21 protein-coding genes are annotated in these 40,413 nt (G+C 70.2%); 11 read left to right on the top strand and 10 right to left on the bottom strand.

The window, feature by feature from the left end; translation table 11 throughout:
* Nucleotides 1–107 precede the first annotated feature (107 nt).
* The 5 genes from purE to ACFWF2_RS22305 all read left to right on the top strand — a co-directional run bounded on the left by purE (nt 108) and on the right by ACFWF2_RS22305 (nt 17,604).
* A complete protein-coding gene (gene purE / locus ACFWF2_RS22325) occupies nt 108–614 on the top strand; it encodes a 5-(carboxyamino)imidazole ribonucleotide mutase (protein ID WP_379309367.1) in 507 nt (168 codons plus the stop codon).
* Nucleotides 615–657: 43 nt separating this feature from the next.
* On the top strand, nt 658–1,317 hold the full coding sequence (locus tag ACFWF2_RS22320; protein ID WP_379309365.1) for a TetR family transcriptional regulator: 660 nt from the start codon (nt 658–660) through the stop codon (nt 1,315–1,317).
* Between the two features lie 165 nt (nt 1,318–1,482).
* Nucleotides 1,483–2,640 (top strand): acyl-CoA dehydrogenase, encoded by a 1,158-nt coding sequence (locus ACFWF2_RS22315; RefSeq protein ID WP_379309364.1) that lies wholly within the window; start codon nt 1,483–1,485, stop codon nt 2,638–2,640.
* Between the two features lie 526 nt (nt 2,641–3,166).
* Complete coding sequence (locus ACFWF2_RS22310; protein WP_379309363.1) at nt 3,167–3,886, top strand: DUF6875 domain-containing protein; 720 nt, start codon at nt 3,167–3,169, stop codon at nt 3,884–3,886.
* A complete protein-coding gene (locus ACFWF2_RS22305; RefSeq protein ID WP_379309362.1) occupies nt 3,883–17,604 on the top strand; it encodes an amino acid adenylation domain-containing protein in 13,722 nt (4,573 codons plus the stop codon). The genes ACFWF2_RS22310 and ACFWF2_RS22305 overlap by 4 nt, the downstream gene beginning before the upstream one ends.
* Here ACFWF2_RS22305 and ACFWF2_RS22300 read toward each other — a convergent pair.
* Both ACFWF2_RS22300 and ACFWF2_RS22295 read right to left on the bottom strand, forming a co-directional pair.
* A complete protein-coding gene (locus ACFWF2_RS22300) occupies nt 17,601–17,885 on the bottom strand; it encodes a GNAT family N-acetyltransferase (RefSeq protein ID WP_379309361.1) in 285 nt (94 codons plus the stop codon). The genes ACFWF2_RS22305 and ACFWF2_RS22300 overlap by 4 nt on opposite strands.
* 37 nt (nt 17,886–17,922) lie before the next feature.
* Nucleotides 17,923–19,296: an FAD-binding oxidoreductase gene (locus ACFWF2_RS22295; RefSeq protein WP_379309360.1), complete on the bottom strand. Its 1,374-nt coding sequence runs from the start codon at nt 19,294–19,296 to the stop codon at nt 17,923–17,925.
* Nucleotides 19,297–19,650: 354 nt separating this feature from the next.
* On the opposite strand from ACFWF2_RS22295, the gene ACFWF2_RS22290 reads away from it, so the two are divergent.
* The gene (locus tag ACFWF2_RS22290) at nt 19,651–19,986 is read left to right on the top strand and encodes a hypothetical protein (RefSeq protein WP_379309359.1); all 336 of its coding nucleotides are present in this window, start codon (nt 19,651–19,653) and stop codon (nt 19,984–19,986) included.
* 94 nt (nt 19,987–20,080) lie between these two features.
* On the top strand, nt 20,081–20,554 hold the full coding sequence (locus ACFWF2_RS22285; protein ID WP_379309369.1) for a GtrA family protein: 474 nt from the start codon (nt 20,081–20,083) through the stop codon (nt 20,552–20,554).
* Here ACFWF2_RS22285 and ACFWF2_RS22280 read toward each other — a convergent pair.
* The 3 genes from ACFWF2_RS22280 to ACFWF2_RS22270 are packed head-to-tail and all read right to left on the bottom strand — an operon-like array spanning nt 20,525 to nt 22,487.
* Complete coding sequence (locus ACFWF2_RS22280; RefSeq protein WP_379309358.1) at nt 20,525–21,196, bottom strand: Type 1 glutamine amidotransferase-like domain-containing protein; 672 nt, start codon at nt 21,194–21,196, stop codon at nt 20,525–20,527. The genes ACFWF2_RS22285 and ACFWF2_RS22280 overlap by 30 nt on opposite strands.
* Complete coding sequence (locus ACFWF2_RS22275) at nt 21,196–22,038, bottom strand: maleylpyruvate isomerase family mycothiol-dependent enzyme (protein WP_379309357.1); 843 nt, start codon at nt 22,036–22,038, stop codon at nt 21,196–21,198. The genes ACFWF2_RS22280 and ACFWF2_RS22275 overlap by 1 nt, the downstream gene beginning before the upstream one ends.
* Nucleotides 22,035–22,487 carry an HIT family protein gene (locus ACFWF2_RS22270; protein WP_379309356.1) on the bottom strand — a complete coding sequence of 151 codons (453 nt, stop codon included), beginning with the start codon at nt 22,485–22,487 and terminating at the stop codon, nt 22,035–22,037. Before ACFWF2_RS22270 ends, ACFWF2_RS22275 begins: the two co-directional genes overlap by 4 nt.
* A gap of 409 nt (nt 22,488–22,896) precedes the next feature.
* Here ACFWF2_RS22270 and ACFWF2_RS22265 point away from each other — a divergent pair, with 409 nt between their 5' ends.
* Genes ACFWF2_RS22265 through ACFWF2_RS22255 form a run of 3 tightly spaced genes read left to right on the top strand, consistent with a single transcriptional unit; the run spans nt 22,897 to nt 25,756 of the window.
* On the top strand, nt 22,897–24,015 hold the full coding sequence (locus ACFWF2_RS22265) for a Re/Si-specific NAD(P)(+) transhydrogenase subunit alpha (RefSeq protein WP_379309355.1): 1,119 nt from the start codon (nt 22,897–22,899) through the stop codon (nt 24,013–24,015).
* Nucleotides 24,015–24,317, top strand: a complete 303-nt coding sequence (locus ACFWF2_RS22260; protein WP_056818017.1) for an NAD(P) transhydrogenase subunit alpha — start codon at nt 24,015–24,017, stop codon at nt 24,315–24,317. Before ACFWF2_RS22265 ends, ACFWF2_RS22260 begins: the two co-directional genes overlap by 1 nt.
* A gap of 17 nt (nt 24,318–24,334) precedes the next feature.
* Nucleotides 24,335–25,756, top strand: a complete 1,422-nt coding sequence (locus ACFWF2_RS22255) for an NAD(P)(+) transhydrogenase (Re/Si-specific) subunit beta (protein ID WP_379309368.1) — start codon at nt 24,335–24,337, stop codon at nt 25,754–25,756.
* Between the two features lie 280 nt (nt 25,757–26,036).
* Here ACFWF2_RS22255 and ACFWF2_RS22250 read toward each other — a convergent pair whose 3' ends face one another.
* The 5 genes from ACFWF2_RS22250 to ACFWF2_RS22230 form a co-directional block, all read right to left on the bottom strand.
* Nucleotides 26,037–27,035, bottom strand: coding sequence for an ABC transporter substrate-binding protein (locus ACFWF2_RS22250; protein ID WP_379309354.1), 999 nt, complete (start codon nt 27,033–27,035; stop codon nt 26,037–26,039).
* 35 nt (nt 27,036–27,070) lie between these two features.
* Entirely contained in the window at nt 27,071–35,800 is an 8,730-nt protein-coding gene (locus ACFWF2_RS22245; RefSeq protein ID WP_379309353.1) for an amino acid adenylation domain-containing protein, read from the bottom strand.
* Between the two features lie 140 nt (nt 35,801–35,940).
* On the bottom strand, nt 35,941–36,597 hold the full coding sequence (locus ACFWF2_RS22240) for an isochorismatase family protein (RefSeq protein ID WP_379309352.1): 657 nt from the start codon (nt 36,595–36,597) through the stop codon (nt 35,941–35,943).
* 31 nt (nt 36,598–36,628) lie between these two features.
* Complete coding sequence (locus ACFWF2_RS22235) at nt 36,629–37,777, bottom strand: isochorismate synthase MenF (RefSeq protein WP_379309351.1); 1,149 nt, start codon at nt 37,775–37,777, stop codon at nt 36,629–36,631.
* Complete coding sequence (locus ACFWF2_RS22230; RefSeq protein ID WP_379309350.1) at nt 37,774–38,640, bottom strand: SDR family oxidoreductase; 867 nt, start codon at nt 38,638–38,640, stop codon at nt 37,774–37,776. Before ACFWF2_RS22230 ends, ACFWF2_RS22235 begins: the two co-directional genes overlap by 4 nt.
* Nucleotides 38,641–38,727: 87 nt before the next feature.
* Here ACFWF2_RS22230 and ACFWF2_RS22225 point away from each other — a divergent pair.
* The coding region (locus ACFWF2_RS22225) for a (2,3-dihydroxybenzoyl)adenylate synthase (RefSeq protein ID WP_379309349.1) at nt 38,728–40,413 on the top strand (1,686 nt) is incomplete at its 3' end.

The following is a 40,413-nucleotide window of genomic DNA, read 5'->3' as shown; positions in this document are numbered from 1 at the left end:
CATCCGAGGGGCGAGACGGAACGCCGAAGGCGCAGTATCGCCCCTCGGATGCGAGGTCACGAGGCCGAAAACCCGCGGCGCCAGCCGCCGACAACACAGGAGCGCATGTGACCACCACCGGACCCCAGGTCGGCCTGATCATGGGCAGCGATTCCGACTGGCCGACGATGGAGGCCGCCGCCGAGGCACTGGCCGAGTTCGGCATTCGCTTCGAGGTCGGCGTGGTTTCCGCGCATCGCACCCCGCAGCGCATGCTCGACTACGCCAAGGACGCCGCCGGCCGCGGCCTGCAGGTCATCATCGCCGGCGCGGGCGGCGCCGCCCACCTGCCCGGCATGGTCGCCTCGGCCACGCCCCTCCCGGTCATCGGCGTCCCCGTCCCCCTCAAGTACCTCGACGGCATGGACTCCCTGCTGTCGATCGTCCAGATGCCCGCGGGCGTCCCGGTAGCCACCGTCTCCATCGGCGGCGCCCGCAACGCGGGCCTGCTGGCCGTCCGCATCCTCGCCGCCCATGACCCGTCCCTGCGCACCCGCATGGAACAGTTCCAGGCAGGCCTCGAGCAGATGGTCCACGACAAGGACGCCGCCCTGCGCACCAAGCTGCTGGGCTAGAACCCGGTCGGGACCTGTCGTGGCCGGTGACTACGGTGGTCGGGTGGCACACGACGATGCGGCGCAGTTCCGGCTCACGGTGGTGGATCAGGCGTTGCGGTTGTTCGCCGAACGGGGGTACGAGGCGACGACGGTGGACGAGATCGCGGTGGCGGCGGGGATCTCCCGGCGGACCTTCTTCCGGCAGTTCCGGTCCAAGGAGGACGTGATCTTCGCCGATCACGAATTCCAGCTCGCGCTGGCCGAGGACTCGCTGGCGCGGGCCGAGGGCGATCCGTGGGATGCGGTGTGCGAGGCCGTGATCGGGGTGTTCGAGCGGTTCACGCAGTGGCGTGACATCGCCGCGCGCCGGTATCAGGTGGTGCGGCGGGTTGCGGCGTTGCGGGAGCGCGAGATCGTGACGGTGTTCCGGTACGAGCGCCTGTTCACCGACTTCCTGCGCGAGCAGCTGCCCGACGTGCCGGATCTGGCGCGCGTGCAGTTCACCGCGGCGGTCACCGCGACCCACAACTATCTGCTGCGCCGGATGGTGCGCGGTGAGCCGGCGGCCGCCGTCACCGATCTGCGCACCGAACTGGCCATGATCCCGCGCGGCAGACAGGAGCCCGCGCCCCGCGAGGAGCTGGTTGTCGCGGTCTTCCCGCGAGACATGCCGCCGCGCAAGGTGGCCGACCTGATCACCGCCCAGCTCGGTAACCTGTGAGCGCCGCTTCGGCGGCTGGAGCGTGAGGTGACACTGAGTGCCACCGGTATATCCCCATGTAGCGCTAGAGTGCCGGGCGTATAATCAAGTCGGATTGGCACTCGGTGCCGATGCGAGACGCGCTGTTGACCGCAGCGATCACCACCACGACCAGGAGTGTGCCCGATGGCGGGAAACCCGGATTTCAACCTGTTCCAGCTCGAGGACTTCCACGATGAGCTCCGTGCGGCCATCCGCGGCCTCGCCGAAAAGGAAATCGCGCCCTACGCCAAGGACGTCGACGGCAACGCCCGCTTCCCCGAGGAGGCGCTGACCGCTCTCAACGCCGCGGGCTTCAACGCCGTGCACGTGCCCGAGGCCTACGGCGGCCAGGGCGCCGACTCGGTCGCCACCTGCATCGTGATCGAGGAAGTCGCGCGCGTCTGTGGTTCCTCCTCGCTGATCCCCGCCGTCAACAAGCTCGGCACCATGGGCCTGATCCTCAACGGCTCCGAAGAGCTGAAGCAGAAGGTCCTCGGCGACCTGGTGGACGGCAAGATGGCCTCCTACGCGCTGTCCGAGCGTGAGGCCGGTTCCGACGCCGCGTCCATGCGCACCCGCGCCAAGGCCGACGGCGACGACTGGATCCTCAACGGCTCCAAGTGCTGGATCACCAACGGCGGCCGCTCCGAGTGGTACACCGTGATGGCCGTGACCGACGCCGACAAGGGTGCCAACGGCATCTCCTCGTTCATGGTCAACAAGGACGACGAGGGCTTCGTCGTCGGCCCGCTCGAGCACAAGCTGGGCATCAAGGGTTCGCCCACCGCCGAGCTGTACTTCGAGAACTGCCGCATCCCCGGCGACCGCATCGTCGGCGAGCCCGGCACCGGCTTCAAGACCGCGCTGCAGACCCTCGACCACACCCGCCCGACCATCGGCGCGCAGGCCGTCGGCCTGGCCCAGGGTGCCCTCGACGCCGCGATCGCCTACACCAAGGACCGCAAGCAGTTCGGCAAGGCCATCGCCGACTTCCAGAACACCCAGTTCATGCTCGCCGACATGGCGATGAAGGTCGAGGCCGCCCGCCTCATGGTCTACACCTCCGCCGCTCGCGCCGAGCGCGGCGAGAAGAACCTCGGCTTCATCTCCGCCGCCGCCAAGTGCTTCGCCTCCGACGTCGCCATGGAGGTCACCACCAACGCCGTCCAGCTCTTCGGCGGCGCCGGTTACACCACCGACTTCCCGGTCGAGCGCATGATGCGCGACGCCAAGATCACCCAGATCTACGAGGGCACCAACCAGATCCAGCGTCTCGTGATGTCCCGCCAGATCCTGCGCTGATCTCCTCGATCTCAGCGCCTTCGCGGCCCCTCGATGACTCATCGAGGGGCCGTTTTCGTTGCTGGAGCTCGCCGCGGTGCGGGGTCGGCACCGCTCTTCGCCGGATAGCCGGTTTCGGACCGATTCCGTGGCGTTACCTCGATTGTGCCCGCTTACCGGGGGAATGACGTTCGAAATGTGTCCGTTAATTGAATGGACAAAATGCCAGGAAATTCAACCGATATCGGAGGGTTGCTTATTCGTAGCTCTGCGGCGATTCGTTTCGGCCTTTCGATGCCATATACCAAGACAGGTGGGATCAAACTGAGCCGTCGGGGTGAAGGTATGTGGCCGATGTCGATCCTCCTGACTAGATAAGGGCTGTGACCAGGCTCTTTAGGCGTCTATAGCAGGAGTCGACGACATGTTTCATAGTGCTGAAGCCTTGTGTGGGCGGGCCTGCCACTTCAATTCGAGTGGCCCAGTACTCGCGTGCTCGCTGCTGTCCCGGGGGAATGCTCTACCTCGCGATGTGGCGAGGTGAGGTATGACCGACGTAATTTCTGGAACCCGCTCAGGGATGAGCTGGCTCCCGCTGTCCAGCTCAGGGGAAGGCTCCCGGTTCACCCAGGACCTGCTCGACCGGGTCCGCACGTGGGCGCAGGATCACCTCACCCAGCCGCTGGACGCGATCGGGCGTGAGGGCCCCGTCTGTCCGTATGTCGGCCCGTCGATGCGCCGTGACCTGATCTGGGTCGGCCGGGTCGCGGGCGCGCAACCGTGGCCCGCGTACGTGCGGCTGGTGCTCTCGGACGCGCTGGAGCTGTTCCCGAAGTTGCCGCCGGACAACGGCGGCTCCGCGGTGCTGCGCTGCCTGGTGACGGCCATGCCCGACCTGCACGACTACACGATCATCGACGACCTGCACGACGAGCTCAAGACGGAGTTCGTCGAGCGTGGACTGATGCTCGGGCAGTTCTATCCCGGCTGCACCCAGCCTGGCCTGTGGAACAAGCAGTACCACCCGCTCGACGCGCCGATCCCGATGCTGGTGGTGCGCACGATGATGGCCACCGACTTCCCGTTCCTGCTGGAGCGGCCGGAGTGGATGTCGGCCTACGTCAAGAAGTTCGCACCCGGTCTGCCCGCGCATGTCCGCAGTGTGGTGGTGGGCAGGCTCATCGCCAGCGTGAACGCCGATGTGCCCGCATATCACCTCGAGGAGCAGGTACCGCAGAAGGTCAGCGCGGGGAGAAATCAGCGATGACTCGCGAATTGTCCACCGCGCCGGCTGCCGAGCCGGCCGCGGTCGAGGAGTTTCCGCTCTCACCGGCCCAGCTCGGCATGTGGTATGCCCAGCAACTCGATCCGGCGGTGCCGCTCTACGAGGCGCTGTACACCGACATGCGCGGTCCGCTCGACATCGACACCCTCATCGCGGTCTCCCAGCAGGTGAGTCGCGAGTTCGAGTCGGGCCAGCTGCGGCTGGTCGACACCGAGGACGGGCCGCACCAGGTCGTCGACCGGCGGATCGAGCTGGAAGTGTCCTATCTGGACTTCAGCGATGCCGCCGACCCCGAGTCCGAGGCGATCCGGTGGATGCGTGCCGATGTCGAGGCGCCGATCGATCTGCTCGGTGACTCTTTGGGAAAGTTCGCGCTGATCCGGATCGGACCGCAGCGGGTGCTCGGGTACTCCCGCGGCCATCACATCGCGATCGACGGCTTCGCCGCCGCGACCGAGATGTACCGGGCCGCCGAGCTCTACAACGCGGCGTTGTCCGGGCAGGATCCGCCGCCGTGCAAGGCCGCGAGCCTGCACACGGTGTACGACGCGGAGATGCGCTACCGCGGCAGCACGCGCTTCACCGCCGACGCCGACTACTGGTCGCAGCGGATCGCGGACATGCCGCGGCGGTGCAGTCTGGTCGACGCCGCCGCGCCCGCGCACGCGCTCGGCCGCGAGCACCGCGCCGAACTGTCGGCGGCGACGAAGGAGCGCCTCGACGCGGCCGCCGCGCGTTTCGATGTCGGGACGCCGGGGCTGGCGATGGCGGCGCTGGCGGTGTACTACGCGCAGGCGACCGGCACCGAGGATGTCGTGCTGAGCCTGCCGGTGTCCGGCCGCACCACGGCGGTGCTGCGCCGATCCGGCGGCATGCTGGCCAATGTGGTGCCGTTGCGGGTGCGGGTCCGGGCCGACAGCACCGTCGCCGACCTGGTCGACGCGATCCGGGTGGAAGTCTCGGGTGCGCTGCGGCATCAGCAGTTCCGGCACGAGGAGATCCGCCACGGCGAGACGAACGGCGACGCGACGGGCGGGCGCGGCCTCGTCGGTCCGGTGGTCAACATCATGCTGTTCCCCACCGACGTCGACTTCACCGATGTCGAGACGAGCCTGCACGTGCTGACCTCGGGGCCGATCGAGGACCTGTTCGTCAACTTCTATCAGCACGGCGCGAACAGCCCCATCCACGTCGACTTCACCGCCAACCCCGACCTCTACGACGCCCAGACCCTGGCCCGCCATCACCGCCGGTTCCTGGCACTGTTCGAGGCGATGATCGACGCCGCCCCGGACACCCCGGTGCGTTCGCTCGAGTACTTCCTCCCCGATGAGCTGCCCCTGCGCGCGGGTCTGCGCGGTGCGCCCGCGCCGTCCCCGCGGTTGCTCGCCGATGTGCTCGACGCCGGACTCCTGACCGCTGGTCCCCTCGCGACGGCAGTGGTGTCCGGCAAGCGTGAGCTCACTTACGGTGCGCTGGACCAGGTTTCGGTCCGACTGGCCCGCCGGCTCAGCGCGGCGGGCACCGGCCCGGAGTCCACAGTGCTCGTGGCGTTGCCGCGGTCGATGGAGTCGGTGGTCGCGTTCTGGGGCGTCGCCCGATCAGGCGCGGCGTACGTACCGGTCGGCGTGTCGAACCCGGCCGAGCGCTTGGCGACGATGGCAGCGGAATGCGGTGCGCGGCTTGGTATCACGACGTCGCGTCTGCGGGCTGACCTACCCGACACGGTCACTTGGATCGCGCTCGACGACGACGGGCTGGACGCCGACGCCGCCACGGCCACCGCCGAGTCCGCTACTGCCGACGCCGCGCCGCTGCCCCGCCCGCGGCTCGAGAATCCCGCCTACATCGTGTTCACCTCAGGCTCCACCGGCACGCCCAAAGGCGTGGTGGTGACCCACGCCGGCATCGCCACGCTGACCGCAGCGGTGCGCGACGCCTACCGGGCGGATCGGCAGTCGCGCGTATTGCACTGTCTCAACCCGAGTTTCGACGCGTCCCTGCTCGAGCTGCTGGTCGCCTTCACTGCGGGCGCGACGTTGGTGATCGCCGACGCCGACTCGGTGGCGGGCGCCGAACTCGCCGCGACTATCCGCGAGTCGTCGATCACCCACCTGTGCTCCACGCCCGCCGTGCTGACGACGCTGTCACCCGGCGCGCTCGACGGCGTGCGCGCGGTGTCCACCGGCGGTGAGGCCTGCCCGCCGGAAGTGGTGGCCCGCTTCGGACCTGGCCGCGCCCTGGTGAATTCGTACGGCCCATCGGAAACCACTGTGGCAGCGACGTTCACGGCGCCCCTCACCCCGAACGTCGAGGTGGGACTCGGCTTCCCGGTACCAGGTGTCACCCTGCACGTCCTCGATCACCGCCTCCGGCCGGTGCCCGCCGGCACCCCGGGCGAGCTGTACATCTCCGGCCCCGGCCTGGCCCGCGGATACGCGGGCCGCCCCGGCGCGACATCGCAGCGCATGATCGCCGACCCCTTCGGCGCGCCCGGCAGCCGCCTCTACCGCACAGGCGACCTGGTCCGCTGGCGTGCGCTAGAGGCGACCGAGGCAATCGAAACCGAGGACGCCCCAGTCCCATCCGCCGAACCCGGGGGCCGACTGGATCGCACCGCTGACCCGGTCAGCGGGGACACTGTCAAAGCGACGGAACCGCGCGGCACCGCTGGGTCGTTCGTCCTGGAATTCGTGGGCCGCAGCGACTTCCAGGTCAAACTGCGCGGCATGCGCGTGGAGCCCGGCGAAGTCGACGCCGTGCTGACCACCTGTCCCGGTGTCGAATTCGCGGTGACCGTGGTGCGCGAGGGCGCGTCGGGCCGGGCCATGCTCGCCTCGTACGTGGTGCCGACGCACGCGGCGGCCGAGCTCGACGCCGTGGCGCTGCGGCAGTTCTGCCTGCATCGATTGCCCGCGCACCTGGTGCCGGGCACGATCACGATGCTGGACGCGCTGCCGCTGACCGGCAACGGCAAGGTCGACCGGCAAGCACTGCCCGAGCCGGACACCACGCCCACGACACCCCGGGCGGGAGCATCCGCGGTCGAGCGGGCGCTGAGCGAACTGTTCGCCGAGGTGCTCGGTGTGCCGGAGGTCGGCGCCGAGTCGTCGTTCTTCGCGCTCGGCGGCGACTCGATCCTGTCGATCCAGCTGGTGGCGCGCGGACGGTCCGCCGACCTGGTCTTCTCGGCGCGTGACGTATTCGAGCATCCCACCCCGGCCGGACTGGCCGAGGTCGTCGGCGCGCCGGGGGAGCGGACCGTGCTGGATGAAATGCCCGGCGGCGGTGTGGGTCCGGTGCCGCGGACCCCGATCGTGGACTGGCTCCTGACCCAGCCCGGCTGGCAGCGGTTCGCGCAGACGATGGTGCTGGCGCTGCCGGATGACGTCGACCGCGCCCGCCTGACGCGCACGCTGCAAGCGATCATCGACCACCACGACATGCTCCGCGTGCGGGTCGTCGACGGTGATCAGCTCGAGGTCACCTCGCCCTCGACGATCGACGCGGCCGAGATCGTCGACCACGTCGTTTGCGCCACAGCCGAGGCGATCGACCCCGCCACCATCGCAAGGGCGACAGCGGCGACGGTCGACCGGCTCGACCCCGGCGCCGGGATCGCGCTCGCCGCCACCTGGCTCGACCCCGGCGGTCGTCCTGGCGGTCGCCTCGTGCTCGCCGCGCATCACCTCGCCGTCGACGCCGTGTCCTGGCGCATCCTGATCGCCGACCTGATGGCAGCCTGGGCCGCGGTGTCCGAGGGCGCGGCCCCGCAGCTGCCGCCGGTCGGCACCTCCCTGCGTACCTGGGCGCACGCGCTCCACACCGCCGCGAGCGCCACGGAATGGACCGACGAGCTCGACTACTGGCGCGGGGTGCTCGCCACCGCACAGCCGCTCCTCGGCGCTCGCCCGCTCGATCCGGCCCGCGACGTCGGATCAGCCGTCGACCGCATCGAGATCCGGATTCCCGCGCAGACCAGCGCCCCGCTGTTCAGACACCTGCCGACCGCGCTGCGCTGCGGCATCGAGGAGGCGCTGCTCGCCGCCCTGATCGCGGCGCTGACCGAGCACCGCGGCGCGCCGGGAGCCACGCCGCTCATGCTGGAGCGGCACGGTCGCGACGAGACCGTCGTCCCCGGCGCCGACCTGTCGCGCACCGTCGGCTGGTTCACCAGTCAGTTCCCGATCGCACTCGACCTCGGCGCCGACCCCGAGCCGCTGTCCGCGGTCGCCGCGGTGAAGGAGCAGCTGCGCGCGGTGCCGCACGGCGGCTTCGGCTTCGGCCTGCTGCGCCACCTCGGCTCCGACGACCGGCTGCGGTCCGCGGACGCCCCGCAGGTCGGGTTCAACTACCTGGGCCAGATCGCGGGCACCGACGCGGGCATCCCGTGGGTACCGGTCGAACTGACGCACCAGCTCGGCGGTGCGGTCGATGCCGAGCTGCCCGCGTCGGCGGTCATCGCCGTCGACGCGATGACCATCGACGAGCCCGATGGGCCCGTGGTGCACGCGGTGTGGCGGTTCCCCTCCGAGGTCATCACCCGCGACGAGGTGGAACATATTGCACAGCAATGGGTCTCGACACTCGAGACCATCGCGCGCGCCGTCGCCGAGCCTGGTGCGGGCGGACTGACGCCGTCGGACATCGCACTGGTGCCGGTCACCGCGACGCAGCTCACCGAGTGGCGGCGCCGCTACCACGACATCGAGGACGTCTGGCCGCTCGCGCCGCTACAGCAGGGCCTGCTGTTCCACACCCGGCTCGCCGCCGGGCACGCCGACAAATACGCCGTGCAAGCCGTCTTCGAACTCGACGGCGAGGTAGATCTCGCTCGCCTCGAATCCGCCGCGACGACGCTCGCGCGCAGGCACCCCGCGTTACGCACCGCCTTCGTGACGACCGCGGACACGGCGGCACAGCTCGTGCTGGACGAGGTCACCGTGCCGTGGCAGGTGATCGAGGCCGACCCGGCCGACTGCGCCGCGATCGCCGCGCGCGAGCTGGCCCGCCCGTTCGACCCCGAACAGCCGCCGCTGCTGCGCTTCCTGTGCGTGCGCTGCGGCCCGCGCGACGTCCGCCTGATCATCACCAACCATCATCTGGTGCTCGACGGCTGGTCGATGCCGGTGCTGCTGGGTGAATTGCTCGCGCTGTACGACACCGAGGACGTCGACCTCGGCGAACCGGTGTCGTACCTGCGGTATCTGGAGTGGCTGGGCCGCCAGGACGCGGCAGGCGCACGCGCGGCCTGGTCGGCGGCGCTGGCCGGGCTGACCGGTCCCACGCTGATCACGGCGGTCCGCGCCCCACTCGACCGCGATGGTGAACCCGGCGAGCTGCGCAGGGAGGTGCCGCTGGCGCAGGACATCGCCGCCGCGCTCACCCGGCACCGCACCGAACGCGGCGTCACCATGAACACGGTCGTGCAGACCGCGTGGGCGCTGCTGCTGGCCGAACTGACCGGGCACACCGACGTCGTCTTCGGCGCCACCGTGTCCGGTCGTCCGCCGGACCTGCCCGGAGCGGAACGGATCGTCGGGATGCTGGTCAACACCGTTCCGGTCCGGATCGGCCTGGTCCCGGACGAGCCCGTCGGCGAACTGCTGGCCCGCGTCCAGCGCGAGCAGGGTGTTCTCGTGGACCGGAACATCTTGGGAATCAACGAGATCCAGGCGCTCGCCGGGGTCGGTCCGCTGTTCGACACCAGCATGGTCTTCGAGTCGTATCCGATGGACGTCGAGGCACTGCGGTCGGCCTCCGAGCACGCGCGCCTGCGGATCCGCGACTTCCACGGCCGCGACGGCACGCACTATCCGCTGTGCCTGTCCGCGGAGGCACGCGAGGGACTGCGGCTCCACCTCACCTGCTCGGACCGGTACTTCGACGACGCCGAGGCCACCGTGCTGGCGAATCGGCTGGCCCGCATCGTCGCCCGGCTCGCGGATCCGGCACTGCCGGTAGCCGCGGTGCGTGGCGTCGACGGGGCCGAGGTCGTCCGGACCGCGCCGCCGTCGGTGCGTCTGCTGCCCGAGCTGCTCACCGCGGGGGTGCGCACCGGCGCGATCGCCGTCGTCGGGGACGGCGTGGAGCTCGGATACACCGAGCTCGACGAGCGGTCGAATCGACTGGCGCACACCCTGATCGCCGCGGGCGCGGGCCCCGACGGCGCCGTGCTGATCGCCGCGCCACGCTCACCGGAATGGCTGCTCGCCGCGTGGGCGATCGCCAAGTCCGGTGCGGCGTTCGTCCCGATCGACATCGACCATCCGGCCGAGCGCGTCGCCACCGTCGCGCACGACTGCCGTGCCCGCCTCGGCATTACGATCGCCGCGCACCGGAAGACGTTGCCCGACACCGTGTCCTGGCTGGTCATCGATGACGAGCCCGCGGCGGACAGAGTGGCGGCCCGCTCCGCGGGACCGGTGACCGACGCCGAACGGGTCCGTCCCCTGCACCCGGGGCATCCCGCCTACCTGATCTACACCTCCGGCTCGACCGGTGCCCCCAAGGGCGTGATGGTGACCCACGCCGGTCTCAGCGGACTGGTCGACGGCGTCTCCGAACGCCTGCGCCCCGCGCCCGGCGACCGCCTCCTGCTGTGCATGAACCCGGCCTTCGACGCCTCGATCCTGGTGTGGCTGACCGGGTTCCACACCGGTGCCACGCTGGTGGTCGCGCCGTCGCGGGCCACGGCGGGCGAACCGCTCGCCGAGGTCGTCGCCACCAACGCGGTCACCCACCTGGTCGCGCCGCCCGCGGTCCTCACCACCTTGCCCACCGTCGCCGTCGCCGGGGTGCGCACGATCGTGACCGGCGGCGAAGCCTGCCCGCCCGAGCTGGTCGCGCGACTGAGCGACGGACGGACGATGCTCAACTCCTACGGTCCGGCCGAGTCGACCGTGGCGGTGACAGTGAGCGCCCCGCTGGTCAAGGACGACGCGGACGAGCTCGGTGCGCCGCTGCCGGGGTGCGGCCTCGCGGTCCTGGACCGGTGGCTGCGTCCCGTGCCGCCCGGCGCGGTCGGCGAGCTGTATCTGATGGGCCCCGGCCTGGCTCGCGGATACGCTGGCGCGGTCGCGCGCACCGCGGAACGCTTCGTGGCCAACCCGTTCGGCGCTCCCGGCGAGCGCATGTACCGCACCGGCGACCTGGTGCGCCGGACATCGACGACCCGCCTGAGTTACGTCGGGCGCAACGATTCCCAGACCAAGCTGCACGGAATCCGGGTGGAGCCGGGCGAAGTCGACGCGGCGCTGCTCGCGGCTCCCGGTGTCGCGCTGGCCGTCACCGTGCCGCGGCGCGGTCCGAAGGGCGAGCAGACCCTGGCGTCGTACGCCGCCCCCGTCGACGGTGTCGAGCTGACCCCGACCGCGCTGCGCGAGTTCCTGGTGCGGCGGCTGCCCCGGCACCTGGTGCCCGCGACGGTCACGGTGCTGGACGCGCTGCCGGTCACCGGCAACGGCAAGGTCGATGTGCGCGCCCTGCCCGAACCGCACCACACGGTGGCGCCCTACGTCGCGCCGGTCGGTACGGAACGGCTGGTGGCGCGGGCCTACGCGGCGGTGCTCGAGCACCCCGAGGTCGGCGCGGACGACGACTTCTTCGCCCTCGGCGGCGACTCGCTGTCGGCGACGCGGGTAGCCGCCAGGCTCGGCGCCGAACTCGGCGTCGAGGTGCCGGTGCGGCTGCTGTTCGAAGCGCCGACCGTGCACGGCCTGGCCGCCCGGCTCGACAGCGACACCATGCTCCCCGCCGCGCTCGGCGGCCCGAGCGCGGGTCCGCGCCCCGAACGGATTCCGCTCGCACCCGCGCAACGGCGGATGTGGTTCGTCAACCAGTACGACCCGTCCTCGGGCGCCTACAACGTCCCCGCCGTCCTGCGGCTGACGGGCCGGCTCGACCTCGCCGCGCTGCGGGCGGCACTGACCGATGTGGTGAGCCGCCACGAGGCGCTGCGCACCATGTACCCCGATCACGACGGCATCGGCTACCAGGTCGTCGTCGCACCGGCGGAACTCGGCGGCCATCTCGAGGCGATCGATAGCACCGCCGCCGACCTACCCGCCGCGGTTCTCGCCTGCGTCACCGAGGGGTTCGACGTCGCCGCCGCGGTCCCGCTGCGGGTGCGGCTGTTCCAGCTCGGCCCCGAGGAACACGTGCTGGCCGTGGTGGTCCACCACATCAGCGCCGACGGCTACTCGATGGGCACGCTGGCACGCGACGTGATGTCCGCCTACACCGCCCGCGCGGCAGGCACCGCACCCCGGTGGCCGGAGCACGCGGTGCAGTTCGCGGATTACACGCTCTGGCAACGAGATCGGCTCGGCAATGCCGACGAACCGGATTCGCTTGCCGCCCGGCAGCTGGCGTACTGGACCGAAACCCTGGCCGGTTTGCCGGACCGGCTCGAGCTGCCCGCCGACCGGCCGAGGCCCGCCGTCGCGTCGCTGCGCGCGGGCACCGTCGCGCGCACACTGGAACCCGACCTGCGTGCCGGGCTGGAACACCTTGCCGCACAGCGGCACTGCTCGCTGTTCATGGTGTTGCACAGCGCACTCGCCGTGCTCTTCGCCCGGCTCGGCGGCACCCCCGACGTCGCCGTCGGCACCCCGGTCGCCGGCCGCGGTGTCGCCGAACTCGACGATGTGGTCGGCATGTTCGTCAACACCGTCGTGCTGCGCACCGAGGTGCCCGCCGCGCTGCCGTTCACCGACCTGCTCGACCGCGTGCGCCGCACCGACCTCGACGCCTTCGCCCATGCCGAGGTCCCCTTCGAACAACTCGTCGACCTGCTCGAACCCACTCGCTCGGCGGCGCGGCACCCGCTGATCCAGGCCATGCTGGTCTTCCAGAATCTCGGCCACACCGAGATCGCCCTGCCCGGCCTCCACGTCGAGGCGGTGGACCTGGACCAGCAGAGCCTGCGGTTCGACCTCAGCGTCACGGTAGGCGACGACGCCGCGGACGGGCTGTCGGTCCGCTTCGGCTACGCCACCGACCTTTTCGACGCGGACACCGCGGCGGGGTTCGCCGACCGCTGGCTCTCCCTGTTGCGCGCGGTGGTGGCGAATCCCGATGTGCCGGTGGGCGATATCGATCTGCTCGCCCCACCCGAGCACGCGGCACTGCCCGGCACGGCACTACCCGCCGTCACCGCACCCGCCGTCCTCCCCGACCTGCTGGCCACCGCCGTCACCACGAACCCGAACGGCATCGCGATCATCGACGGGTCGACCAGGCTCACCTACCGCGAACTCGACGAACGCTCGAACCGACTGGCCCGCACGCTGATCCAAGCCGGAGCAGGCCCGGAGAACCTGATCGTCATCGCCATCCGCCGCAGCGCCGAACAGATCCTCGCGGTCTGGGCCGTAGCCAAAACCGGCGCCGCGTTCGTCCCGGTCGACCCCGCCTACCCCGCCGAACGCATCGCCCAAATCCTGACCGACTCCGGTGCATCCCTCGGCATCACCACCACCGAGGCCGAATCGATCCGCCCGTGGACCGACGCCGAGCGTCCCGATGCCACACCTGCGCATGCCGGGCGTGTAGATGCCAGGCATGCGGGTGCCGAGCTCGGGGATGCCGCGCCTACGGATGCCGGGCCTGGCGATACCGGGCCTGCGGGTGCTGGACCTGCGGATGCCGGGCAGGCGGACACCGCGCTTGGCGATGCCCCCGCGGTCGGTGCGGTGCAGGCCGACACCGCGCCTCCGGACAACCGGTGCGTGCGCTGGTTGCTGCTCGACGATCCAGCCTTCACCACGCACTCCGCCACCTCGGACGCGCCGATCGATCCCGGCGAACGCCACGCGACACCGCAACTCGCGCACCCGGCGTATGTCATCTTCACCTCCGGGTCGACCGGCCGCCCCAAGGGTGTGGTGGTCACGCACGCCGGACTGGCGAACCTGGTTGCCGCGCAACGGGAACGGCTGGGCACCACGAGCGAATCGCGGGTGCTGCACGTCGCCTCGCCCAGCTTCGACGCCGCGGTGCTGGAACTGCTGATGGCCGCGGGCGCGGGCGCAACGCTGGTGGTCGCGGGACCGACCGCGTTCGGCGGTGCGGAACTGGGCGAGCTGCTCGCCCGCGAACGGGTCACCCACATCGCGCTCACCCCGTCGGCACTCGCCTCGGTGGACACCGTGGCACACGACGACCTGCGGGCGATCATCACCGGCGGCGAACCGTGCCCGCCGGAACTGGTGCAGCGGTGGGCCGCGCCGGGTCGCGTGCACTTCAACGACTACGGCCCCACCGAGGCCACCATCTGGGCAACCGGGGCGGGCCCGCTCGTTCCCGGTGCCGAGATCACCATCGGCACAGCCGTTCCCGGCCTGGCCGCGCTCGTGCTCGACGAGCGACTTCACCCCGTACCCGACGGCGTCGCGGGCGAACTGTATCTGGCCGGACCCGCACTCGCCCGCGGCTACCACGGTCGCCCCGACCTCACCACCGCGCGTTTCGTCGCCGACCCGTACGGCACACCGGGCGAGCGGATGTATCGCACCGGCGATCTCGTGCGCAGGCGCGCGCAGGGCCTCGAGTACCTGGGCCGCTCCGACCTGCAGGTGAAGCTGCGTGGTCTGCGCATCGAACCGGGTGAGATCGAAGCGGCATTCACCGCCGATCCCGCGGTGCACCAGGCCGTGGTCACCGTCCACACCGATGCCGCGCTCGGCGAACTGCTCGTCGCCTATCTGGTGCCGGAGGCAACGGCCGAGTTCGACCTCGATACGGTGAAAGAATCGCTGGCGCAGCGGCTTCCGTCCTATATGGTGCCCACCGCGATCGTCGTCCTGGACGCCCTTCCGCGCACCGACAACGGCAAACTCGACCGCCGCGCGCTGCCCGCCCCCGATATCAGGTCCGGCCGGTTCCGGGCCCCCGTCACCCCGACCGAACGGACGGTGGCAGACACCTTCGCCGAGCTGCTCGGCGTCCCGAAAGTCGGCCTGGACGACAACTTCTTCGCCCTCGGCGGCAACTCCCTGACCGCGACCAGGATCGCGGCACGCCTCGGCGCCGCCCTCGACGCCCGCATCCCGGTCCGCGTGGTCTTCGACGCGCCGACCGTGGCAGAACTGGCCGCCGCGTTGCGCACCGCGGCCACCCCACCCGGCCCCCGACCCGGCCCCCGCCGACGCCCCGAAAGGATCCCGCTCTCGGCAGCGCAGCGGCGCATGTGGTTCCTCAACCGGTACGACCCCACCTCGCCCGCCCACAATGTGCCGATCGCACTGGCGGTCGAGGGCGACCTCGACGTGGCGGCGCTGCAAGCCGCGCTGATGGATGTGGTGGCCCGCCACGAATCCCTGCGCACCGTGTACCCGGTCGACGCCGACGGTGAGCCGTACCAGGACGTCCGTGCCGTCGCCGAGGCGTCCGTGCCGATCCGGGTCACCCCGATCGAGCCGGAACAGGTCAGGGGCCGGGTCGCCACCGAGATCGGGCAGGGATTCGACCTCACCACCGAACTACCCTTGCGCGCCCAGCTGTTCCGGATCGATCACGACCGCTGGGTGCTGGTGGCGACCCTGCACCACATCGCCTCCGACGGCTGGTCGGTCGCGCCGCTGACCCGCGACATGCTGGTGGCCTACGCGACCCGCCGGTCGGGCGCGGCGCCCACCTGGACGCCACTGCCGCTGCAATACCCCGACTACGCGCTGTGGCAGCACGAACTACTCGGCGACGAGGACGATCCCGGCAGCGTCTCGCACCGGCAACTGGATTACTGGCGCACCACGCTCGCCGGACTGCCCGAGGTCTCGACGCTGCCCAGCGATCATCCGCGTCCCGCGGTGCTCACCCACCGTGCGGGACTGACGGAATTCGACATCGACCCCACGATCCAGGTGCGGCTGCGCGAACTGGCCCGGTGGCATGGTGTCAGCGTGTTCATGATGGCTCACGCCGTGTTGGCGGTGCTGCTGGCCAGGCTGTCGGACACCACCGAGGTGGCCATCGGCTCGGTCATCGCGGGCCGCGGTGACGGCGATCTCGACGACCTCGTCGGCATGTTCGTCAACACGCTGGTGCTGCGCAGCCACGTCCACCCCGAGGCCACCTTCGACACCCTGCTCGCCGCGACCAAGGACGGCGACCTCGACGCGTTCGGCAACGCCGACATCCCCTTCGAACGGCTGGTCGAGGTGATGGCACCCACCCGATCCACCTCCTACCACCCGCTGTTCCAGGTGCTGCTCGTCTTCCAGAACTTCGATCGCGAGGCGGTGGCACTACCAGGCCTGCGGGTCGACCCGCTCGACATGCCGCCGGTCGGCGCGAAATTCGACCTCGAGTGGATGCTGGCCGAGAACTTCGGCCCCGACGGCACGCCCGCCGGTATGTCCGGGACGCTCACCTTCTCCCGCGACCTGTTCGAGGACACCACCGCGCGGACACTGGCGCACCGGTTCGTCGACCTGCTCGACGCGCTCACCGCCGACCCGGGCCGCGTCCTCGGCGAACTCGACGTCACCGCGCCGCCGGGAACCATCGCGCATCCCGTCGTACGCGCGCCGGAACACCGCACCGACCTGCCCTATCGGCCGCCGGTCACCCCCGTCGAGACGGCTGTCGTCGCCGCGTTCGAGTCCGTCCTCGGCGTCGAGCGGATCGGCTTGGACGACAACTTCTTCGAACTCGGCGGCACCTCCATGATCGCGGTCCGGCTGGTCGCCCAGCTCCGTGACCGGCTCGATGTCGCGATGCCGGTGCAGTGGATGTTCGGCGACCCGACGCCCGGCGCGCTCGCCCAGCGCATCACCACCGGGGACGCGGTCGACCCGGCCCTGCGGACCCTGGTGCCGCTGCGCGCGGGCGGCACCGGTCCCGCGCTGTTCTGCGTGCACCCCGCGATCGGCGTGGCCTGGTGCTACGCGGGCCTGCCCGGCCACCTCGATCCCGGTTTCCCGGTCTACGGCCTGCAATCGCCCGGTATCGCGACCGAGCAACCCGATCGGCCGCTGCGGGACCGGGTCGCCCGCTACGCCGACGAGATCCAGGCGATCCAGCCCGCCGGACCGTACCGGCTGCTCGGCTACTCCGCGGGCGGGCCGATCGCGCACGCCATCGCGGTCGAACTCCAGCACCGCGGCGCCGAGGTCGACGCGCTGACCATCCTCGACGGCCGCGCCGATGTCGACCCGGCCGGTGCCGCCGAACTGCCGTCGCCGGAGGTGCTGCTCGCCGAGTTCGGCGGCATCGACTCGGCGCTGCTCGACGGCGACCGGTCGGCCGAACACGCCGCCGAACTCTTGCGCGCCGGTGCCGCCGGCGCTGCTCCCGATCGAATCGCGCCGCCAGCGTCGTCGGCCGATTCCGCGGCGGATCGGTACACCGCCGCACCGCTGCCCGGCGTCGACAATGACGTCGACGCCGGCACCGGTAACCCGATGCCGGGTCTGCTCGGCGCGCTCACCGCGGCGGATCTACAGCGGCTCTACGCCGACTACCAGCAGATCGTGCGCGAGGCGGCCGAGTACGAACCCGGGATCTTCGACGGTGATCTGCTGTTCTTCAGCAGCACCACCGCCCGCCCCGGCTACCAAGCCAACGCCGACACCTGGCGCCCCTACGTCAGCGGCGAGATCATCGACAACCGGACCGGCCACGAACACAACCGGCTCACCGGCCCGGACGCGTTCGCTGTGATCGGCCCGATCCTGGCTCGCTATCTGCGCGGTTAAGCCACCAGGTCGGCGTATTCGCGGTGCTCGGCGACGTACTTCTCGACGTACCAGCAGGTCGGGATGATGTGGTAGCCGTTGGCGCGGGAATCACGCAGGGCGTACTCGACGACCTCGGCCGCGACCCCACGGCCACGGAATTCGGGGAAGGTCATGGTGTGGTGGAAGTCGCGGACCTTCGGATCCTCGCGTTCGGCGTAGTCGGCGTAGCCGGCGAGGACGTCGTCGAGGTAGATCTCGAAACGAGTGTCGGCGACGTTGTGCTCGAGCCTGGTGGTCATACCGGATGCTAACCCGGCGGCCAGGCCCGATGTTCCACTAGATGACCGCGCCGGGATTGAGGATGCCCTCCGGGTCGAGAGCGTCCTTGATGCGGCGGGTCAGCGCCATGACCTCGGGGCCGACCTGGTCGGGCAGCCACGCCTTCTTCAAACGCCCGACGCCGTGCTCGCCGGTGATCGTGCCGCCGAGCGCGATGGCCAGGTCCATGATCTCGCCGAACGCGCGGTGCGCGCGGGCGGTGTTGTCGGGGTCGGTGGGGTCGTGCACGATCAGCGGGTGGGTGTTGCCGTCGCCCGCGTGCGCGATCAGCGACACCAGCACGTCGTTGCGTTCCCCGATGGCGGTGATGCCGGTGATCAGGTCACCGAGCCGGGGCAGCGGCACGCCGACGTCCTCGAGCAGCAGCGGCCCGATCCGTTCCACCGCGGGAATCGCGAATCGCCGTGCGGCGGTGAAGGCTTCGCCCTCGGCGGGATCCTCGGTATCGAAAACCTCGGTCGCCCCGGCCTTCTCACACAGCGACACCATCAGCTTCGCCTCGTGCGCGGCGAACTCGCCCGGCGCGTCGGAACGGGCGACCAGCAGCGCGGCGGCGGTGCGGTCAAGCCCCATCCGCATCTCGTCCTCGACGGCGTTGATCGCCACCGTGTCCATGAATTCGAGCATGGCGGGACGCAAGGTCGAGGTGATGGCCAGGATGGCGTCGGTGGCCGCGGTGAGCGAGCCGAAACTCGCGACGACAGTCGCCTGCGGCGGCTGCGCGGGCAGCAGCCGCAGGGTGAGCTCGGTGATCACCCCGAGCGTGCCCTCGCTGCCGACGAACAGCTTGGTCAGCGACAGCCCGGCCGAGTCCTTCAACCGCGGCCCGCCGAGGCGCACCACGGTCCCGTCGGCGAGCACGACCTCCATGCCGAGCACGTAGTCGGTGGTGACGCCGTATTTCACACAGCACAGCCCGCCCGCGTTGGTCGCCGCGTTGCCGCCGATCGAGCACATCTCGAACGAAGACGGATCGGGCGGATACCACAGCCCTTCCGCCGCGACGGCCCGCTTGACCTCGGCGTTGAGCAGCCCTGGCTGCACCACGGCCGTCCGGGTGACCGCGTCGACGCGGATCTCCCGCATCAACTCGGTGCTCAGCACGATCCCGCCGTCCACCGCGGTCGCCCCGCCGGACAACCCCGACCCGGCCCCGCGCGGCACGACGGGCACCCGCCGGTCATGCGCCCACCGGAGGGTGGCGACCACATCCGCGGTACCGCGCGCCCGCACCACCGCGAGCGGCGTCCCCGCGTCGGGATCACGCGCCCAATCCTGCCGGTACCCCGCCAGCAGATCGGGATCGATGACCACCGCCCCCTCGGACACCGCGGAAATCAACGCATCGAGGTCAACCCTGCTCTCGTCCACACGTCAACGCTAACCCGCGCCACCCGCCTCGCGCGGGCACTCGCGATGGTCGATTGAGCACCGCGCTCCGGTGCGGGTATCGGCCGGGAAGCGACCGCCACCCGAGCGTGGTGATCATCTGACCAGTTTCGTGCCGGTGCGATGTGTTGCCGACCGAGTGAATTTCCGCATGACTGTGATCCCGCGCGTTCGGTTGGTGTATACGGCGTCCAACCCGTCACAATGGCCCATAACGGGTGTGATCGACAGCGATTCGCCCGGCGCGTTTCGAATTCCGCTCTACGGTGCGCCCGCTCGCGCATCGCATCAACCGACGCACCGCGTCGCACCGTATTTCGCCGGGAGGGCCGGAAGATGAAGGAACCGCAGGACCGCAGCGCATTGGTCGGGGCCCTGCTGGCCGCCGAGTACGCCGACGCGGGGATCGATCCCGACGCGATGGATCGTGTCCACGCGGGCGTGCACGAGGAATGGCTGTCGGCGCTGGAGGCGACCGGGATGTTCGGTATCCGCGCGCTGGCCGAGATCGCCGCCGAGTGGGCCGCCGATCCGCGCCAGCTGCGCGACGCTCTCCTGTCCGAGGCGGACGAGTTCACCCGCCGACGCTGCCTGGCCACGTGGACCACGCTCGACCGCGGTCCGGCCGAGCCCGCCGCCGCGCAGGCACAGGCTGTCGCCCTGCCGCACTGAGCACCGACTCACCCGTTTGCCGTCCGCTCACCTCGGCGTCATCTCACGCTGGCAGGCTGGCCCCGTGGAGCAGCGCGAGTGTGTCACCGACTCGATGGCCGACCGGTTCACCCGCTGGTGCGAGGCCGTCGTGGCCCGGCTGCCGTTCGGGCTGAACCGGTACGTGCCCGCGACCCTGCTCGGCTTCGCGCTGATCAACAGCTTCACCTTCGGCGTCGACCTGCTGCTGCTGACGCTGCTGCACGAGGCACTCGACCTGCCCGTCTGGCTGTCGATCAGCCTGGCCTACATCGTCGCGTTCGGCCTCGCCTTCCTGCTCAACCGCACCTTCAACTTCCACTCGCACGCCCCGATGGGCAAGCAGGCCGCGGTCTACGCGGTCGTGGTGGGAGTCAACTACCTGGCGTTCATCCTCGGCGTCGGCTCCGGGTTGAGCGCGCTCGGCGTGGAATATCACGTGGCGCGGCTGCTGGCGGGCGCCTGCGAAGCGGTGTACATGTACTGCGCGATGCGCTGGATCGTGTTCCGGCGCAAGCGATCAGCGGATCCGGTCGACGCCGGTCGATGACCGGCCGCGCAGCACCTCGGTCCGATCGCCGTCCACCAGGACGACATCGTCGTCGGTGAGCGCCCAGTGCGCGACGCCCTCGGTTCGGCAGCGCGCCAGCATCTTCGCCGCCTCGCCGTCCGGATCGGTGGACGAGTCGAGATGGACGACCAGCCGCCGATCCACCAATCCCAGTCCGTCCCATCGCGGTTCGACACCGGTGGCGGGCAGCACCTCGGCGGGATCGTCCATCGTCTCCAGCCCGTGCAGATCGGGCCCGAGCAGACAGGCGCCCGCGCTGTAGCCCGCGTAGACCAGTGCGTCCTCGCGCAGCAGCTCAGGCAGCACGGAATCGGCTCCGCTGCGGGCGAATTGGGCCCGCAGCACGAAGGTGTTCCCGCCGCGCACCCACACCATGGCGAACTCGCGCAACCGCCGCTCGAGCTGACCCGGCTGCCCGGCATAGTCGCGCAGGTCGACCACCTCGGGCGAATAGCCGTGCTGCCGTAGCGGGTTCACATCACTGGTGACCGCCGACGACCAGGCGTCGGGCCACGCGTCGAAGGCATTCGGGATCACCGCCACCCGGCCGGGTGTGCCGACGAGCCCGGCGAGCCGGTCGGCGAAGGCGCCGAACCGGTAGGACGCCAGGAACAGCCGCATCAGATGGTGAAGGCCAGGTTCTGCACCAGTCGCTCACCGAGGGCCGTGTCACCCGAGACGGTGACCGCGTCCCGGTGCGCGGCAGCGGTGGTCCGCCCGCCACGCAACCGCGCGAACAACCCGGAGTCCATGCTGATCACGGCGGTCGGTTCGCCCTCGGGCGCGTCGAGCACCGCCCCGCGCCCGTCGACCACCGCGAGGTGGATCTGCCGGGTGACCGGTCCGCTGAGGTCGATGGTGATCCGCGAACCGTCCGGCGCCTTCGCGCCCTTCACCACGGCCCGGCCGAGGCCGAGGGTGAGCTCGGTGAACGCGGTCTCCGCGCGCCCGCCGCCCTCGGGCACCGTGCGGCCGATCCCGTCGGCCAGGTCGAGTTCGTGCATCCAGCAGTCGAACAGCCGCACCCGCATGAACCGCCCGTAGGGAACCTGCCCGACCGGCGACACCGTCGGCGTCTGCCAGGCCTGCTCGTCCATCGCGGCCAGCGCCGCGCGCCTGCGGTCGGTCACCTCGTCGAACAGGGCGAGCAGGCGCTTGCCGGAGAGCGGGCGCAACCGGTCGACCCAGATCTCGTTGAGCACGGCGACCTCGTTGCGCACGTGCGGCAGCGTCCGCACGTCGGTCTTGGGGCGCAACGGGTCATGCGGCGGCGGGGTATCGCCGAGCAGCCACGACTCGGTGCCGATCACGTGGGCGACCACGTCGAACAGTGTCCAGCCGGGCAGGGGGGACGGCTTGCGCCACGACTTCTCGTCGAGGTCGGCGACCAGGATCCCGATGGCCTCCCACTGCTGGGAGAGCAGGTCGGTGAGCTGCTCGCGATCGGGCGTGCGGTCGGTCATCCCTGTGCTCCTTCTGCTTCGCTCTGGTCGAGCGCGGTGATGCCGGCACGGATCGCCGCTGCGGTCGCATTCGGTTCGTGCGGCCTGCGCAGCAGAAAGCCCTTGGCGAAACTGAGTTTGTCACCGTGCTTGCGCGGCACCACGTGCAGGTGGACGTGGCCGACGGTCTGGAAGGCCGCTGTGCCGTCGTTGAGAACGAGATTGGCGCCGTCGCTCGCCAGGCCGCTGCGGCGCAGGGCGCGCGCGAGCCGGTGACCGGTGCGGAAGATCGTCGCACCGAGTTCGGGATCGAGATCGTCGAGTTCGGTGGCGTGCTGTTTGGGAACGACCAGCGTGTGCCCGCGGGTGATCGGCCGGATGTCGAGGAACGCGCACACCGCGTCGTCCTCGTAGACCTTGGTCGCCGGTGCGGCACCGGCCACGATCCGGCAGAAGACGCAGTCGTTCACAGCTCCGACCCTACGGTGTGGCCCAGGTCGCGCAACAGTCCGAACCGTGCACCGGCATGACACGCGTCACGTTCGCCCGCCGAACAGGTCATTCGACCAGGATTCGGACGTCCAGGTAAGTACCCCACTCGCACGTGCGGTCTTGTCCGGCCCTACCTGCGGCGACGAATCTGATCGAGGACGCGAGCTCGCGTCCGCCGGGCGGAAAGGTCGTCAACTTGGCGAAACGGGTCGGCTCTGTCCGATTTCCCAGTGGGCGGTCCAGCTCTCCGATGTGACGGGCATCTCCGCTAGGCTCACCGCGAGCCGAGTACAGTTGCGAGGATTTAAGCCGATATTACTCGTAGGTAACTTCGGCTGACCCCGTTGTTCCCAGGCTCGAAGCCAGCACGAAAAGGAAGTCTGACTAGTGGAGACAACGCACAACGTTGGCGAGGGTTCGCCGCGCGGCGCGCGTGTCGGAGTCGTTCGCGAGTCCGGCGCGGGTGAGCGGCGGGTCGCCTTGGTGCCCAAGATCATCCCCGCCCTGTCCAAGCAGGGTGTCGAGGTGGTCGTGGAAGCCGGTGCCGGCCTCGGTGCCCTCATCCCCGACGCGGCCTATGTCGAGGCGGGCGCGACCATCGGTGATCCGTGGTCGGCCGACGTCGTCGTCAAGGTGGCCCCGCCCAGCGATGCCGAGGTGGGCAAGCTGTCCTCCGGGCAGACCCTGATCGGGTTCCTCGCGCCCCGCAATGCCGAGAACCAGATCGGCGCGCTGAAGTCCGCCGGTGTGCAGGCGTTCGCGGTGGAGGCGATCCCGCGTATCTCGCGCGCTCAGGTGATGGACGCGCTGTCCTCGCAGGCGAATGTGGCCGGTTACAAGGCCGTGCTGCTCGCCGCGTCGGAGTCGACCCGCTTCTTCCCGATGCTGACCACCGCCGCCGGCACCGTGAAGCCCGCCACCGTGCTGGTGCTCGGTGTCGGTGTCGCCGGTCTGCAGGCACTGGCCACGGCCAAGCGTCTTGGTGGCCGCACCACCGGTTACGACGTGCGCCCCGAGGTCGCCGATCAGGTGCGCTCGGTCGGCGCCCAGTGGCTCGACCTCGGCATCGACGCCGCCGGTGAGGGCGGCTATGCCCGCGAGCTCACCGAGGACGAGAAGGCCCAGCAGCAGCAGGCCCTCGAAAACGCCATCAAGGGTTTCGACGTGGTGATCACCACCGCGCTGGTGCCGGGTCGTCCCGCGCCGCGCCTGGTCACCGCCGCCGCCGTCGAGGGCATGAAGCCCGGCAGCGTGATCGTCGACCTGGCCGGTGAGACCGGCGGCAACTGCGAACTCACCGAGCCCGGCGAGGTCGTGGTCAAGCACGAGGTGACCATCGCCTCGCCGCTGAATCTGCCGGCGACCATGCCCGAGCACGCTTCCGAGCTGTACTCCAAGAACATCGCCGCGCTGCTGGAATTGATGCTGGTCGACGGCAAGCTCGCACCCGATTTCGAGGATCAGGTGCTGGCCGATTCCTGCGTGACCCGTGAGGTGGAAGCCTGATGTACACCGAACTTCTCGCGAACATCGCGATCCTGGTGCTGTCCGGATTCGTCGGATTCGCGGTCATCTCCAAGGTTCCCAACACCCTGCACACCCCGCTGATGTCGGGCACCAACGCCATCCACGGCATCGTCGTGCTCGGCGCGCTGGTGACGCTGGGCAACGTCAAGGACCCGTCCCTGCTGGTGCAGGTAATCCTGTTCGTCGCCGTGGTGTTCGGAACGCTGAACGTCATCGGTGGTTTCGTGGTCACCGACCGCATGCTCGGCATGTTCAAGGGCAAGAAGAAGGCGGCCGAGTGATGCACGCAGTCGACAACATGACCTACCTGGTCAACGGCCTCTACATCGTGGCCTTCTCCATGTTCATCTACGGCCTGATGGGCCTGACCGGCCCGAAGACCGCCGTGCGCGGCAACCAGATCGCCGCGGTCGGCATGGGCATCGCCGTGATCGCCACGCTGATCTCGGTGCGCCACGCGGACATGATCAACTGGATCCTGATCGGCGCCGGCCTCGTCGTCGGTGTGGCACTGGGTGTTCCGCCCGCCGTGCGCACCAAGATGACCGAGATGCCGCAGCTGGTCGCCGCGTTCAACGGTGTCGGTGGTGGCACGGTCGCGCTCATCGCGTGGGCCGAGTTCATCGACAGTTCGGGCTTCTCCCAGCTGCACGACGAGCCGACCATCCACATCATCATCGGCTCGCTGTTCGCCGCGGTGATCGGTTCGGTCTCGTTCTGGGGCTCGATCATCGCCTTCGCCAAGCTGCAGGAGATCCTGTCCGGCAAGCCGATCGGCATCGGCCGCCTGCAGCAGCCGCTGAACCTGCTCCTGCTCGCCGGCGCGATCCTCTGCGCCGTGGTGATCGGCCTCGGCGCCGACAACGGCGGCGTCTCGCAACTGTGGATGATCGGCCTGCTCGTCCTCGCCGGCATCCTCGGCCTGATGGTCGTGCTGCCCATCGGTGGCGCGGACATGCCGGTCGTGATCTCGCTGCTCAACGCGCTGACCGGTCTGTCGGCCGCGGCCGCGGGTCTGGCGCTGAACAACACCGCGATGATCGTCGCCGGCATGATCGTCGGCGCGTCCGGCACCATCCTGACCAACCTGATGGCCAAGGCCATGAACCGCTCCATCCCGGCCATCGTCGCCGGTGGTTTCGGTGGTGGCGGCGGCGCGGCCGGTGGCGGCGCCGGTGGCGAGAACAAGCAGGCCAAGGCGACCTCGGCGGCCGACGCCGCGATCCAGATGGCCTACGCCAACCAGGTCATCGTGGTTCCCGGCTACGGTATGGCCGTCGCCCAGGCCCAGCACGCGGTCAAGGAGATGGCCTCCCTGCTCGAGGGCAAGGGTGTCGAGGTCAAGTACGCGATCCACCCGGTCGCAGGCCGCATGCCCGGTCACATGAACGTGCTGCTGGCCGAGGCCGAGGTCTCCTACGACGCCATGAAGGAAATGGACGACATCAACGGCGAATTCGGCCGCACCGATGTGGTCCTGGTCATCGGCGCCAACGACGTCACCAACCCGGCCGCCCGCGACGACAAGTCCAGCCCGATCTACGGCATGCCGGTCCTCAACGTCGATCAGGCCCAGAGCGTCATCGTCCTGAAACGCTCGATGAACTCCGGCTTCGCCGGCATCGACAACCCGCTGTTCTACGCCGACCACACCTCCATGCTGTTCGGCGACGCCAAGAAGTCCGTCGGTGCGGTCACCGAGGAACTGAAGGCACTGTAAAGACGCACGACCAAAGGGGCCCTTGCCGTTCACCACGAACGGCAAGGGCCCCTTGCGTTGTGCCAGCGTCACTCCATGCGCAAGGTCCCCGACCGGCCTGGCCGCCATGCCGGAGGGCGCCCGCCGGAATGAGCTTCGCGATCCGCGATACGGCCTTCCGGGCGACCGGCGTGGCTGTCATCGATCCATGGGAATGACTGCGCTGTCACGGTGCCGCCGAAACGCGATCACCCCGCCCGCCGATTTCCGGCGAACGGGGTGATGGTGGTGCGTGCTTAGGTCACTTGAAACGCTGGGCCAGCAGGTCGAGGGTGGCCATGGCCTCCCGGTAGTCCGGGCGCTTGGCGGTCGCGGGCAGCTCGTAGAGCTGGCCCTTCTGGAAGGCGGGCAGCATGGCCATCGCCGGATCCTGCTTCAGCTGGGCGATGTCGCGGCCGCCGTCGAGCTTGATCACGAACAGCACCGGAGCGTCGACGACGGTGCTCACCAGTTCGGGGCTGAAGGTCACCCAGTCGCCTGCCGCGGCCCGGGGCGGGTTGCCTGCCTTCGCTTCGATCTTGTCGTCGATGGTGATGCCGACGTCGGTGAGCAGCGTGGCCAGCGGGGTGTTCGGGGCGAGCAGGATGGGCTTGCCGTCCGCCTGTGACTGCCACACGGCCGCCGCGCCCTGCGGCAGCTTCAGACCGGACTTCACCTTCGCGACCTTGTCGGTGTACGCGGTGATCATGCCGTCCACCTTCTCGGGACGGTTCACGAAGTCGGCTACCGCCTTCAACTGGTCCTGCCAGTTGGCCAGGTCGGACGCCACCAGCGCGGTGGGGGCGACGGCGGCGAGCTTGTCGTAGTTCTTGATCGTCTGCTGTCCCGGCCAGCCAGGTCCGCCGCCGATGATCAGGTCCGGCTTCTGCGCGGCGATGAACTCCAGGTTCAGGTCGTCACCGGAGGGCACCGCCACGGTGCCCTGCTCCTTGGCGTCCGCGGCCCACGAGGCGGGGAACTCACCGGGCGCGAGCGTGACCCCGAGAATGCGCGGATCGGCGGCTTTCACCTTGGCGTCCAGGTCGAACAGGTAGCCGGCGAGCGCGCCGTTGAGGACCACGATGCGCTGCGGGTCGGCGGGGACGGTGACCGGGCCCTTGGCGGTTTCCACCTGGCGAGTGCCGGTGTCGGCCGCCTGATCGGAGGTGGCGGTGCCGCAGCCCACTGCCGTCGCGGTCACCGCGACGATCAGGAGTGCGACGGCGGCACGCATGCGTGCCGTCATTCGGTGCGCTGACATGGGAGTGTTTTCCTTCTTTCTATCCAGGTGGAAGTTCAGGTGCGGATCGCGGGATCCGCGTCGAGCAGCGCGGCGACCTCGATCCAGCCGGTCGGCATCGCGATGTCGTTGTGGGTGTAAGGAAGTCGCCGGACGACCAGCTGCGCGCCCGCGGCCTGCCAGCCGGTCAGCTGCGCGTGCACGCGTTCGGGTTCGAGGCCGTTGTCCGCGCAGTACAGGGCCATCGGGCCGCTGTAGCTGGGGGACTCGGACCGGGTGACCATGCGCAGCAGCTCGGTCGCGGCATTGCGTACCACCGCCGCCAATTCCGGTGCGTACTCGGCGATCTCGGGCAGCAGCGCGTCCATCCCGGACGGGTCGGCCAGGGTCGCGGCGGCCCGATCGGTCAGGTTCGACAGCGGATGCGAGTCGAGCAGACCCACATAGCCGACCTGCTCGCCCTCGGCCTCCAGGATGGCGGCCATCGCGTGGGCGAGGTTGCCGCCCAGCGAGTAGCCGAGCAGGTGGTACGGGCCCTGCGGCTGGATGCGGCGGACGGCGGCAAGGTAGAACCGGGCCAGCTCGTCGAGCGTGCGTGTCTGCTTGTCCGGCTCGGTGAGCTGGGGCATCTGCAGGCCGATGATCGGTCGTTCGGCGCGCAGCAGCCGGGCCAGTGGAGCGTATTTCCAAGCGGTGCCGCCGATTTGATGGATGCAGAACAGCGGTGAGACCGATCCCTCGGTGCGCAGCTCCAGCACCGGATCGAGGCGGCGGCCCAGACTGGCGAGACCGTCCGTCGGTCTCGGTGCGCTGGGGTCGACCGCGCCGATGCGCGCCGCGAGCGCACGCGGCGTGGTCGCGGAGAAGACGTCGTCGAGGACCACCGGCAGGTCGACGCGGGTCAAGCGGCCGACCAGTCGCACCGCGAGTAGCGAATGCCCGCCCTTGTCGAAGAAGTCGTCGCCCGCGCCGATCTCGGCGACGGACAATACAGCCGCCATCGCCTCGCGAATGGTGTCGAGCAGCCCGCCGTCCAGCGCGGTGGCGCCGGGCTCGGCGTGCGCCGTGCCGACCGCCGCGGGTCCGGGAACAGTTCCCGGGCGCGCATCGACGGCGGTGATCGCCACGGATTCCGGCGCGGGCAGCTCCTGCCGGGCGATCTTCTCGGTCGCGGTGCGCGGAATGTGATCCAGCACCACGAAGACGGCGGGAATCATGTACGCGGGCAGCGCCGTTCGCAGCTGCTCGCGCACCGCGCCGGTGTCGAGCGTGATTCCGGACTTGGCGATGAGATAGGCGACCAGGCGCTGGTCACCGGGTGTGTCCTCGCGCAGCAGCACCACCGCGTGAGCCACACCGGCACACGTGAGCAGGGCCGATTCGATGTCGCCCAGTTCGATGCGCTGGCCGCGCAGCTTCACCTGGCTGTCGGTGCGGCCGACGTACTCGAGTTCACCGTGCGGATTCAGTATCACCAGATCGCCGGTGCGGTACATCCTTTCGCCGTTCCCGAACGGGTCGGCGACGAAGGCGGCGGCGCTCAGATCAGGACGGGCCAGATAGCCGCGCGCCAGCCGGACACCGGTCATGTAAAGCTCGCCGATGGTTCCCTCGGGGACCGGCCGCAGCTGGTCGTCGAGGATGCGGACGGCATCGGCGGGTGCGCCGACCGGGACCGACGCGGTGTCGGCATCGACGGTCTCGTGGAAGGTGAAGCCGATCGCGGCCTCGGTGGGACCGTAGAAGTTGTAGACGGCGGTTCCGGTCAGTGCGCGCATGCGGTGCGCCGTCGCGGGCGGCAGCACCTCACCGCCGGTGAGGACACAGCGCAGTTCCGCGCACCCCGACAGGTCGGCCTCCTCGGCGAGCACGGTCAGCATGGAGGTCGTCATCCACATCGCGGTCACCCGCTCCGCGCTCATGAGCCGCGCCTGATAGTAGGGATCGCGGTGACCGCCGGGCCGGGTCAGCACGATCCGGGCGCCGACATGCAGCGGCAGGAACATCTCCATGAGCGAGGCGTCGAAGATCGGCGGCGTGCGGAAGAGCATCGTGTCGCCAGGACCGAATCGGCATTCGCGTTGCAGCCACTCGAACGTGGAGATGATCGCGGCGTGCGAGAGGCTCACGCCCTTGGGCACACCGGTGGAGCCGGAGGTGAACAGCAGGCACGCGGTGTTGGCGGGGCGCAGCGGCGCGCGCCGGTCGGCATCGGTGAGCTCCGCATCGGCGAATCCGCTGGTGTCCGCGTCGTCCAGCGAGTGCAGAACCAGGGCGGGAGCGGCAGTGTCGAGTATCTTCTCGACGCGCTGCGCGGGCTGCTCCGGGTCCACCGGAAGGTATACGCCACCGGCTCGGCAGACGGCGTGTGCCGTGACGACCGAATCGATGGTGCGCGGCATGGCAACGGCCACCACGGTTTCGGGTCCGACGCCGCGCGAGATGAGCCATCGGGCCAGGCGATTCGCCCTGGCATCGAATTCCCGGAAGTCGATCGTGACGCCCTCGGCCGTAATGGCCGGTGCCGTGGGATCGACGGGGGTGCTCCACTCGGCCAAGGTCGCACCGCGCGGGTCCGGCTGTGCCGTGGTCGGCGCGGTAGTCGGCGTCGGCGAAACGGCAGTGGACGGCGCGAGCGGCTCGAGGAAGGCCTCGGGGCGGACTTCTGCCGTGGCGGTGATGGCTGCCAGGATCACGCCGATTCGATCGGAGATCCGGGCGAGCGTGGTGTCGTGGACGGCGGCGCGGTCGTACCAGATCACCAGTTCCAGTCGGTCACCAGGCGGGGCAATCAAGGTCATCGGATAGTGCGTGTTGCCGTGGTTGTGGAACTCGCCGCGGCGCAGCTCGTGCGACTCCGGCTGCCCGGCACCGGAATTCGGGAAATTCTCGAAGGCGACCAGGGTGTCGAAGAGGGTACCGATGCCCGCGATCCGTTCGATCTCCGCGAGTCCCGCGTAGTCGAACTCCTGCATGGCGAACTGGTTTTCCTGCAGGTCGGCCCACTGTTCGAGCAGCGTGCGATCCGCGTCGAACGCGCAGCGCACCGGCACGGTGTTGGCGAACAGTCCGACCATGCCCGCCACGCCAGGCAGTTCGGCGGGCCGACCGGAGACGGTCGCGCCGAACGCGACGTCGGTGCGTCCGGTGAGCGCGGCGAGCACCAGCGCCCAGGTGCCCTGCACCAGGGTGTTCATCGTCAGGCCGCGACGGCGGCCGAGCTCGGCCAGCGCCGTGGACAGCGATTCGGGTAGCGGAACCTGCCACTGCCGGAACTCACGCTCGCGGGAGGTCTCGGTGCGCACCAGCGTCGGCTCTGCGAATCCGGCCAGTCGCCGCGACCAGGCCGCGCGGACGCCCGCGCGGTCACGGGTGCCGATCCAGGCCAGGTAGTCGCTGTAGGAGGCGGGCGAGGGCAGCTCGTCGCCGTGGTAGGCGGCCAGCACCTCGCGCAACACGATCGGGGTCGACCAGCCGTCGATCACCAGGTGATGGGTATTGAGCACGAGGCGGTGCGCGTCACCCGGCATGCGAATCAACGTGGCGCGCAACATCGGTGACCGGTCAACCGTGAACCGGTGCCGGGTCGCTTCGGTTTCCAGCCGGTCGGCGGCGGCCCGCGCGGCGCGCAGCGGCAACCCGGACAGATCGACCTCACGCCACGGCATGCCGACTGCCCGGGGGACCGCCTGCACGGGCTGGTCGAGGCCCTCGTAGTGGAAGGCCGCGGCCATGGTCGGGTGCCTGCCGACGACGGTGTCGAAAGCCGCCGACAACCGTGGACCGTCCAGTGGCCCGTGCAGGTCGACGCGGGCGCTCAGGGTGTAGACATCGTCGGCGCCATCGCGAATCGCGTGGAACAGCAGCCCCTCCTGCAAGGGCGACAGCGGCAGCAGCTCGGCCAGCGGGCCGTGCGCGGCTTCCAGCGCGTCGATGGTCTCCTGGGCGACGGAGATGCCGGGGGCGTCCGACGGCGTGAGCCCGCCGGGGAACAGCACCGCGTGCGCGGCGAACGCCTCCAGCGCGAATGCGAAGTGCCGCTGGATTTCCGCGACCTGGTGCGCACCGAGAATCCGGCTCGCCGCGGTCCACTCCACGGCGAGCCGGGGAGCACCCGGCTGCCCGGTGGTTGGCTCGTGCACGAAGACGTTGAGCGAAAGCACTTCCGTGAGCGCCTTTTCCGGCGGCTCGGTCACCGCGAACGGGTCGTGTTCGGGCAGGCTCCAGCCGAGGGCACTACCGCCGCCGAAGCGGCCGAGGTAGTTGAGCAGCACCTCGGGTGCGCGCCGCCCGGTGAATCGCGCCGCGGTCTCCGGATCGAGCCTGCGCAGCACGCCGTACCCGACCCCGTTGCCGGGGACGGCCCGCTTGGCCTCCTTGACCGCCCGCAGCAGCCGTCCGGCCACCGCGCCACCGGCCAGGGCATCGGCGAGCCCGTCCGGGTCGTCGATGCCGGTCGCCGGTGTCCACACCGGGAACTCGCTGGTGAACCAGCCGACGGTGCCGGCGAAATCGGTATCGGCACGCAGGGCTTCGCGCCCGTGCCCCTCGACCGTGACAGGCCTGCCTGCCTCGAGCGCCTCACCCCGCTCGTGCCGCCAGGCGTTGAGGGCCAGCATGAGAGCCGCGAGCAACACCTCGTCGGTCTTGGCCCGATAGGCCGCGGGAAGTGTGGTGAGCAGCGCTTCGGAAACCGCCGCATCGGCGAAAGTCTGTGTCCGGTCCGCGCTCTCGACGAGATCAACGGCATGGTCGAGCGGTCGTTCCCCGAGGGTCGCGACCGCGCCGTCGCCGAGCGCGCCTTCCCAGTGCGCCAGTTCCGGGCGATGATCGCCCGCAGTGCCCGCCTCGGCGAGCAGGGTGGCGAACCGCCGCCACGAACTCCCCTTGGCCGACAGTCGCACCGGACGTCCGTCCCGTGCCGCCGCGCATGCCTCGTACAGCTCGGGCACCAGGATGCGCCACGAAACACCGTCCACCACCAGGTGGTTGGCCACCAGGACCAACCGATCGGCAACCTCCGGTGCGGTGCGCACCAGCGCCGCGCGTATCTCGACACCCGCAGCGGGATCCAATTCCGCGGCCAGTCCGGTCGCCACCGACTCGATCAGCGCATGGCTCGGACGTGGCGCGTCGAACGACAGCTCGCGGACCAGGTCCGAGGCTCGCACCGTACCGGTGCCCGCGATTTCCAGCCGGTCCGATTCGTGGAGGATCAGGCGCAGGGCATCGTGGCGGTCGAGCAGGGTTTGCAGGCCGGTGGTCAGGTGGTCGAGTGTGAGGTCTTCGTTCAGGGTCAGGGCGGTCCATTGGGCGTAGCCGGCGATGGCCGAGCGGGTCGGGTTCGGCTCGAGCAGTGCGCCCACCATGGGCGGGGCCGGGACGGCGCCGGTCGCCTCGTCCGGGGCCGGGGTGTCGGCCTGTCGGTCGACGACCTGGGACGCGGCGGCGATGGAGGCCAGATCGCGTTGAGCCAGCAGTGTTTTCGGCTGGACTTCCCAGCCGAGTGCGCGCAGGCGGCTGCTCACGCCGATCGCGGTGATGCTGTCGCCGCCGAGTCCGAAGAAGTCGTCGGTGGCGTTGACCTGGGGCACGCCGAGGACGTCGGCGACCACACCGCACAGTGCCCGTTCCTGCTCGGTGCGGGGCGGCCGTCCGGTCGAGGTCAGCTGAGGTGCGGGTAGGGCCGCGCGGTCGAGTTTGCCGTTGACGGTGGCCGGCAGGGCGTCGAGCACTACGAGCGCCGAGGGCACCAGGTGATCGGGCACCAGGGTGGTCAACCGGTGGCGCAACTGGTCGGCGTCGAGGGTGCGGCCCGCCTCGGGGACCAGGTAGCCGACCAATCGGGTGCTGTCGCCGGACCTGCGGATGGTGGCGGCCGCGGCGGCCACGCCGGGCAGTGCGCCGAGCGACGCTTCGACCTCGCCCAGTTCCACGCGATAGCCGCGCACCTTGATCTGCTGGTCGGCGCGGCCGAGGTAGTCGTAGCCGTGCCCGGGTAGCCAACGCGCGCGGTCGCCGGTGCGGTACATGCGCTCGCCCGCCGCGAACGGATCGGCGACGAACCGCTCGGCGGTCACGGCGACGCGTCCGAGGTAGCCGCGGGCCAATTGCGGTCCGGCCAAATACAGTTCGCCGATCTCGCCATCGGGGACGAGTTGCAGCGCACCGTCGAGCAGATAGGCACGGGTACCGGCGAGCGGACCGCCCACGTGCGGTCGCGCGCCGGCCACCGGCGCGCTGAGCGCGTCGACGGTGGCCTCCGTCGGGCCGTACATATTGCGGGCGGCCACCTTCGACGCGACGATGACCGACCACAGGGCGGGTGGGGTCGCCTCGCCACCGAGCAGCAGCAGCTCGGGACGGTGCGCGCTGCCGAGCAGCCCGTTGTCGATCAGGGCGGTCGCCATCGACGGAGTGGTGTCGACGACATCGATGTGATCGGCTCCGAACGCGGCGACCTGCGCGGCGGCGTCCTTCTGAATGTCGGTGTCGTACAGATGGATCCGGTGCCCGCACCACAGCCACAGCAGCTGGTCCAATGCGGCGTCGAAGGCGAAGGAGTAGGTGTGCGCGATGTGCAGCTGCCGCCCGCCCGCGCGCTCGGCGGTGTCGGCGTAGACGGTCGACCGGTGGTGGTGCAGCAGCTGGGCCATCGCTCCGCAGGAGATCTGCACGCCCTTGGGCTTTCCGGTGGACCCCGAGGTGTACACGACGTAGGCCAGATGCGCGGCCGAGCGCGGGGCGGCGAGTTCGGCGGCGGTCAGTGGGCCGCTCGCGAAGCCCACCATGGCCTCCCGAATCCCGCTGTCCGACAGTCGGATCAACGCACCGGTTCCATGCGCACGCTCGGCGTCACTCGGCGTGGCCGACCGATCTGCGGACACCACGTCCGCAGGCTCGTCGGCGAGCGGGATCAACGCCTCGGATGAAGTGGCGGGCGCCTCGTTCGCGCCCTTGTCGGTGATCGGGTTCAGCGGACGATCGGTGGGCTCGACGTCCGTGGCACTGTCGGTGATCAGCGACTCGCATCGGTCGGCAAACACCGTGTTCGCGACCGCGTCGTCGGTGAGGATCACTATCGGTGCGGCGTCGTCGACGATGTCGGCGAGGCGCTGGGCTGGATGCCCGATGTCGAGGATCAGATACGCCGCGCCCGCGTGCCGCACCGCGAGCAGGGCGACGACCAGGTCCACCGTGCGTGGCAGTGCGATGCCGACGATGTCTTCCGGGCCTACGCCCCGGCCGCGCAGGTACCGCGCCAACCGGTGCACCCGGGCGCCCAGGTCGGCGGCGGTGAGCTGGTTGGCTCCGTCGACGAGCACGATGTCGTCCGGCCGCGCCGCGACCATGCGGTCGAAGACCTCGACCGCGTCCTCGGGGCGACCGTGCAGTGCGGCACCGGCCCGATCGACGGCGAAACGTGCGCCGCTCTCGCTCTCGTACAAGGTGATCGCGCCGATGCGCTTGTCCGCCGCGTCGACCAGTTCGGTGATCAGCGCGACCAGCGCGTCCATCCGCCGCCGTGCCGTCGCGGCGTCCAGCGATCGGGCGTCGACCTCGAAGCCGAGCTGGATCCGGTCCTCCGACAGCGGGGTGACGGTCAAGCCGAGATCTTCGGGCGGGCCACCGGCGACATTGCGCAGAGTGCCGGTGGCGCCGTCGAAATCGAGGGCGAAGTCGAAGGCCTTGAGGTTGATGCCGATGCCGTGCAGCAGCGCTCCGGTCTGCGCGCCGCCGAATTCGCGGGCCAGGTCCTCACCGCGGAATCGCTGATGGGCGCGGACCTCCCGCAGTGCGTCGGCCACTCGTTTCCCGAGCTCGCCGAGGCGATCGGCGCTGGATACCGAAATCCGCAGCGGCAGCACGTTGACCGCCATGGACGGGGTGGTGAGGGCCGTCTTGCCGACGCGGGCCATCACCGGCAGCGCGATGACCACATCGGTCTCGCCGAGCAGCCGGTGCACGAATCCCACGTATCCGGCGACGAGCACATCGGCCCAGGTGATGCCCGCCGCCGTGGCCGCCGCCTTGACGCGTGCCACGAGATCGGCGTCGAGGACGGCGCGCGCCTCGTGGGTCTGCTCGACCACGCCCTCGGGCGCGCGGCCGCGTCCGTCCAGCGGTGGCAGTGGCGTGAGCCGGTCCCGCCAGTAGTCGCGGTCGTGCTGATGTGCCTGGCTCGCACGGTATTCCAGGTCCTCGGCAACGAGCGTCTCGATCGAGCCCCACCGCAGGCGCGGCACTTCGCCGCCGCGACGGAGCGCGGTGTAGTGGGCGGCGACCCGGCGCGACACCATGGCCGCGCTGTAGCCGTCGATGATCAGGTGGTGGTAGAGCTGGATGCACCACACATCGTTGTCGGTGAGGCGCAGCAGGGTGTAGGTGTAGAGCTGCCGATCGACCATGGCCCGGCAATACGTGGCGGAGCGTTCCCGTTCGGCCGCGACCAGCCGGTGCGCGGCCGCGACCGGGTCGGTCTCGCCGCGCAGATCGACCAGCGGCCGCAGTTCGGGTTCCAGCTCGGTGATCCGCTGGCACGGTCCGTCGGGCGTGTCGCCGAAACGCAGTCGCATGGTGTCGGATTCGGCGATGGTGCGGCGAATCGCGTTGTCCAGCAATGCCACATCGATGGGATCGGGTCCGGAGATCTCGAGCACCTCGCCGACCATGTAGCTCAGCGAGTCGGGGTCGAGGCGCTGGGCGTTCCAGATGCCGAGTTGCGCTCCGGTGAGCGGCAATCCGGGATGTTCGGCGCCTACGTCGTCCCGTTCCACCGAGCCCACAGCAACTCCTCCACATCAACGTTCCCCGACGCCTCCCTCGTGCCGGCCGGGCTCGATGAGCCCCAGCAGAAGGGAGGCGAAGGTAGGTTAGCCTAACTTTACTTTCAATGGCAGATTATGTCCCGCGTCACGCGGGCGGGTCAGGCGTCGGCTTCGATCCGGGCCGGGTCGAGCTGACGCAGCAGCTCGTCGGTGCCGGTGACCGCACCGCATCGCCGGGCGACATAGTTCAGCGCCATCACGTGTTCTTCGCGGCTGAAGTCCGCGGTCGCGTCGTGGACGAGGAACGGGCGCACGTCGCCCATGAACGCCTCGGCGGCACTGAGCATGCAGCCCATGTGCGTGTAGACCCCGGTGACCAGGAGCTGGTCACGCTGGTAGTAGCCGAGCAGCTCGCGCAGGTCGGTGCGCTGGAACGCCGAGTAGCGCCACTTGGTGACCTGGATGTCCTGCGATTCGGGGGAGAGGGCGTTGATGACCTGGGTGTCGGCGCCCTCGGCCATGCCGCTGCCCCAGAAGTCGGCGAGAATGCCGCGCCGGGACGGATGCTGGTTGCCGGGCTGCATCGTGTAGATCACCGGGATGTCGAGCTCGTGGCAGCGGTCGCGCAGCCGGGCGATGTTCGCGATCAGGGTGCGGGCTGGATCGCGATACAGGTCGTAGGCATCGAGGAAGTACTGCTGCATGTCGTGGATCAGCAGCGCGCAGCGCCCGGGTTCGGCGGTCCAGTCGACCTGGTCGGCGGTGAACTCGTCGGCACCGGGCATCGGATAGGGCGCGATCGGGGGGATAGGCATGACGGTCTCTCGTTCGGGTGGAAAGTCGGCGTCAGCCGACGGTGACGGGCAGATCCGCGATACCGAGCGGACCGAGGATGCGCTGGAATTTGCCGGTGGTCTCGGCCAGTTCGGCGGCCGGATCGGAGGCGGCGACGATCCCGCCGCCCGCGTGCGCGAGCAGGGTGGTGCCGTCGGCGGACAGTTCGGCGCAGCGGATGCTCACCATCCACTCGCCGTTGCCGTCGGCATCGCACCAGCCGACCGCGCCCGCGTAGAAGCCGCGCTCGCCTTCGAGTTCGGCGATCAGGCGCGCCGCCGCGCCGGTCGGAGTGCCGCAGATCGCTGGCGTCGGGTGCAGTGCCACGGCGAGCTCCAGCGCGGACGGCCCGGCCAGCGGCACGGTCGCCGAGATCGGTGTGCCGAGGTGCCACATCGCGGGTGTTGAGGTGAGTTGCGGTGCGGGAGTGTCGACTTCGGCGCACCGATCGCTCAGCACGGCGGCGACCTGGTCGACGACGTAGCGGTGTTCGGCGTGGTCCTTGGCCGAGGTGAGCAGGGTATCGGCGGCACGGCGGTCCGCCTCGGCATCATCGAGAACGCGGCGGGCCGAGCCTGCCAGCGGATGACTCAGTACCTCTTTGCCGATGCGGCGCACCAGGATCTCCGGGCTGGACCCGACGAGATGCCGACCGGGATAACGCCCACCGGCGGCGGAGAGGTCGACCAGGAAACCGTTCGACAGCGGGTCGGAGGCGACCATCAGGTCCAGGATGTCGAGCGCTCGAACAGGGTTCGCCGCGACCGCGCGCAGTGCCCTGGCCAGCACGACTTTGCGCACCGGATGCGTGGGACTGCCGAGCAGCTCGACGGCGGTGGCGACGCGACGCTGGTGTTCCTCCGGCGCGGGCACCGCTTCGTCGAGCTCGAACCGGGGCACCGTGACATGCGGCCGGGGCAGGTGCGGCGAATCGGTGACGGTGACCGAATCCGGCACCCACAGCGCTGTCGGCGCGCCGGGGGTGAAGGGCAGTGCGCCGACGATGTGGCTGATCCGCCCGCTGCGCAGCGCGGTCACCGCGTCGTGCGCCGACCGGAAGATCGTCCCGCCCGCGGACGCGGAGACGGTCCGTTGCGGACGGGACAGTACGAAAGCGGGGTCTGAACTGTCGGTACTGATGGTGATCACCCTTTCGGTCACATATCTAGCGTTGCGCCACCGTCGACCCGCAGGTCATGCATGGTGATGTGGCGGGCGCCGTCGGACGCCAGGAAGTGGACGGCCGACGCGATGTCGGCGGGAGCGGCGATGCGGCGCAACGGGATTCCGAGCCGGTAGGCGGCGGGATCGCCGTCGAGCAGCGCGGTCTCGGCGGCATCGTCGAGTGGTGTGCCGCCGAACATGTCGCGCAGCATGGCCGTGTCGGTGGAACCGGGGGACACCAGATTGACCCGCACGCCCAGCGGAGCGACCTGCAGGGCGAGCGATCGGGTGAACGCGGTGGCGGCGGCCTTGGCGGCGCCGTAGGCGGCCATCCCGACCCGGGGCGCGGCAGCGGCATTGGAGGAGACCACGACGATCGATCCGCTGCCCGCGGCGGCCATGTCGGTCGCGGCGCGCTGGGTGACGAGCATGGTTCCGGTGGCGTTCACGGTGAGGCAGCGGGTCCAGTCCGCCGGGGCGAGCTCGAGTGCGGTGCCGCCGACCATGACGCCCGCGGCGTGCACCAGCACCTCGACGGTGCCGTGCTCGGCGGTGAGCCGGTCGAAGGCCGCGCGCACGGCGTCGGCGTCGGTGATGTCGACGGTCACCCCGTGCACGGCGGCACCGTGGACGGATACTGTTGCCGCCCTGGCACTTCCGCGGTGGACCGCATCGTCGAGTGCGCGGGGGTGCGCCGTAGTCGCGGCGATGGCCGCGGCGGTCTCGTGCACCGCCGGATCGAGGTCCCACAGCGAGACCACGCGATCCTCGGCCGCGAAACGCGCGGCGATCGCGGCCCCGATACCCCCGGCCGCGCCGGTGACGACGACGATCCGCGCACTGGAATCCCCATTCAACATGAGGTTAGCCTAACCTGAATCTGCCGCCATTTGGTTAGCTTCCCTCATAACCTCGGGCGGCGAGACCGGAATGCCCGCTGGAAAGAGGTGCTCGACTTGACCGAACCCGTACTCCCCGGCTTCACGCGGTGGCCCGCTGACCTGGCGCAACGCTACCGAAGCCAAAACCTCTGGGCTGGTGAGACATTCGGCGATGTCCTCGCCGCGCGCGCCGCCGCCGCACCGGATCGGACCGCGGTCCTCGACACCGTGGGCCGCTGGACCTACGCCGAACTCCACCACCGGTCGCGCTCGCTCGCCACCGGCTTGGCGCGGCTCGGGATCACGCCCGGCGACCGGGTGCTGGTGCAGCTGCCCAACCGGGCCGAATTCGTCGAGGTGATCTTCGCGCTGTTCGAACTCGGCGCCCTGCCGGTGTTCTGCCTGCCCGCGCACCGCGCCGCCGAGCTGGTGCCGATCGCCAGGGCCGCCGCGGCGACCGCGATGATCACCAGCGCGACCCATCAGCGCTTCGACTACGCCGCACTGGCGGAGTCGGTGCGCGCCGAGGTGCCCAGCCTGCGGCACGTCCTGCTCGTCCTCGACGCGGGGCAGACGGCGCCGGACGGGACCCATGACATCGCCGAATTCCGGGACGAGCCAGCGGATTTGCCGGGCCCGAAGTCCGGCGACGTCGCGTTTCTGCAACTGTCGGGTGGCAGCACCGGCATCCCGAAGCTCATCGCCCGCACCCACGACGACTACCTCTACAGCGTGCGCCGCAGCGCCGAGATCTGCGCACTCGACAGCGACACGGTCTATCTCGCGACACTGCCGGTCGCCCACAACTTCCCGATGAGCTCGCCGGGGATTCTCGGCGCGCTGTGGGCCGGTGGCGCGGTGGCGATGACGCCCGATCCCACGCCGGCGACGGCCTTCCCGCTGATCGAGCGGTTCGGCGTCACCATCACCGGCCTGGTGCCGCCCCTGGCGCGACTGTGGACCGAGCGCGCGGAAGCGGGCGAGACGCCGGATCTGTCCAGCCTGCGGGTGCTCCAGGTGGGTGGCGCGCGCTGCCAGGACGAACTGGCCCGCCGGATCGGGCCCGCGCTCGGCGTCACCCTGCAGCAGGTGTTCGGGATGGCCGAGGGCCTGGTCTGCTACACGCGGCTCGACGATCCGATCGACGTGGTGGTGAGCACCCAGGGGCGGCCGATGTCGGAGTTCGACCAGATCGCCGTCGTCGACGACAACGGCGACGAGGTGGCTCCGGGCGCGCAGGGCAATCTGATCACCCAGGGCCCGTACACGATTCGCGGCTACTACGACAATCCCGAGGCCGATTCCCGCAGCTTCACCACCGACGGCTGGTACCGCACCGGCGACATCGTCTCGGTGCGGCCCGACGGCAATCTGGTGGTCGCGGGCCGGGCCGGTGACTGGGTGAACCGCGGCGGGGAGAAGGTCTCGGCCGAGGAGCTCGAGGCGCACCTGCTCGAGCACCCCGACGTGCGCGACGCGGTGATCGTCGGCACTCCCGATCCCGTTCTCGGCCAGCGCATCTGCGCGTTCGTCCAGCCCGTCGACCCGGCGCAGCGGCCCACCCTGACCGCGGTGCGCTCGTTCGTGCGCGGTCGCGGGGTCGCGGCCTGGAAGATGCCCGACGCGGTGGTCGTGGTCGACCAGTTCCCCGAGACCGGCGTCGGCAAGACCAGCCGCAAGGAGCCTGTCTCTTATACCTGCACCCACCCCAACTGCCAGCTGGAGGCGTACCGGGTGCCGGAGGTCATCGAC

This window comes from Nocardia sp. NPDC060259, from assembly GCF_042728775.1.
GTDB lineage: Bacteria > Actinomycetota > Actinomycetes > Mycobacteriales > Mycobacteriaceae > Nocardia.
The sequence above is the reverse complement of the archived record's forward strand: the minus strand, read 5'-3'. Positions and strand labels throughout refer to the sequence as shown.

Coding starts and splice junctions, on each gene's coding strand:
- ACFWF2_RS22230 (WP_379309350.1), bottom strand. CDS start 38,640: ATGTTGAATGGGGATTCCAGTGCGCGGATCGTCGTCGTCACCGGCGCG.
- ACFWF2_RS22290 (WP_379309359.1), top strand. CDS start 19,651: ATGAAGGAACCGCAGGACCGCAGCGCATTGGTCGGGGCCCTGCTGGCC.
- ACFWF2_RS22310 (WP_379309363.1), top strand. CDS start 3,167: ATGACCGACGTAATTTCTGGAACCCGCTCAGGGATGAGCTGGCTCCCG.
- ACFWF2_RS22260 (WP_056818017.1), top strand. CDS start 24,015: ATGTACACCGAACTTCTCGCGAACATCGCGATCCTGGTGCTGTCCGGA.
- ACFWF2_RS22250 (WP_379309354.1), bottom strand. CDS start 27,035: ATGTCAGCGCACCGAATGACGGCACGCATGCGTGCCGCCGTCGCACTC.
- ACFWF2_RS22315 (WP_379309364.1), top strand. CDS start 1,483: ATGGCGGGAAACCCGGATTTCAACCTGTTCCAGCTCGAGGACTTCCAC.
- ACFWF2_RS22285 (WP_379309369.1), top strand. CDS start 20,081: ATGGCCGACCGGTTCACCCGCTGGTGCGAGGCCGTCGTGGCCCGGCTG.
- ACFWF2_RS22300 (WP_379309361.1), bottom strand. CDS start 17,885: ATGACCACCAGGCTCGAGCACAACGTCGCCGACACTCGTTTCGAGATC.
- ACFWF2_RS22280 (WP_379309358.1), bottom strand. CDS start 21,196: ATGCGGCTGTTCCTGGCGTCCTACCGGTTCGGCGCCTTCGCCGACCGG.
- ACFWF2_RS22240 (WP_379309352.1), bottom strand. CDS start 36,597: ATGCCTATCCCCCCGATCGCGCCCTATCCGATGCCCGGTGCCGACGAG.
- ACFWF2_RS22305 (WP_379309362.1), top strand. CDS start 3,883: ATGACTCGCGAATTGTCCACCGCGCCGGCTGCCGAGCCGGCCGCGGTC.
- ACFWF2_RS22255 (WP_379309368.1), top strand. CDS start 24,335: ATGACCTACCTGGTCAACGGCCTCTACATCGTGGCCTTCTCCATGTTC.
- ACFWF2_RS22275 (WP_379309357.1), bottom strand. CDS start 22,038: ATGACCGACCGCACGCCCGATCGCGAGCAGCTCACCGACCTGCTCTCC.